The sequence below is a fragment of the Brevundimonas sp. genome, assembly GCF_013912065.1.
GTDB lineage: Bacteria > Pseudomonadota > Alphaproteobacteria > Caulobacterales > Caulobacteraceae > Brevundimonas.
Map to the genome: position 1 here is coordinate 280,323 of NZ_JACESA010000001.1, position 55,998 is coordinate 336,320.

General features: G+C 67.2%; 53 protein-coding genes and 2 tRNA genes (2 of these 55 running past the window's edge). 27 read left to right on the forward strand and 28 right to left on the reverse strand.

Annotated elements, in window-relative coordinates; all coding sequences use genetic code 11:
* The 4 genes from H2037_RS01330 to H2037_RS01345 form a co-directional block, all read left to right on the forward strand.
* On the forward strand, window positions 1-606 hold the 3' portion of the coding sequence (locus H2037_RS01330) for a LemA family protein (RefSeq protein ID WP_292116662.1). The gene continues 72 nt to the left of window position 1, outside the view; the window shows 606 of its 678 coding nt (coding positions 73-678); its start codon lies off the left edge, out of view; the stop codon is at window positions 604-606.
* Window positions 603-1,436: a TPM domain-containing protein gene (locus tag H2037_RS01335; RefSeq protein ID WP_292116665.1), complete on the forward strand. Its 834-nt coding sequence runs from the start codon at window positions 603-605 to the stop codon at window positions 1,434-1,436. The genes H2037_RS01330 and H2037_RS01335 overlap by 4 nt, the downstream gene beginning before the upstream one ends.
* Window positions 1,436-2,116: a TPM domain-containing protein gene (locus tag H2037_RS01340; RefSeq protein WP_365832724.1), complete on the forward strand. Its 681-nt coding sequence runs from the start codon at window positions 1,436-1,438 to the stop codon at window positions 2,114-2,116. The genes H2037_RS01335 and H2037_RS01340 overlap by 1 nt, the downstream gene beginning before the upstream one ends.
* A 75-nt stretch (window positions 2,117-2,191) precedes the next feature.
* Complete coding sequence (locus H2037_RS01345; protein WP_292116669.1) at window positions 2,192-2,932, forward strand: endonuclease/exonuclease/phosphatase family protein; 741 nt, start codon at window positions 2,192-2,194, stop codon at window positions 2,930-2,932.
* Here H2037_RS01345 and H2037_RS01350 read toward each other — a convergent pair.
* On the reverse strand, window positions 2,929-4,407 hold the full coding sequence (locus tag H2037_RS01350; protein WP_292116673.1) for a phospholipase D-like domain-containing protein: 1,479 nt from the start codon (window positions 4,405-4,407) through the stop codon (window positions 2,929-2,931). The genes H2037_RS01345 and H2037_RS01350 overlap by 4 nt on opposite strands.
* 162 nt (window positions 4,408-4,569) lie before the next feature.
* Between H2037_RS01350 and H2037_RS01355 the strand changes: the two genes are divergently transcribed.
* The 3 genes from H2037_RS01355 (at window position 4,570) to H2037_RS01365 (ending at window position 8,207) form a co-directional block, all read left to right on the forward strand.
* Complete coding sequence (locus H2037_RS01355) at window positions 4,570-4,749, forward strand: hypothetical protein (protein WP_292116676.1); 180 nt, start codon at window positions 4,570-4,572, stop codon at window positions 4,747-4,749.
* Window positions 4,750-4,864: 115 nt separating this feature from the next.
* Window positions 4,865-7,540 (forward strand): tipN, encoded by a 2,676-nt coding sequence (locus H2037_RS01360; protein ID WP_292116678.1) that lies wholly within the window; start codon window positions 4,865-4,867, stop codon window positions 7,538-7,540.
* Window positions 7,541-7,616: 76 nt separating this feature from the next.
* Entirely contained in the window at window positions 7,617-8,207 is a 591-nt protein-coding gene (locus tag H2037_RS01365) for a hypothetical protein (RefSeq protein WP_292116681.1), read from the forward strand.
* Between the two features lie 12 nt (window positions 8,208-8,219).
* Here H2037_RS01365 and H2037_RS01370 read toward each other — a convergent pair whose 3' ends face one another.
* On the reverse strand, window positions 8,220-9,368 hold the full coding sequence (locus H2037_RS01370; protein WP_365832730.1) for an MFS transporter: 1,149 nt from the start codon (window positions 9,366-9,368) through the stop codon (window positions 8,220-8,222).
* 144 nt (window positions 9,369-9,512) lie between these two features.
* Between H2037_RS01370 and H2037_RS01375 the strand changes: the two genes are divergently transcribed.
* On the forward strand, window positions 9,513-9,869 hold the full coding sequence (locus H2037_RS01375) for a DUF423 domain-containing protein (protein WP_292116687.1): 357 nt from the start codon (window positions 9,513-9,515) through the stop codon (window positions 9,867-9,869).
* Between the two features lie 47 nt (window positions 9,870-9,916).
* A complete protein-coding gene (gene pip / locus H2037_RS01380) occupies window positions 9,917-10,891 on the forward strand; it encodes a prolyl aminopeptidase (RefSeq protein WP_292116691.1) in 975 nt (324 codons plus the stop codon).
* A gap of 188 nt (window positions 10,892-11,079) precedes the next feature.
* Here the strand turns inward: pip and H2037_RS01385 are convergent, their stop codons facing one another.
* Together H2037_RS01385 and H2037_RS01390 are read right to left on the reverse strand one after the other, a co-directional pair.
* Window positions 11,080-11,478 carry a DoxX family protein gene (locus H2037_RS01385; protein WP_292116694.1) on the reverse strand — a complete coding sequence of 133 codons (399 nt, stop codon included), beginning with the start codon at window positions 11,476-11,478 and terminating at the stop codon, window positions 11,080-11,082.
* A gap of 103 nt (window positions 11,479-11,581) precedes the next feature.
* A complete protein-coding gene (locus tag H2037_RS01390) occupies window positions 11,582-12,280 on the reverse strand; it encodes a pirin family protein (protein WP_292116697.1) in 699 nt (232 codons plus the stop codon).
* Window positions 12,281-12,399: 119 nt separating this feature from the next.
* On the opposite strand from H2037_RS01390, the gene H2037_RS01395 reads away from it, so the two are divergent.
* Window positions 12,400-13,326 carry a LysR family transcriptional regulator gene (locus H2037_RS01395; protein ID WP_292116700.1) on the forward strand — a complete coding sequence of 309 codons (927 nt, stop codon included), beginning with the start codon at window positions 12,400-12,402 and terminating at the stop codon, window positions 13,324-13,326.
* A gap of 3 nt (window positions 13,327-13,329) precedes the next feature.
* Here the strand turns inward: H2037_RS01395 and H2037_RS01400 are convergent, their stop codons facing one another.
* The 4 genes from H2037_RS01400 to H2037_RS01415 all read right to left on the reverse strand — a co-directional run bounded on the left by H2037_RS01400 (window position 13,330) and on the right by H2037_RS01415 (window position 15,927).
* Window positions 13,330-13,635 (reverse strand): hemolysin, encoded by a 306-nt coding sequence (locus tag H2037_RS01400; RefSeq protein ID WP_292116703.1) that lies wholly within the window; start codon window positions 13,633-13,635, stop codon window positions 13,330-13,332.
* A gap of 26 nt (window positions 13,636-13,661) precedes the next feature.
* Window positions 13,662-13,874, reverse strand: coding sequence for a hypothetical protein (locus H2037_RS01405; protein WP_292116706.1), 213 nt, complete (start codon window positions 13,872-13,874; stop codon window positions 13,662-13,664).
* Window positions 13,875-13,975: 101 nt separating this feature from the next.
* Entirely contained in the window at window positions 13,976-14,434 is a 459-nt protein-coding gene (locus tag H2037_RS01410) for a DNA polymerase III subunit chi (protein WP_292116709.1), read from the reverse strand.
* A 17-nt stretch (window positions 14,435-14,451) separates the two neighbouring features.
* Window positions 14,452-15,927 (reverse strand): leucyl aminopeptidase, encoded by a 1,476-nt coding sequence (locus H2037_RS01415; protein WP_292116711.1) that lies wholly within the window; start codon window positions 15,925-15,927, stop codon window positions 14,452-14,454.
* Between the two features lie 142 nt (window positions 15,928-16,069).
* On the opposite strand from H2037_RS01415, the gene H2037_RS01420 reads away from it, so the two are divergent.
* The 7 genes from H2037_RS01420 (at window position 16,070) to H2037_RS01450 (ending at window position 25,251) form a co-directional block, all read left to right on the forward strand.
* The gene (locus tag H2037_RS01420; protein ID WP_292116714.1) at window positions 16,070-17,212 is read left to right on the forward strand and encodes an LptF/LptG family permease; all 1,143 of its coding nucleotides are present in this window, start codon (window positions 16,070-16,072) and stop codon (window positions 17,210-17,212) included.
* Window positions 17,213-17,214: 2 nt separating this feature from the next.
* Entirely contained in the window at window positions 17,215-18,384 is a 1,170-nt protein-coding gene (lptG, locus tag H2037_RS01425) for an LPS export ABC transporter permease LptG (RefSeq protein WP_292116717.1), read from the forward strand.
* 32 nt (window positions 18,385-18,416) lie between these two features.
* On the forward strand, window positions 18,417-20,876 hold the full coding sequence (gene lptD / locus H2037_RS01430; RefSeq protein ID WP_292116720.1) for an LPS assembly protein LptD: 2,460 nt from the start codon (window positions 18,417-18,419) through the stop codon (window positions 20,874-20,876).
* A gap of 79 nt (window positions 20,877-20,955) precedes the next feature.
* Window positions 20,956-22,302, forward strand: coding sequence for a peptidylprolyl isomerase (locus H2037_RS01435; protein ID WP_292116723.1), 1,347 nt, complete (start codon window positions 20,956-20,958; stop codon window positions 22,300-22,302).
* Window positions 22,299-23,294: a 4-hydroxythreonine-4-phosphate dehydrogenase PdxA gene (gene pdxA / locus H2037_RS01440; protein WP_292116725.1), complete on the forward strand. Its 996-nt coding sequence runs from the start codon at window positions 22,299-22,301 to the stop codon at window positions 23,292-23,294. Before H2037_RS01435 ends, pdxA begins: the two co-directional genes overlap by 4 nt.
* Window positions 23,295-23,302: 8 nt before the next feature.
* Entirely contained in the window at window positions 23,303-24,124 is an 822-nt protein-coding gene (gene rsmA, locus H2037_RS01445) for a 16S rRNA (adenine(1518)-N(6)/adenine(1519)-N(6))-dimethyltransferase RsmA (RefSeq protein ID WP_292116728.1), read from the forward strand.
* A complete protein-coding gene (locus H2037_RS01450; RefSeq protein ID WP_292116729.1) occupies window positions 24,121-25,251 on the forward strand; it encodes an aminotransferase class I/II-fold pyridoxal phosphate-dependent enzyme in 1,131 nt (376 codons plus the stop codon). Before rsmA ends, H2037_RS01450 begins: the two co-directional genes overlap by 4 nt.
* A gap of 150 nt (window positions 25,252-25,401) precedes the next feature.
* On the opposite strand, the gene gmk is transcribed toward H2037_RS01450, so the two are convergent.
* From gmk to fabD, 7 genes are all read right to left on the reverse strand, one after another.
* A complete protein-coding gene (gene gmk, locus H2037_RS01455; protein WP_292116733.1) occupies window positions 25,402-26,043 on the reverse strand; it encodes a guanylate kinase in 642 nt (213 codons plus the stop codon).
* Window positions 26,033-26,917, reverse strand: coding sequence for a YicC/YloC family endoribonuclease (locus H2037_RS01460; protein WP_292116735.1), 885 nt, complete (start codon window positions 26,915-26,917; stop codon window positions 26,033-26,035). Before H2037_RS01460 ends, gmk begins: the two co-directional genes overlap by 11 nt.
* Complete coding sequence (mltG, locus tag H2037_RS01465) at window positions 26,914-28,026, reverse strand: endolytic transglycosylase MltG (RefSeq protein ID WP_365832743.1); 1,113 nt, start codon at window positions 28,024-28,026, stop codon at window positions 26,914-26,916. Before mltG ends, H2037_RS01460 begins: the two co-directional genes overlap by 4 nt.
* Window positions 28,027-28,078: 52 nt before the next feature.
* Complete coding sequence (gene fabF / locus H2037_RS01470) at window positions 28,079-29,350, reverse strand: beta-ketoacyl-ACP synthase II (RefSeq protein ID WP_292116740.1); 1,272 nt, start codon at window positions 29,348-29,350, stop codon at window positions 28,079-28,081.
* A gap of 152 nt (window positions 29,351-29,502) precedes the next feature.
* Window positions 29,503-29,742 carry an acyl carrier protein gene (locus tag H2037_RS01475; protein WP_008264317.1) on the reverse strand — a complete coding sequence of 80 codons (240 nt, stop codon included), beginning with the start codon at window positions 29,740-29,742 and terminating at the stop codon, window positions 29,503-29,505.
* Window positions 29,743-29,914: 172 nt separating this feature from the next.
* Window positions 29,915-30,655, reverse strand: coding sequence for a 3-oxoacyl-[acyl-carrier-protein] reductase (gene fabG / locus H2037_RS01480; protein WP_292116742.1), 741 nt, complete (start codon window positions 30,653-30,655; stop codon window positions 29,915-29,917).
* A 170-nt stretch (window positions 30,656-30,825) separates the two neighbouring features.
* Window positions 30,826-31,770, reverse strand: a complete 945-nt coding sequence (gene fabD, locus H2037_RS01485; protein ID WP_292116745.1) for an ACP S-malonyltransferase — start codon at window positions 31,768-31,770, stop codon at window positions 30,826-30,828.
* A 140-nt stretch (window positions 31,771-31,910) separates the two neighbouring features.
* Between fabD and H2037_RS01490 the strand changes: the two genes are divergently transcribed.
* Window positions 31,911-32,975 (forward strand): PA0069 family radical SAM protein, encoded by a 1,065-nt coding sequence (locus H2037_RS01490; RefSeq protein ID WP_292116748.1) that lies wholly within the window; start codon window positions 31,911-31,913, stop codon window positions 32,973-32,975.
* Between the two features lie 345 nt (window positions 32,976-33,320).
* Here the strand turns inward: H2037_RS01490 and H2037_RS01495 are convergent, their stop codons facing one another.
* Window positions 33,321-33,722, reverse strand: coding sequence for a hypothetical protein (locus H2037_RS01495; RefSeq protein ID WP_292116751.1), 402 nt, complete (start codon window positions 33,720-33,722; stop codon window positions 33,321-33,323).
* Between the two features lie 2 nt (window positions 33,723-33,724).
* The gene (locus H2037_RS01500; RefSeq protein WP_292116754.1) at window positions 33,725-34,969 is read right to left on the reverse strand and encodes a class I SAM-dependent RNA methyltransferase; all 1,245 of its coding nucleotides are present in this window, start codon (window positions 34,967-34,969) and stop codon (window positions 33,725-33,727) included.
* 272 nt (window positions 34,970-35,241) lie between these two features.
* Here H2037_RS01500 and H2037_RS01505 point away from each other — a divergent pair, with 272 nt between their 5' ends.
* Complete coding sequence (locus H2037_RS01505; protein ID WP_292116757.1) at window positions 35,242-35,892, forward strand: glycine zipper 2TM domain-containing protein; 651 nt, start codon at window positions 35,242-35,244, stop codon at window positions 35,890-35,892.
* 118 nt (window positions 35,893-36,010) lie between these two features.
* Here H2037_RS01505 and H2037_RS01510 read toward each other — a convergent pair whose 3' ends face one another.
* From H2037_RS01510 to H2037_RS01530, 5 genes are all read right to left on the reverse strand, one after another.
* The gene (locus H2037_RS01510; protein WP_292116761.1) at window positions 36,011-36,730 is read right to left on the reverse strand and encodes a TlyA family RNA methyltransferase; all 720 of its coding nucleotides are present in this window, start codon (window positions 36,728-36,730) and stop codon (window positions 36,011-36,013) included.
* The gene (locus H2037_RS01515; RefSeq protein WP_292116765.1) at window positions 36,727-39,456 is read right to left on the reverse strand and encodes a valine--tRNA ligase; all 2,730 of its coding nucleotides are present in this window, start codon (window positions 39,454-39,456) and stop codon (window positions 36,727-36,729) included. Before H2037_RS01515 ends, H2037_RS01510 begins: the two co-directional genes overlap by 4 nt.
* A gap of 104 nt (window positions 39,457-39,560) precedes the next feature.
* The gene (locus H2037_RS01520; protein WP_292116767.1) at window positions 39,561-40,193 is read right to left on the reverse strand and encodes a DUF2497 domain-containing protein; all 633 of its coding nucleotides are present in this window, start codon (window positions 40,191-40,193) and stop codon (window positions 39,561-39,563) included.
* A gap of 173 nt (window positions 40,194-40,366) precedes the next feature.
* Window positions 40,367-41,902, reverse strand: a complete 1,536-nt coding sequence (locus H2037_RS01525; RefSeq protein ID WP_292116770.1) for a TolC family outer membrane protein — start codon at window positions 41,900-41,902, stop codon at window positions 40,367-40,369.
* Between the two features lie 124 nt (window positions 41,903-42,026).
* Window positions 42,027-42,656, reverse strand: coding sequence for a protein-L-isoaspartate O-methyltransferase (locus tag H2037_RS01530; protein WP_292116773.1), 630 nt, complete (start codon window positions 42,654-42,656; stop codon window positions 42,027-42,029).
* A gap of 133 nt (window positions 42,657-42,789) precedes the next feature.
* Between H2037_RS01530 and H2037_RS01535 the strand changes: the two genes are divergently transcribed.
* Window positions 42,790-42,863, forward strand: a tRNA-Cys gene (locus H2037_RS01535).
* Between the two features lie 71 nt (window positions 42,864-42,934).
* Here H2037_RS01535 and H2037_RS01540 read toward each other — a convergent pair.
* Window positions 42,935-43,081 carry a hypothetical protein gene (locus tag H2037_RS01540; protein ID WP_292116776.1) on the reverse strand — a complete coding sequence of 49 codons (147 nt, stop codon included), beginning with the start codon at window positions 43,079-43,081 and terminating at the stop codon, window positions 42,935-42,937.
* A gap of 40 nt (window positions 43,082-43,121) precedes the next feature.
* Window positions 43,122-43,946 (reverse strand): RNA methyltransferase, encoded by an 825-nt coding sequence (locus tag H2037_RS01545; protein ID WP_292116778.1) that lies wholly within the window; start codon window positions 43,944-43,946, stop codon window positions 43,122-43,124.
* Between the two features lie 62 nt (window positions 43,947-44,008).
* Between H2037_RS01545 and H2037_RS01550 the strand changes: the two genes are divergently transcribed.
* The 7 genes from H2037_RS01550 (at window position 44,009) to H2037_RS01575 (ending at window position 50,971) form a co-directional block, all read left to right on the forward strand.
* A tRNA-Asn gene (locus H2037_RS01550) sits at window positions 44,009-44,083 on the forward strand.
* 434 nt (window positions 44,084-44,517) lie between these two features.
* Window positions 44,518-45,921, forward strand: coding sequence for a site-specific integrase (locus H2037_RS01555; RefSeq protein ID WP_292116780.1), 1,404 nt, complete (start codon window positions 44,518-44,520; stop codon window positions 45,919-45,921).
* A gap of 73 nt (window positions 45,922-45,994) precedes the next feature.
* Window positions 45,995-46,624, forward strand: coding sequence for a DUF433 domain-containing protein (locus H2037_RS01560; protein ID WP_292116782.1), 630 nt, complete (start codon window positions 45,995-45,997; stop codon window positions 46,622-46,624).
* Entirely contained in the window at window positions 46,621-46,998 is a 378-nt protein-coding gene (locus H2037_RS01565) for a DUF5615 family PIN-like protein (RefSeq protein WP_292116785.1), read from the forward strand. The genes H2037_RS01560 and H2037_RS01565 overlap by 4 nt, the downstream gene beginning before the upstream one ends.
* Window positions 46,999-47,132: 134 nt before the next feature.
* Window positions 47,133-47,672 (forward strand): hypothetical protein, encoded by a 540-nt coding sequence (locus tag H2037_RS01570; RefSeq protein WP_292116788.1) that lies wholly within the window; start codon window positions 47,133-47,135, stop codon window positions 47,670-47,672.
* Window positions 47,673-47,787: 115 nt separating this feature from the next.
* Complete coding sequence (locus H2037_RS17380; protein ID WP_365832792.1) at window positions 47,788-48,048, forward strand: antitoxin Xre/MbcA/ParS toxin-binding domain-containing protein; 261 nt, start codon at window positions 47,788-47,790, stop codon at window positions 48,046-48,048.
* A 61-nt stretch (window positions 48,049-48,109) separates the two neighbouring features.
* Window positions 48,110-50,971 (forward strand): SEC-C metal-binding domain-containing protein, encoded by a 2,862-nt coding sequence (locus tag H2037_RS01575; RefSeq protein WP_292116792.1) that lies wholly within the window; start codon window positions 48,110-48,112, stop codon window positions 50,969-50,971.
* 54 nt (window positions 50,972-51,025) lie between these two features.
* Here the strand turns inward: H2037_RS01575 and H2037_RS01580 are convergent, their stop codons facing one another.
* The 4 genes from H2037_RS01580 to H2037_RS01595 all read right to left on the reverse strand — a co-directional run.
* Window positions 51,026-52,603, reverse strand: coding sequence for a hypothetical protein (locus H2037_RS01580; protein WP_292116794.1), 1,578 nt, complete (start codon window positions 52,601-52,603; stop codon window positions 51,026-51,028).
* Window positions 52,604-53,024: 421 nt separating this feature from the next.
* The gene (locus H2037_RS01585; protein ID WP_292116797.1) at window positions 53,025-53,507 is read right to left on the reverse strand and encodes a hypothetical protein; all 483 of its coding nucleotides are present in this window, start codon (window positions 53,505-53,507) and stop codon (window positions 53,025-53,027) included.
* An 86-nt stretch (window positions 53,508-53,593) separates the two neighbouring features.
* Window positions 53,594-55,567 (reverse strand): DUF3732 domain-containing protein, encoded by a 1,974-nt coding sequence (locus tag H2037_RS01590; protein ID WP_292116799.1) that lies wholly within the window; start codon window positions 55,565-55,567, stop codon window positions 53,594-53,596.
* Window positions 55,564-55,998, reverse strand: the 3' portion of a protein-coding gene (locus tag H2037_RS01595; RefSeq protein WP_292116801.1) for a three component ABC system middle component. 54 nt of this gene lie beyond the right edge of the window; 435 of the gene's 489 nt are visible here — the last part of the coding sequence; its start codon lies beyond the right edge, outside the window; it ends in the stop codon at window positions 55,564-55,566. Before H2037_RS01595 ends, H2037_RS01590 begins: the two co-directional genes overlap by 4 nt.

The window sequence follows — 55,998 nt, forward strand, 5'->3', positions numbered from 1 at the left end:
GGCTACAATACCATCCCGACCAAACAGGAACGGGCCGAAGCCGCCTGGGCCGATGTGCAGAGCCAGTATCAGCGCCGCGCCGACCTGATCCCGAATCTGGTCGCCACGGTGCAGGGGGCGGCGATCCAGGAGCGCACGACCCTGACGGACGTGATCAACGCCCGCGCCCGCGCCACTTCGGTCAATGTCTCGGCCGACGATCTGGATAACCCGCAGGCCTTCCAACAGTATCAGGAGGCTCAGGGTCAGCTGTCCGGCGCCCTGTCGCGCCTGCTGGTCACGGTCGAGGCCTATCCGCAGCTTCAGGCCAATCAGAACTTCCTCACCCTCCAGTCGCAACTGGAAGGCACAGAAAACCGGATCACCATCGCCCGCCGCGACTATAACGAAGCCGTGCGCGACTATAACACCACCCTGCGCACCTTCCCGAACGTGATCTGGGCCAAGACGGTGCATGGCGGCTCGCAGCCGATGCAGTTGTTCACCGCCACCGCCGAGGCCCAGAGCGCGCCCCAGGTGAACTTCAACCTGAACGGCGCCCCCGCCGCCGCGCCGGGCGGAAACGCCGCAGCCGTGGCGCCGGGCTCGACCCCGCCCGCCCAGTGACCCTCCTCCCCGCTCGGACGCGGCGTCCGTCGGGCGTCTTCGCAATCGTCATCGGGCTGATGGCCGTGGCGCTGCTCGTCCTGCCGGCGGCGGCGCAGTCGAAGCTGGACTTTCCGGCCTTGACCGGCCGGGTGGTGGATCAGGCCGATCTGCTCGACCCGGCGACCGAACAGGCGCTGACGGCCAAGCTGGCGGCGCTCGAGGCGACATCCAGCGATCAGCTGGTGGTGGTCACCGTCTCCAGCCTGCAGGATCAGGAGATCGAGGACTATGGCTATCAGCTGGGTCGCGCCTGGGGCATCGGCCAGAAGGAAGGCGACAACGGCGTCCTGCTGATCGTCGCCCCGACCGAACGCAAGGTGCGGATCGAGGTCGGCTATGGGCTGGAGCCGATCCTTACCGACGCCTTCTCGTCCCAGGTCATCCGCAACGACATCCTGCCGGCGTTCCGTGAAGGCGACTATCAGGCCGGGGTCGTCCGAGGCGTGGACGCCCTGATCACCCAGCTGGAGCTCGATCCGGCGGAAGCCCAGGCACGCGCCGCGGCCGCCGCGACCGAACAGGAGGACGCTGGCGCCGCGCCGATCCTGCCGATCATCATCATCGGCGTCATCTTCTTCATCCTGTTCATGACGGCGGTCGGGTCGGCGGGGCGGGGCCGGCGCCATCGTCGCGACGGCGTAACCCCGATCCTGATCTGGGCCGCGTCGGAGGCCCTGCGCAACTCCAGCCGAGGCGGCGGCTTCAAGGGCGGCGGCGGATTTGGAGGGGGCGGTTTCGGTGGCGGCGGCGGCGGTTTCGGCGGCGGCGGAGCATCGGGGGGATGGTGATGCGGTTCACCGACGAAGATCGGGCGCGGGTCGCCCAGGCCATCGCGACGGCCGAGCGCCAGACCTCGGGCGAAATCTTCTGCGTCCTGTCGCGCGGCGTCTCCTCCTATGTCGATGTCAGCCTGGCCTGGGCGGCGGCGGCGGCTCTTCTTCTGCCTGCGGCGCTGATCCCGCTGGGCCTGGACCTTGCCTGGATTGGCGGCGACGGCTGGGAGGCCGCCCACGCCTCGGCCCAGGCGGTGGGCGTCGGTCAGGCGCTCGGACTCTACGCCCTGCTTCAGGCGGGGCTTTTCGTCGGCGTGTTTCTGTTGACCCGAATTCCGCCCATCCTGCGCTGGGCGACGCCGCGAGGTCTGCGCCGGGCCAGGGTCCGCAAGGCCGCGTTGCAACAGTTTCTGGCGCATGGCGTCCATGTCACCCGCGAACGGACGGGCGTGCTGATCTTCGCCGCCCTGGCCGAGCATCAGGTCGAACTGATCGCCGACGAATCCATTCACGCGCAGGTGGAGGAAGCGGTCTGGGCCGACGCGGTTGCGGCCCTGACGCGGGGCTTGAAGTCGGGACGGCCGGTCGCCGGCTTCGAAGCCGCGATCGAACACTGCGGCCGCGTCCTGGCGGCGCACTTCCCGCCCCGATCCGACAACCCCAATGAACTGCCGGATCATCTGATCCTGCTGTGACCGTCGCAAGGGGGTCGCAATCGACGCCCAAAAGGCCTAGCCCTCCGCTCACGTCCGTCCCTGCTTCGGGAAGCCATGCCCCGCCTACTGACCTATAACGTCCATCGCTGCGTCGGCACGGACAAGCGACTGGATGTGGATCGCATCGTGGCCGTGATCGGCGAGCACGAGCCGGACATCGTCTGCCTGCAGGAACTGGACGTCGGTCGGGCCCGCACCGGCAAGGTCGATCAGGCCGAAGCCATTGCGGAAGGCCTGTCGATGACATCCCGCTTTCACCCCGCCATGCGGGTGGAGGCCGAACTGTACGGCGACGCCATCCTGACCCCGCACCCCGAAAAACTGATCCGCGCCGACGCCCTGCCGACCGTGCGGGGCATACCGGGCCTGGAGCCGCGCGGCGCCATCTGGTCAGAGGTCCAGATCGACGGCGTCGCCGTCAATGTGCTGAACACCCACCTGGGCCTGGTGCCGCGCGAACAGCGGCTTCAGGCGGCGGCCCTGGCCGGGACCGGCTGGCTGGGCGGCTGCAGCGGACCCACGTTGCTGGCCGGCGACTTCAACGCCACCTCGATCACCCGTCCCTATCAGACCCTGGCGCGCAAGCTGGACGACTGCCAACGACGGCTGAAGCTGAAGCCGTCGGTAAAGACCTTCCCCTCGGCCTTTCCGGCGATCCGGATCGACCATTGTTTCGTCAGCCCTGAGGTTCGCGTCACCGCAGTCAGGTCGGTCTTCTCGCCCCTGGCGCGCGTAGCCTCGGACCACCTGCCCCTGATCATCGATTTCGATCTGGTTCAGCCGAGCGCCGTCTAACCCGGCGCCTGCCCACCCTCCGAGGCGGGTCGCGTGCGGTGCGATCGGTTCAGCCGCTTCCACGGCCGCCAGGCGTCTGACGAGGAGGTGGGGTCTCCCAATTGCAACTCGGCGAACAGGCGTTGGATTCGCGTCGGCGGTTCGGACCCCAGGGGTTTCAGCCGATCGCTGTCGAAGCTGCAGATCGCGGCGCCCGTCGATCCCAGAACGGCCTCGATCGCCGCGAACTCCTCGGCGGCGACCCCGATCCAGTGGCCGATGGTGCGATGGCGGTGATTGACGATCACCGCCCGGCCAGCGTCGTCGGTCGGCTCAGCAGCGATGTCGCATTCGGTGTCCAGCCCCATGGACCGGTTGTTCAGGTTCGAGGAGCCGATCCTCAGCAGCCTGTCGTCAATGATGGACACCTTGGCGTGGACAATGACCCGGTCGCCTTCCTTCGTCAGCGGGGCGAAGGCGAAGAAGCGATTGTATTTGTCCGCCTGCTCCAACCGATAAAGGACCTCGGCGCGGGCCGTGTCCATGGTCATGCTGTCGAACCAACTGGGGCTCTGGCCCGTGGAGACCACCACGACCTCCGGCCCGTCGACCTCAGCCAGGCGCGCCGCCAGAGCCGCCGCTATGACAGGCGAGGTGAAATACTGGTTCTCGAAATAGATTAGCTTTTTCGCTCGCCTGATCGCTTCCAGATGCAGGGCCTCGTTCTCGCGCACCTCGTGGCGACCACCCCATTTCGGCTCTGTTCGGGCGATCCCCACGGGAACATCGGTCATCTGCACCGGCGTTCCGTCCGGCCAGGGATCGCTTGCGACCTCGTCCGGCACTGTCCGTTCCCAGGTCGCCTTGAACCAGCGCTCGCGCGCCAGATCCCCCAGCGCGCGCGCCGCAGGCCCGTCCATCACGCACATTACCTCGTGCCGCGCCTTGCAGATGGCGCCGCTGGGCAGGGCCCGACGCGGATCGCCGTCCAGGTGTTCGTCGGAATCCCACCGGTCGGTCGATATGTCGCCGCCGCCGCAGAAGGCGACCCGATCATCGATTACAATGACCTTCTGATGGTGGCAGGCGCCGATCGGTCCCGGGGAATCCATGCGGAACTCGACCATCCGCTTGCGGAACCAGCGCTGCGCCCTGTGGGGATAGAAGCCCTGTGACGCCGCGATCAGCAGCGGCGATTTCCAGATCAGCAGACGTATGTCGAGGTCCGGCTTTCGCTTCACCAGCATGCGCAACTGGTGGCCGATCTCGTGCTGGCGGTCGCCCGGCCGGGTCTCAGGGTCCAGGTGGGTGCGGGGATCGAACTGCCAGCCCAGAATGACGATCGACCGTTCGGCCTTGTGCAGGGCCGAGGACAGGGCGTCGAAATAGGCCTCGTTTTCCATCAGGATCGAGAAACGGTGCGCGATTTCGCTGCGCCAGACACCCGCGCCGGGGGTCAGCAGACTGCCGTCATAGCTGTCGCCGTCTTGGGTCATTCAGCCTGCCTGCCCGATTCGCATGACACCGCGATGGGGAGCCCTCGTCCACCTCCGTTCCATGCGCGCCACGCCCGGTCAATCTTTAGACTTCGGGATTGTGACGTTCGCCAAACAGGCGCATAAAGTGCGCGGCCATGGGGGCTGTGGGAGACGCTGTCGATGCAGGCGCTGGTCGAATTGATCGCTGGCTTCATCGCATTGCTGGCCGCCGCCGTTCTGTCTCAGTTCGGCGTCGACATACATTCTCCGCCCACCCCCGAACGCGAAGTCCACCGCGTGACCGATTGCAGCCCGGAAAAGGCCGCGCCCCTCGCCGCCGAAACCAAGCGCGACTGCTGATCGCGAACAGTCCACGCCTGTCGGGCCTGTACGACTTGGACCTTGGGTTTCAACCCGCTAGGGTCGAATCGGCGCGTTCTCGCGCGCCGCGCGCATGAATCGAGCTCGACGCCTGATGAAATCCCGTAACCGGCCGCCGCTTAAGTTGACGAACGACGAGGCCGTCCCGCCCGCTGAGACGCCTGACGAGACCACGCCCGAAGTCGAAGCCGAGACGCCGGCCGAGGCAGAGGCGGACGCCCGGAGTTTCGGCGAAACGGAGGTTAAGGCCGAGCCTCAGACCGAACTCGAACCCCTGCCCGCGCCGCCGCCGGAACGGCCGATATCGGAACGCCGCCGTCGCAGGCTGGCTGAAGAGGCGCGTCAGGCCGAGCAGCGCGCCGCCGCGCCGCCGCCGCCGAGACCTCGGCCCGTCGCGCCGCCTCCGGAGGTCGTCGAGCCTGTGGAGGCCGTCGCGCCCGATGTGACCGCGGAACCGACACCCGAATCCTCGGCCTCGGTCGAAATGGCCGTCGCCGCGGGCCAGCCTCCGGCGGCGTTCGAAGCCGTCTGGCCGCCGATGCTGCGTTCCACCGTCTCCGCGCGCGCCTCGGCCGCGGCCGGGGGGCGGACCGCCTATCTGATCGCCGCCCTGGCCTCGACCCTGTGGATCGGCGGCGTCGCCTCCTGGGCCGCCTATGAGCTGGGTTCCGGCGGCGCGGAACTGGATCCGCTTCGCCTTGCGATCTACGGCTTGATCGCCCTGGCGCCGGCGGGTCTGGCCGTGATGCTGGCCCACGCCGTGCGACAAGGCGCCGGCCTGGCCTTTGAGACGAGACGCGCCCGCGATCTCGCGGAGGCCCTGGTCGCCCCCACGGCCCTGGCCGCCCAACAGACCGGCGAGGTTCTGAATTCCCTGCGCGCCGACATCGATCACGCCGCCCTGGCGACCGAACGCGCCCGCAACGACATGGCCCTGTTGCGTCAGGCCCTGACGGAAGAAACCAATCGTCTGAACGAGGCGGCCGAGAACGCCGGCCGCACCGCCCGCCGTCTGACTGAAAATCTCGCCCGCGAACGCGACCAGATGCAGACCCTCGGCGTGCATCTGGACAGCCAGGCGATCGGCGTCATCGACGCGGTCGAACGCCAGTCCCGCATGGTGGCCGACGCCTCGGATCTGGCCCAGGCCCAGCTCCGCGAAGCCGAGGCCGCGCTCGCGGCCCGCGCCGCCGATCTCGCCGCCGCTGCGGGCGAGGCCCAGGACGCCGCCCGCGTCGCCGCCGACGACCTGGCCCGCCAGACCATTCGTCTGGAAAACGCCGGGTCCGGCGTCGCCGAACAGATCCAGTCGGTCGAGGAAGGCCTCAGCCAGCAGCGTGCCGCCCTGGTCACCGCCGCCTACGCCCTGCGCACGGATCAGGAAGACTTTTCCGCCCAGGTCGAAAGCCAGCGCGCCCAGTTCCTCGAAAACCTGTCGGCGACCCGCACCGCTCACGACGACATGGGGCGGACGTCCCAGGCCTCGATCGAGAGCCTGCGCGAAATCCTCGAGGCGGCCGGCGATCAGTTCCGCGCCCTGGTCGACATGTCCCAACGCGAAGCCGACGGTTTCGACGCCGCCACCAAGGTTTCGCTGGACCGGTTCGAGGCCCTGGCCGCCGACGCCCGCGACACCCTGATGGAGGAAACCCGCCGCGCCCTGGAGCAGATGCGCGCCACGGCCGAGGATTCCCGCGCCGCCGCCGCCGACGCCGCCGAACAGGCGCGTCTGCGCGCCGACCGACTGGGCGAGGCCCTGTTCGAGGCCGCACAGAAAGCCGATCAGGCGGCGGACGCGCGGATCGACGACGCTCGCCGCATCGTGGGCGAGACCTCGGGACTGGTGGACCAGGCCGGCGACCGGATGGTTCAGCGGCTGGAAAGCCTGGTCGATCGTCTGAACTCCGCCTTGTCCGAGATCGACACCGCCGTCATGGACATCGACGAACGCGCGGCCCGCCTGCCGGACGAGGCCCGAACCCGCGTCGAGGCCGTCCGCGCCAGCGTCGAGGAAGGCCTGGCCTCGCTCGCCGCCGCGTCCCGCAAGGCCGCCGAGGACACCGAGGCCCTGGACGTCGGCTTCCAGGAACGGGTGCGCCGCAACTACGACATGCTGACCGAGGCCGTGCGCCTGATGGGGGTCGTGTCCGGAGACGCGCCCGCCGGCCGTCGTCGCGACCCTGCTCCGGAACCGGAACGTCCCCGATCGTCGCGCGGCGCGACCGCCGACGAGCCGCAGGACAAGGGCGTGGACAGGAGTTTCGGTCTGAGAGGCCGGCTCCGTCTGGCGCCGACCGAGCCCCCGCGCGCCGCCTCCGCCGCCGACACCGGCCTGGACTGGAACGATCTGGTGTCGGACGCCCAGGACGAACAGCCGCTGGACCTGGATCGGCCGGCGACCGACGAGGCCGACACCGCCGCCCTGTCGGATCGGGTCGCCGCCGCCATCCGCCGCATGGGGGTCGATCCCAATGCGCTTCTGCCCCGATCCCGCGTCGAGGAGGCCGCCCGCCTGCTCGGCAACGGCGACCCGGACGGTGCTCGCCGCATCGTTCGTCGCGTGGCCCCGGCTGCGGTTCGCAGCGTCTCGCGCCGGGTGCTAAGCGATCCCGAACTCCGCGCCGACGCCGAACGCTATGTAGTCGTTTTCGGACAGGACCTGGCCGCCTATGCACGGGCCGGCGACGCCCTGGCCGTTCAGAATCGTCTCGCCTCCGACGGCGGTCGCGCCTTCATGCTCCTCGATGCGGCGGTTGGCGATCTCGGTTGAGGCTTGACGGCGACCCCAAGTTCGAGCCACCTGCGTCGGTCACGAAAACGTCACGTGCTGGGTGGGGTGGGCCTGAATGACGAGCGAGACCGAGGCCTCACAGCGCCCGGACCTACGTCCCGGCATCGCCATCTGCATGTACGACGCGGATCCCGCATGGGATATGGTCGAGAACCTTTCGGGCGACGTCTGGAGCCCGGCCGGCGCACGCACGGTGCCCGTATCCGCAACGGATCCGGACCTTCTGGTCGAGATATTGGGCGACTATCTCAGGAACGGCGACTGTCGCGCCGTGCTGCTGGTGGGACGCACGCAAAAGTGCGACGGATTCCGCCTGCAGATGAGAGCCGAGAACCGCGCCCTAGACCGCAAGGATCGTCTGTCGCTGACAGGCCCGGGGATCGCCCGGACGACCGCCCCGGTCGCCGATATACTCCGCGCCCTCGCGGAAGCGGGCATCGCCGCCAAAGCCTCGTCCGAAGCGGAAGACGATGTCGGCTCGTATCTGCTCTATCGAATCCTCGTCGATCTCGTCGACGGACCGCACACGCCGGCGGTGGGACTGTTGCGTGTTCCGGCGCCCGCCGACGAAAACACGGTGAAAAAGGGCGTCAAGGCCGCGGCCTCCGTCATGGCGGGCCAAATGGCCTTGCTGCCCAGGGTCTGATCCAGAGAGAGCCTAGGCCAAAGCCCGGCCCGCACCCAGCATCGGCCTCAAGGCCAGATTGGCGATCAGCCCGAGGCCGGCCAGCCCCGCCATGGCCAGATAGCCGCCGGCGCCGAAGGCGTCGTACAACGGCCCGCTCGCCAGCGTCGCGCCGCCGATCAACACTCCCGACGACAGGGTCGAGCTCAAGGTCTGGGCGGCCGTCTGGCTTTCGCGCGGCGCGAGCCGCTCGATCAGTTCGATCCCGGCCAGATAGTTGGCGGCGAAACTCAAGGCGTGGAGGGCCTGCAGCGGCCACAGGACCCACAGCGGCGGTGTCGCGGCCATCAGCCCCCAGCGCAGCACCGCCGCCGCCGCTGCGATCATCAGAATGGGCCACGGCCCTATCCCCCGACGTCGCCGCCAGGGATCGAAGACCCACATCAGGCCGATTTCCACCACCACGGCGAAAGCCCACAACATCCCCGTCAGATGCGGCTCTATTCCCTGTTCCCGCCACAGGATGGCGGAAAAGCCGTAATAGAAGGCATGGGCCGCCTGAACCGTGCCGATGGCCAGGAGAGCCGCCATCAGGACCGGATCCCTCAGCAGCCGCCCCATCCCCTGAAATCGCGCCCAGCCGGCCAGGGGCGGACCCTCGTGGACCGGCTCGCCGGGCAGCACGCGCCAGGCCACGAATGCTATGCAGATGCAGGCCAGGGTCACGCCGACGATGACCGCCTCCGCCCCCGCAGCCCGCAGAATGAAGCCCATGCCGATGTTTGCGCCGACGAAGGCCGCGGAGCCGAAGCCGCGCGGAACGGCGAAGGTGAACCCTTCCCTCCGCGCCAGTCTCAGGGTCAGAACATCGGTCAGGGGAATGATCGCGGCCGCGCCGGTCGCGGCGATGAACCAGCAGATCGCCCAGGCGAAAAATCCTTCCACCAGGCCGGCCGTCCCGTAAGCCAGGGCGGCCAGGGCGGCGAGAAGCGCGATCGGCGTCCGCCGATACCGGAAGCCGTCGGCCCAGATGGCGATGGCCGGCCCTGTGATCAGCCGTCCCAGCATGGGAGCGGCCAGCAGAACGCCGATTTCGGCCCCGCTGAGCCCCTGGGCCTTCATCCAGAGACCAGCGTAGGGCAGGCTCACGCCCGTTCCGGCGAACATCAGGGCGTAGTGCAACCCTGTCCGCGATTTCGAGCCGAATCCCATGCGCCGCCATAGCAGACTTCCGGGATGCTCGACCTTGCATTTGACCGCAGATTTACACCTCTCCTCGGCCGGAAGCGCTTTTCCGCATCGCGCGTCTAGGGTTAGGCTGTCTCAATGACAGCGAGTCGCAACCTGATCCTTTTCGCCGCGCTGAACGGCGCCCTGGCCATCGCCCTCGGCGCCTTCGCGGCCCACGGCGCGGGGCCTCAGGTCAAGACATTGCTTTCGACCGGCGCCCATTATCAGCTGGCTCACGCCGTCTTCGCCCTCGCCTGCGCCCTCTGGACCGGCGGCGGCGGGCTGGCGCGCTTCGCCGGCTGGCTGGCGGCGGCGGGCGGCCTGGTCTTCAGTCTCGCTCTGGCTCTGGTCGCCCTTCTCGGCCTTTCCGTCATGGGCGCCGTGGCCCCCATAGGCGGACTGCTTATGATCGCCGGTTGGCTTTGCCTGGGCTTTGCGGCATTGCGTTTGTGATTTTGTTCAGTACGGCCAGCCTAGGCCTTGTAGAAAGACCTTGAAGCATGGCCTTCCCCGCGCCCGTCGAGCCGCGTCGCGAACTGTATCCTGAAATCGAGCCGTTCGCCTCCGGCTGGATGACGACCGACGACATCCACGAGATCTACTACGAGGAAAGCGGCAATCCTCAGGGCCGCCCCGTTCTGGTCCTGCACGGCGGCCCCGGCGGCGCGGTGAATCCCGGGATGCGTCGCTATTTCGATCCGGCCCAATACCGCATCATCATGTTCGACCAGCGCGGCTGCGGCAAATCCCGGCCCAATGCGTCGCTGGAGAACAACACCACCTGGACCCTGATCGAGGACATCGAACGGCTGCGTGAACGCTGCGGCGTCGACAAATGGGTCGTGTTCGGCGGCTCCTGGGGCTCGACCCTGTCGATGGCCTACGCCGTCACCCATCCGGAGCGGGTTCTGGCCCTGGTCCTGCGCGGTATCTTCCTGCTGACGAAGAAGGAGCTGCACTGGTTCTACCAGGACGGCGCCTCGATGATCTTCCCCGACGCCTGGGAACGGTTCGTGGCGCCGATACCTGAGGCCGAGCGCGGTGATCTGATGGGGGCCTATTACAAGCGTCTGATCGGCGACAATGTCGCCGAACGCGAAGCCTGCGCCGTGGCCTGGTCCAGCTGGGAAGGCGAGACGGTCAGCGTCGAAGGCCCCAACGCCAAGCCGGACAAGTTCGCCGAACCGGAGTTCGCCCTCGCCTTCGCGCGGATCGAGAACTGGTTCTTCACCAACGCCGGCTTCTTCCCCGAGGACGGCTGGCTGCTGAAGAATGTCGATCGGATGCGTCACATCCCCTGCTGGATCGCCCAGGGTCGTTTCGACGTGGTGACGCCGATCGCAAGCGCCTGGGCCCTGCATCGCGCCTGGCCGGAAGCCCGGCTGGATATCGTCGGGGACGCCGGCCACGCCTCCTCGGAACCGGGCATCATCGACAGCCTGGTCCGCGCCACCGACTGGGCGGCCGGGCTCTGATCGGCCAGCGAGCCTCAAGCGGTGGCCGGCCCTCCTAATTTTGAAACTTCTTCCAGGTCTTTCAAAGACCTGGAAATAAATTCGACCGCCAACCCGCACCAGGTTCACGCTAACCTATGATGCGGGTTGGTCTTTAACATCGTCGGAAGTTGGACTCGTTAGACTGTTTTTCGAGTCCGACGCGCCGTCTAACGTTTTCCGGCCAGCCTGCCGTCCACGCTCCACGCGCCGGGACCGGCCGCGAGCAGGTACAGGAAGATGAAGCAGAACAGGATGGCCGCGTCCCCGCCGTTCACCGCCGGATAGGGGCTGGATGGGGCGTGAAACATCCAGTAGGCGACCGCCATCTCGCCGGCCAGGATGAAGGCGACAGGCCGGGTGAAGGCGCCGAGCACCAGCAACGCACCCCCGACCAGCTCGATGATCGCGCCGATCCCGAACAGGGACATGATCTCGACCTGTCCCGGCTGCGCGCCTTCCGGGAAGCCGAACAGTTTCACTACGCCGTGCGCCAGGAACAGCACGCCGGCGACGATACGCAGCGTCGCGCGGAAATGCGGCGACGAGGCTTCAAGTTTGTCGAACATCTGATGGTCTCCTCCCCATGACGGGGCTGCCCGCGTCAGGCGGGTCGTCCGACCGAACTCTGTTCGGCCGGACAGATTGATCCGATAATTTGGGTCTCGTCTACTAGGCCGCGTCCACCAGGACGATCTCGGCGTCCGAGAGCGCCTTGACGGTGACGACGTCTTCCTGGGCGATGGCGGCGCCGTCGCGGGCGTTCAGTCGAACGCCGTTGACCTCGACCTCTCCCTTGGCGGGCACCAGATAGGCCCGGCGGGTCGACCCCAGCGCATATTCGGCGCTTTCGCCGGCGTTCAGCGTCGCCGCCACGATCCGCGCATCGGTGCGGATCGGCAAGGCGTCCTCATCACCGTCGAAGCCCGAGGCCAGGACCACGAACTGGCCCGAACGCTCGCCCTTGGGGAAGGGCTTGGAGCCCCAGCTGGGCGCCTCGCCGCGCTTGGTCGGCTCGATCCAGATCTGGAAGATCCGGGTCAGGTCCGGCTCGGCGTTGTATTCGGCATGGCGGATGCCGGTGCCCGCGCTCATCACCTGGACGTCGCCGGCCACGGTGCGGCCCTTGTTGCCCAGGCTGTCTTCGTGGGTGATGGCCCCGTCGCGGACATAGGTGATGATTTCCATGTCCGAGTGCGGATGCGGTGGGAAGCCGGTACCGGCGGCGATCTCGTCGTCGTTCCAGACCCGCAGATTGCCCCAGCTCATCCGCTTGGGATCATAATAGTTGGCGAAGGAGAAGTGATGCTTGGCGTTCAACCAACCGTGGTTGTCCCCGCCCAGCGATTCGAACGGTCTGCGCTCGATCATCGGTCTATCCTCTAGCCGGGCCGTCCCGGCGTCATTTGCTTGACGCCAAGATAGAGATCGGCGACCGAACAGAAATAGAAACACCTGAAACTCATCGTTTCCAGACTGCAGAGATCGCCATGACGCGTTTGCCCGACCTCGAGGCCATGGCCATCTTCGCCAAGGTCGCGGAGAACCAGTCCTTTTCCGCCGCCGCCGATGGGCTCGGCCTGTCGAAGGCGACCGTGTCCAAGGCCGTGACCCGGCTGGAACAGCAGTTGAAGACCACCCTGCTCCACCGAACCTCGCGCCGGTTCGCCCTGACCGACGCCGGCCGCACCCTGGCGGCCCGCGCAGGCCAGATGCTAGCCGAGGCCGAAGGGGCGGTGTCCGAAGCCCTGGACATGTCGGTGACGCCGCGCGGTCTGGTGCGGCTGGCCGCCCCCATGTCCTTCGGCATGGCCTATGTGGCCCCCGCCCTGCCCGAGTTCCTGGCGCGGCACCCCGACGTGTCGATCGACCTGCACCTGTCGGACGAGGTCATCGATCTGGTGGGGGGCGGGTTCGACTGCGCCCTACGCATCGCCGCCCTGCCCGACTCCTCCCTGACCGCGCGTCGCCTGCGCACGGTCGAACGGTTCCTGGTCGCCTCGCCCGACTACCTGGCCCAGCGAGGCCGTCCCACCCACCCGGACGACCTGGAGCGACACGCCTGCCTCAGCTACGCCTATATGCCGACGCCCGACGCCTGGCGGTTCGTCAACGATGCAGGCGAGGAGGTGGTGGTGCGGCCGCGCGGACCCCTGCGCGCCAACAACTCCGACGCCCTGACTGCTTCGCTGTGCGCCGGCCTGGGCGTCTTTCCCCAGCCGGACTTCATCTACTGGAAGGACGTCGCCGAGGGGAAGCTGGAGACGGTGATGACCGACTGGCGCCTGCCGCCCATCGCCCTGCATCTGGTCGCGCCCAACAGCGGACCGCGCCCCGCGCGGGTCACGGCCCTGATGGACTATCTGGCGAAACGGTTCAGCCAGCCGTTATGGCCCGGCGACACGGTCGGACGTTGAGCCTCAGCCGCACTTGACCTGCTGGATCACGCCGGTCGCCTCGTCATAGACGAAGTTCACCCGGTTCTCGCGATAGTCCATCGTCGCGGCGCAGGTGGTGCACAAGACGCGGAAGCTCTGTCCCTCCGGCGCGGTCGGGATAGTCGAGCGGTTGCGGCCGACATAGCTCTGGTAATCCTCGACCTTGCAGGCCTTGAAGGCGGCGTCGCCGCCCGGCATCGGGCCCGTGCCGGGCGTCTCCGTCGGGGCGCAGGCCGACAGCGCCAGGCCGGCGGCCATCAGGGACGTCAGGATGAATGCGGTCTTCATGGTCGTCTCTCCTTGTCGGTCGCCGCTCAGCCGCAGCGGACCTGTTCGATGACGCCGCTATCGGCATTGTAGAAGATGTTCAGCCTGTAGGCCGAGAATTCCTCGGTCACAGGGCAGGTGGTGCAGGTCACGCGACGATTGACCACGTCCACAGGCACCGGGATCTCCGTCCGAGGCCTGCCGACCAGATATTGAAGTTCACCGGCCTTGCAGACGTCGGTCGTCTGGGCGGACGGCATGCGGCTGCCGATCGGCGGATTCAGCTGGGCGCGTTCGACGGTGCGCGGCGCGGCCTGGTCGGGGACAGGCGTCGAACACCCGGCCAGCAGGGCGAAAGCGATCAGGCCGCCTTTTCCCAGCGCCCTTCGTCCGTCTGACGCCAGTAGGCCAGGTTCGCGCCCTGTTCCTTCAGCGCCTTCCACCGACCCCGCGCATTCTGAAGCGCCGGTTCGTCCTGGCCGTCGAAAATGATGAAACATCGTTCGAACCCTTCCGTCCCGCCCAGTTCTGCGTCGTCGACGATGAACAGCGCCTGAGCGCCGTTCAGGTTCTCTCCCGATTCGCTCAGCAGCACAGGCTGGCGATCCGCATGGGGCTGATCCGCCCGACCGTGGGGTAGAAAGCTATCGTCCCGAAAGCTCCACAGCCGTTCATCGACATCGTCCAGCCGATGCGCATGCGAAGACTTGATCAGGGCGCGCCAGCCCCGCTCGAGCGTCTTCTCGAGCAGGGTCGGCAGGACCTGATCCAGAGTGGACCGTTCCAGGTGGTAGAACCAGATTTCGGGCTTGTCGCTCACCCGGCCCTACCCCGGACTCAGGCTTCGTAGCTGTCGGCCACCATGCGATCCAGCGTGCGCACGGCGAAGCCGACGCCGCCTTCCGGCACGGTGGGGCTGGGGCTCTTGTTGGCCCAGGCGGTGGGGGCGATGTCCAGGTGCGCCCACGGCACGCCGTTGGTGAACCGCTGCAGGAACAGGGCGGCGGTGATCGAGCCGCCGGCGCGGCCGTTGCCGGTGTTCTTCACGTCGGCGATCTTCGAATCGATATGCTGTTCGTAGATGTCCGGGATCGGCATGCGCCAGAAATTCTCGCCCACCTTCTTCGAGGCCGCCAGGATCGGATCGGCGACCGCGTCCGAGTTGGAGAAGACGCCGGCGTAGTCCAGGCCCAGGGCCACGATCATGGCGCCCGTCAGGGTGGCCAGGTCGATCATGAATTTCGGCTTGAACCGCTCCTGCGTGTACCAGAGGGCGTCGGCCAGAACGAGGCGTCCCTCGGCGTCGGTGTTGATGACCTCGACCGTCTGGCCCGACATCGACACAACCACGTCGCCCGGACGCTGGGCGTCGCCGTCAGGCATGTTTTCGACCAGGCCCAGCACGCCGATTGCGTTGACCTTGGCCTTGCGACCGGCCAGCGCCATCATGGTCCCGGCCACGGCGGCCGCGCCGCCCATGTCCCACTTCATGTCTTCCATGCCCTCGGCCGGCTTGATCGAGATGCCGCCGGTGTCGAAGCAGACGCCCTTGCCGACGAAGGCGATCGGCTGACCGCCCGCCTCGCCGCCCTTCCACTGGATCACGGCCAGCTGGCTTTCGCGGCGGCTGCCCTGGCCCACGCCTAGAAGCGTGCGCATGCCCAGCTTCTCCATCTCGGCCTCGCCGAGGATCTCGACTTCCAGTCCCAGGCTCTCCAGCGCCTTCACGCGCTTGGCGAACTCGGCCGGGTACAGGACGTTGGCGGGCTCGGACACGAGGTCGCGGGCGAAGATGACGCCGTCCGCCACGGCCGACAGCGGCTCCAGCGCGGCGTCCGCGGCGCGCAGGTCCGACGTCACGACGCGGATCGTGGTGATCGACGGGATCTTGTCCGCCTTCTGGGTGGTCCGGTACTTGTCGAAACGATAGGCGGCCAGGCGCGCGGCGAACCCGGCGCGCGCGGCCTGTTCCGGCGTCAGGTGCGAGGCGTCGATGGTCAGGGTTTCCGCGCCCGACAGTTTCACGGCCGCATAGGCGTTTCCACCGAAGGCCTCGATCGCCAGATCGTCGATCTTGTCCGACGCTCCGGCGCCGACCAGCAGCACTGCATCGGCGTTCACGCCCGATTGTGCGGCGAGGCTCAGCGTCTGACCGGCCTTGCCCGTAAACCGGCTCCTGGCCATCGCCTTGGTCAGGGCGCCGCCCGCCTTGGCGTCCAGATCGGACCCCAGGCCCGCAAAGACACGCTCTTCATGAACAGGCACGGCGAGGATTTCGGCGGCGTCTACGGCGGCGACGAACTCGATCTTCATACAACGACTCCAGCCAGGCCCCACCCGGCGTCTACAAGGAAAGAAATGACAACGGCGCGTCTGCTTGTCGCCGACGCGCCCCCATGTGCTACTAGATGCGCCTCATTACCGCCGCCTGCAACCGGGCGAACTCGACCCGCCCATGACCCTGATTCAAAAATATCTTTTCCGCCAGATCTCGCTGCCTGTCGTCGCGGCCTGCGGCTCCCTGGCGGGAATCGGGATTCTGAGCCAGAGCCTCGATCAACTGGAAGTCATCGTCGAGCGTGGCCAGAGCGTGTGGGTCATGGTCAAATTGACCCTGCTCGCCCTGCCCCAGCTTCTGGCGGTCATCCTGCCCATCGGCCTGTTCGTGGGGGCCTTGATCGCTCTCACCCGGATGCAGCGCGAACAGGAACTGACCGCCGCCTTCGCCGGAGGCATGACCCGCTGGCAGGTGATTTCCCCCCTTGCCCGGCTGACCTTCCTGGTCTTGATCCTGAACCTGATCATGACCCTGTTCGCCCAGCCCTGGGGCCAGCGCGAGGCGCGAAACCAGGCCTTCGCCATCCGCACCGACCTCGCCGCCCTGCTGGTCGAAGAAGGCCAGTTCGTCCAGGGGCCGGACGGCCTCACCGTCTATGTCCAGCAGATCGAGCAGAACGGACTGCTGAAAAATCTGTTCGTGTATCTCGAGGACGGTAAATCCACTCAGAACTGGAGCGCCGCCGAGGCCCGTTTCGGTCGCGACGCGGCGAACGAACCCGTCCTGACCATGATCGACGGCTCCTGGCAGAAATACTCGTCTCGCGGCGTGCTGGAGACCCTGTCCTTCGACCGCTACGACTTTCCGCTCGGCCAGTTCGCCAATGTGACGGAACAGGTTCGCTACAAGCCCGCCGACCTCTATCTGCGCCAGCTGCTCAATCCTTCACCGCGCGTTTTGGAGACCGCAGGCTCTCGAAATGAACTATTGGCCGAGGCCCACGCCCGCATCTCGGCTCCGCTCTACGCACTTGTCGCCATGGCCCTGGCTCTGGCGGCGATCATGGGCGGCGCCTTCAGCCGAACCGGCTATTCGCTGCGCATCGCCAAGGCGGCGGGCGTCTTCCTGCTGGTGCGGGTGACAGGCTACGGCCTGGTCGCCGCCAGCGCCTGGAATCCCTGGATGAATATCCTGCAGTATCTGGCGCCCCTGATCGCGGTCGCCCTGGCCATGCGGCTGCTGTTCAGCGCCCTGAAGCCAAGGCGGGCGCGCCATTGGCCGATCGTCGGCCGGCTGCAGATCCCTGCAAGGATCGCGTAGACATGTCCGTGACCTCCCGCCGCGCCCCGTCCTCCCCGCGCCTACCTCGCCTGGACCTGTCTCGACTGGGCCTGCCTCGGTTGGGCCGCATCGAAACCTATGTGCTGATCCAGCAGCTTCGCTCCCTCGGCGTGGCTCTGGCTGTCATTGCGGCCCTGGTGATGCTGATCGACTTCGTCGAGGTGTCTCGCGGCGTCGGATCGGACCAGGATCTGTCGGCCCTGCGCATAATGGGGCTGGTGGCCTTGAAGTCGCCGTCCGTGATCGTGCAGCTCCTGCCCTTCGTCTTTCTGTTCGGTACGCTCGCGGCCTATATCGGCCTGAACCGGCGCAGCGAGCTCATCGCCATGCGCGCGGCGGGGGTGTCGGCCTGGCGGTTCGTTCTGCCCGCCGCCGGAATGGCCTTTGTCCTGGGCGTGCTGACCGTGACCGTTCTGGGCCCTCTGGCCTCGGCCGGAGACGGCCTGTGGCAGCGCGAACGCGCGCGCATCTCCGGTTCCGCGCCCGGCGCCGGGAGCGACCGCGCCATCTGGCTTCGCGAGGGCGACGATCAAAGACAGATGATCATCCGCGCCGGCCGCCAGGATCGCGCCAATGCGCGTCTGCTGGACGTGACCTTCTTCATCTACACGACCGATGCGGCGGGCAGTCGGGACTTCTCGGAGCGGATCGACGCCCGGTCCGCGGCGCTCAGCGCTGGCCGCTGGCGCCTGACCGACGCCGTCGGGGCCAGCGTCGGTCAGCGCGCCGTCACCTATTCCAGCCTCGACCTGCTCTCCAGCCTGGCCGACGAAGAGGCGTTCGAACGCTTCGCCCGTCCCCAATCGACGCCTTTCTGGTCGCTGCCGAATCAGATTCAGCGCATCGAGAACGCCGGCTTCGCCTCCACCGCCTACCGGCTTCGATTCCAGCAGCTTTTGGTCACCCCTCTGGTCTTCGCGGCCATGTCGATTCTGGCCGCCGCCTTCTCGTTGCGCCTGATGCGGCTGGGCGATCTGGCGAAGATGAGCGTCGCTGCCGTGGTGCTGGGCTTCGCCTTCTTCTTCCTGAACCAGTTCTCGGCCGCCATGGGCTCGGCCGAGGTCGTCCCGCCCTTCGTCTCGGCCTGGCTGCCGCCGATATTGACGGCGCTCGCCGCCTTCACCTTGCTGTTCTATACCGAAGACGGCTAAGCGAACGCTCGCTCAAGACAGACGGATGGTTCATGCAGGGTGATCGCGATCGGCGTTCCAAGGCCTTCCGGGCGCGGCTTCTGGCCGGCGCGGCCCTTTTCGTCTGCGTCCCTTTCGCCGGCGAGGCCCTGGCCCAGGCTGAACCACAGTCCGCTCCCTCCGCCACGCCGCCCGTCTCGGACGGGCTGTCCAAGGGCGCCGTCTATGTCGACGCCGGCAGCGCGACACGCACCGGCGACGTGATCACGGCGGACAGCAACGGCGGCGACAGGGTCTATCTGCGCGCCGACGGCAATGTCCTGCGCGGCGACAACCTGGCCTATGATCTGTCCAACGGCGCCGCCACGGTCAGCGGCCAGGTCGAGGCGATTTCGTCGGACGGCACGGTCGTCTACGCCAGTCATCTGGAAACGGACCGCGAGATGAAGGCGGCCATCGCCGTCGATTTCGCCACCCGTTTCGAGAACGGCGCCAGCCTGATGGCGGCGACGGCGGTGCGACGCAGTCAGAACGTCAACGAACTGAACTACGCGATCTTCACCCCCTGTCCGATCTGTGACGCCAATGGGCCCAAGACGCCCAGCATCTCGATCCAGGCGGAAAAGGTCGTGCAGGACGAAGCCCTGCACGCCGTCATCTATCGCAACGCCGTCTTCAGGATCGGCGGGTTTCCGATCTTCTATACGCCGATCTTCGCCCACCCCGATCCCACGGTCGAACGGGCGTCCGGCCTGCTGGTGCCGATCATCAACTATGACGAGGGACGCGGCGTTTCGGTCGAGCTTCCCTATCTACACGTCGTCTCGCCGTCGGAAGACTGGCTGATCAGTCCGCAGATCAATTCCGAGGTCGCCCCGCTCCTGAACCTGCAATGGCGTCGGCGCTTCGCCAACGGGTCGATCATCGCGCGCGGCGGCTACACCTACGAGCGCAATTTCGGCGATTTCGATCTGGACGGCGACGGCGATTACGAAAGCAACGTCCGATACGGCGACAAGGAACACCGCAGCTATCTGTTGTCCCACGGCGAGTTCGATCCCGACGGCCCCTGGCGGTTCGGCTTCACGGCGGAACGCACCTCGGACAAGACCCTGTTCGACCGCTATGACGTGCGCGATCCCTATCAGGACAACGGCCTTTACTACGGCGACCGTCGCCGGCTGATCAGCCAGATCTACGCCGAGCGCCAGACTGATCGTTCCTATGTCTCGGTCGCGGCCTTCTCGATCCAGAGCCTGCGGCTGGACAACGACTTCGCGGATACGGATTTCCGCGATGCGGACGGTTTCAAGGTGTTCGAGGACGACGACACCCTGCCCCTGGTCGCGCCGCTGATCGACGCGCGCTGGGAGCCGGCCGGTTCCGTCTTTGGCGGACGGTTGCGCGTGAAGGGCTCGGCGGTCTCGCTGTATCGCGACAGCTTCATCGGCGCCCCGATCCTGAACCCCGACATAGTGCCTGAGGTGACGACCGGACTTTCCGGCGTGGACAGCCGCCGGATCACGGGCCAGGTCGAATGGCGCCGAGTCTTCATCACCCCGAACGGCCTGCGGATCGAGCCCTTCGTCGACACCCGGGTCGATCTGTATTCCCTGTCCGACCTGCCGCCGATGATGGGGGTCGAGAGCGACGAGACCCTGAGCCGGACACGGGCCAGCGGCGGCGTCGATCTCAGCTATCCGCTGATCAAACGCACCCAGCGCGCGGACCTCATCCTGGAGCCGGTGGTTCAGCTCTCGATCTCCAACAAGGCGGACATCGATCCCCGAATTCCCAACGAGGATTCCCAGGCCATCGAACTGGACGAGTCGTCGCTGTTCCGTATGGACCGCTTCTCCGGCTACGACCTGGTCGAGGGCGGGGCGCGGGTGACGGCGGGCGGTCGGGCGACGATTCGCTGGTCCGAGGGCCGCAGCGCCAGCCTGTTCGTCGGTCGCAGCTATCGCGCCGACGACGAGGACGCCTTCCGCACCACCATCCCGGACAGCACGACGGGCCAGTTGTACGATCCGACCGGCCTGGCCTCCTCCGCTTCGGACTGGGTGGTTCAGGGCAGTTTCTCCCCCTCGGACCGGATTCGCAGCTGGGTCCACGCCACGGTGGATGGTTCCGGCGACGTGCGTCGCGCCGAGGCTGCGGTCGACGGACGCTGGGGACGTCGCAACCTGGCCAGCGTCAGCTACATCGTGGACCGGTCGAACCCGCTGGAGGGCGACCAGAACCGGAACTACGAGTTCGTGCAGCTGTCGGGGCAGCAGTTCGTCTATGGCGACTGGGGCGTCTCCGTGTCGGGCATCGCCGACCTGGAACGCGACGTCATCACACGCCAGGAAGTCGGCCTGCTGTTCGACGACGACTGCTTGCGGGTCGAAGTCGGCTATCGCCGCGACAATACGCGCGTTCGGGCCAGCGGTCCCTCGGACGGCGTCTATGTGCGCCTAAACCTCGCCACTTTCGGAGGTTCAGGTTATGGACAGGGCGAGATGCGTTGAGCATGACGCTTAGGGGGCGCGACCGCTGCCGGCCCGGCAGATGGACCGCTGTGAGAAATCAGGACGACCAATGGGTTTGATGCGTTTTTCGACGGGGGCCGCACTCGCGGCGGTCTTCCTCGCCGGTTCGGCCTATGGTCAGACGGCGCCCGCTCCGGCCGCCCCTCAGACGACCGTCGCCGGCGCGCCCAATCCCGCCGCGGGCGACGGCCCTTCCGCGGCGCGTCCCGCGCCCCAGTTCGAGATGGCTGACGGCATCGTCGCCACGGTGAATGACAAGATCATCACCGGCTTCGACCTGCGTCAGCAGATGCTGATGCTGATCGCCTCGTCCCAGGTCCAGCCCACCGAGCAGAACCTGCCGGCCATCCAGCAGGCGGCGCTGAACCGTCTGATCGAAGAACGTCTGAAGGCCGCCGAGATCGCCAAATTCGAGTCGCTCAGGATCAGCGACCAGGAAATCGACGAAGAGATCGCCCAGATGGCGCGTCAGGCCGGCGTGACGCCGGCCGCCTATATGGAGTTCCTCCAGCAGGGCGGCATCCAGCCCAACGCCTTCCGCGAGAACCTGCGCACCGAGATCGCCTGGCAACAGCTGGTTCCCGGCCGCTTCGGCAGCCGCTCGCGGCCCAGCACCCTACAGGTCGACCAGGAAGTCCGTCGCCTCAACGAGGCCGCGGCTCAGCCCCAGTATCTGATCGGTGAGATCTACATCGAGGCCGCCCGCGTCGGCGGCCAGGAGGCCGCCATGAACGGCGCCCGTCAACTGGTGCAACAGATCATCCAGGGCGCCCCCTTCCAGGCCGTGGCCCAGCAGTTTTCCTCAGCCCCTTCGGCCTCGGCCCGCGTCCCCGGCGACGCCGGCTGGGTGGTCAAGGGCACGGTCCAGCCCGCCTTGCAGGCCATCTTCGACCAGCTCCAGCCGGGTCAGTTGTCCAACCCCGTTCCCGTCGATGGCGGCGTCTACATCATCTACATGCGTGACAAGCGCGACGGCGCGGCGACCAGTCTCGTGTCGCTGAAACAGGTGATGGTCGAACTGCCGGAAACGGCGTCAGAGGCCGATATCGCCGCCGCCACCCGCACTCTGGAAGGCCTGAGCCAGGGTCTGAACTGCGACAACATCCTGTCCCAGGCTCGCGCGACCCAGGGCGTGATCGGCGCCGACCTCGGCGAATCCGACGTCGCCAATCTGGCGCCCCAGTTCCAACAGTTCGCTCGCACCGGACAGATCGGTTCGGTCTCGACGCCGATCCGCACCCCCCTGGGCCTGCACCTGGTCGCCGTCTGCGGCCGTCGCGTCGGCGGTCCCGAGGCGCCGAACCGCCAACAGGTCGAGAATCGCCTGCGCTCGCAGAACCTCGCCGTGCTGGAACGTCGCTACCTGCGCGACCTCCGCAACGACGCCCTGATCGAGTTCAAATGACCCGGCCTCTGGTCCTGACGCTGGGCGAACCCGCCGGCGTCGGGCCGGAGATCGTGGCCGCCGCCTGGACCGCGCTGCGCGGCGAACCCCACCCGTTCGCCGTCATCGGCGACGCCGGCCTGCTGCGCGCCCAAAGCGTGTCCGTGGTCGAGGTCGCAACCCCGGCTGACGCCGCCGACGTTTTCGTACGCGCCCTGCCCGTCATCCATCGCCCCCTGCCGGCCCGGGTGGTCGTCGGACGGCCCGATCCCGCCAACGCCGTCGCCGTCGCTGACGGCATCGAGGAGGCCGTCGGTTTCGCCCTGTCCGGCGAGGCGTCGGGGGTCGTCACCGCCCCGATCGCCAAGGCCCCGATGTATGAATCGGGCTTCCGCTTTCCGGGCCACACCGAATTCATCGCCGAACTGACCGCCGACGCTCCCTATGTCGGCACGCGGGGTCCGGTGATGATGCTGACGGCGCGCGACCTGCGCGCCTGTCTGGTGACGATCCATGTCGCCCTGGACCAGGTCGCGGGCCTGATCACGGCGGACGATGTCGCCCGGACCGCGCGGGTGGTTCACGAAAGCCTGAAACGCGACTTCGCCATCGCCCGCCCGCGCCTGGCCATGGCCGCCCTGAACCCGCATGCGGGCGAAGGCGGCGCCCTGGGCCGTCAGGAGATCGAAATTTTGCGCCCGGTCGCGGAACGTCTGCGGGCCGAGGGGATCGACATCACCGACCCCAAACCCGCCGACACCCTGTTCCATGACGAGGCGCGGGCGACCTATGACGCCGCCATCTGCATGTATCACGACCAGGCCCTGATCCCGGTCAAGACCCTGGACTTCTGGGGCGGGGTCAATGTCTCCCTGGGCCTGCCCGTCATCCGCACCTCTCCCGACCACGGCACCGGTTTCGACATCGCCGGTCAAGGGATCGCGCGTCCCGACAGCCTGATCGCCGCCGTTCGTCTGGCTTCTGAGATGGCGGAGGCTCGCGCCGCGCGCTAACAGGGCGTGTGACCGACCTTCCCTCCCTCCGCGAAACGCTCGACGCCCACGGCCTTTCGGCCAAGAAGAGCTTCGGCCAGCATTTCCTGCTGGACCTCAATGTAACGCGCAAGATCGTGCGCCTCGCCGGCCCCTTCGACGGCCGCGCCGTGATCGAGGTTGGCCCCGGCCCCGGCGGCCTGACCCGCGCCCTGCTGGAATCCGACGCCGGGCCCGTGGTCCTGGTCGAAAAGGATCCGCGCTTCATCCCCCTGCTGGCCGAACTGGACGACGGCGCCGGTCGCCTGACCATCGTCGAGGCCGACGCCCTGAAGGTGAAGGAGGCGGATCTGGTCTCGGGCCCCGCCCACCTGGTCTCCAACCTGCCCTACAACGTCGGCACCGCCCTTCTGATCAAATGGCTGACCGGCCCGTGGCTGCCCTACAGCCTGACCCTGATGTTCCAGAAGGAAGTCGCCGAACGGGTCGCCGCAGGCCCGGGCGAGGACGCCTACGGCCGTCTGGCGGTCATCTCCCAGGCCGTCTGCACCGCCCGCATCGTCATGCACCTGCCCGCCGCCGCCTTCACCCCGCCGCCCAAGGTGGCCTCCGCCGTGGTGCACCTGATCCCACTGGACGAGCGCCCGTCGCCCGAGCGTCTGAAGAAGCTGGAACGCGTCACCGCCGCCGCCTTCGGCCAACGCCGCAAGATGCTGCGCTCCAGCCTGAAGCAGCTGGGCGGCGCGACCCTGTGCGAGGCCGCCGGCATCGAACCCGACGCCCGCGCCGAGACCATCGACGTCGCGGGCTTCCTTCGTCTGGCGGATGCGCTCCCCAAGGCTCAGGCATGACCGTCGAACCCTTCCGCGCCATCACCGTCAGCCGCCTGGCGCACCGGCTGAAATCCGAAGGCCGGTCGATCATCCATATGGAGTTCGGTCAGCCCTCGACCGGCGCGCCCGCCGCCGCCATCGCCCGCGCCCATCAGGTGCTGGATCAGGACGGCATGGGCTATTGGGAAAGCCCCGACCTGCGCGCCCGCATCGCCCGCCTGTATGACGACCGCTACGGCGTCACGGTCGATCCAGACCGTATCCTGCTGACCTGCGGCGCCTCGCCGGCCCTGGTTCTGGCGCTCAGCACGCGGTTCAAGCCTGGCGACCGCATCGCCCTGGCCCGGCCTGGCTATGTCGCCTATCGCAACACCCTGCGCGCCCTGCATCTGGAGCCGGTCGAGATCGCCTGCGGTCCGGAAACCCGGTTCCAGCTGACTGCCGACCAGATCCAGGCGCTGGATCCCGCTCCGGCCGGCCTCATCATCGCCAGCCCCGCCAACCCGACCGGCACGATTATCCCGGAGGCCGAACTGGGCGCCATCGCCCAGGTCTGCCGCGCCCGCGACATCGCCATCGTCTCGGACGAGATCTATCACGGCCTGTCCTATGTCGGCCCCACGCCGTCCATGCTGCAGTTCGCGCCCGACGCCATGGTGATCAACAGCTTCTCCAAATACTGGAGCATGGCCGGCTGGCGCCTGGGCTGGCTGCTGGTGCCACAGACCCGGATCGACGCCGCCCGCGCCTATATCGGCAACATGTTCCTGACCCCGCCCAGTCTCAGCCAGCACGCCGGACTGGTGGCGATGGACGCCGTGGACGAGCTGGAAGCCCATATCGACACCTACCGCCGCAATCGACAGCTGATGCTGGAAGCCCTGCCCGCCATGGGTCTGAGAAAGATCGCGCCGCCTGACGGCGCCTTTTACATATGGGCCGATATCGGACACCTGACCGAAGACAGCGCGGCCTTCTGCGAACAACTCTTGCGCGACACCGGCGTGGCGACGGCTCCGGGCGTCGATTTCGACCCGGTGGATGGCGGACGCTTTATCCGGCTAAGCTTCGCCTTGTCCACGCCCGAAATCGAGGAGGCTTTGACGCGACTCAAACCCTGGTTCGCGGCCCAGCCGCCGCTCTGAGCGACGACACGGACCATCCCCTAAGCAATCATCCATAGGTTGAAATTTACCCTCTGGAATCTGCACCGCGCTATAAACCGGTTAGTTGCGTAGGGCCGAAGACGACATCGCGATTAGGATACCCCCGCCGGTCGCGGTGTCGTTGCTCTATCACACAGGTTCCCGCAGCAGGGCGGCCTTGTAATCTCCCACCCACAGGTTGCGGAATCGGCGTGATCGTTCCGCATGATAGATGTGGGCCAGTTCGGCGTAGGACCGGTCGAAATCCTCGTTGACGATCACATAATCGAAGGCGTCGCAGTGTTCGATCTCGCCCTTGGCGTTGGACACGCGGCGTTCGATGACGTCGTCGGAATCCTGCGACCGGGTCACCAGTCGGCGGCGCAGTTCTTCCAGACTGGGCGGCAGGATGAAGACGCGCACCGCGTCTTCCGGGCATTTCTCGGCCACGTCGCGGGCGCCCTGCCAGTCGATGTCGAACAGGACGTCCCGGCCCTCGGCCAGGGCGCGATCCACCGGGCCGCGCGGACTGCCGTACAGATTGCCGTGCACATCGGCCCATTCGAGGAAGGCGTCGGCCTCGACCAGTCGCTGGAAACGATCGCGATCGACGAAATTATAGTCCCGCCCGTCGACCTCGCCCGGCCGAATGCCGCGCGTCGTCATGGAGACGGACAGCTCCAGTCCGCCGTGATCGGCCATCAGCCGGCGACACAGCGACGTCTTGCCGGCGCCCGAAGGGCTGGCGACGATCAGGAGGACGCCCCGGCGGGGCGTGCGTTCATTCGACATTCTGGACCTGCTCACGCAACTGTTCGATGACGGCCTTGAGCTCCAGGCCGATTCCGGTGAGCGCGGTCGTAGCCGATTTCGAGCACAGGGTGTTGGCTTCCCGCATGAATTCCTGCAGCAGGAAGTCAAGTTTTCGTCCGGCAGGCGCGGAAACGACCAACTGGCGGGCCGAGGACACATGAGCCGCGAGCCGATCCAGCTCCTCGCGCACGTCCGCCTTGGTCGCCAGCGCCGCGGCTTCCAGGAAGATGCGGTCTTCCAGACCCGGCGCATCGGGCGCCAGTTCGGTGATCCGGCGCGTGAAACGATCGCGGATGGCCTCGACCTGGGCGGCGGCCTCGCTTTCGGCCTGGGCGACCAGCGCCTCGATCCGGGCGATGAAATCCTCGATCACCGGCGTCAGCTGCGCGCCTTCGTTCAGACGCGAGACCTTCAGCGCGTCCAGCGCCCGCTCGACCGTCCCGAGCATGGCCGCCTCAAGCGCCGCACGGGCCTCGGGATCGTCCACCTCCTCGGGCGCCTCGATCACGCCGCGCAGAGCCAGCAGACCGTCGGCGGACGGGGGCGTGGCTCCATCCTCGGCCAGTTCGTTGGCCAGGGTCAGATAGCGGGCCAGGACGGGGGCGTTGATCGTGACCGCCGCCTCGCCCGCCGCGTCCCGTTTGGCCTGGACGCCGACGCTGATCTGACCGCGAGCGAACCGCGCCTGCCCCGCCGTCTTGGTCGAGCGCTCCAGGGCGTCGAAGCCGTTCGGCCCCCGGAACCGGATTTCCAGATTGCGTCCATTGACCGACCGCGCCTCGACGGACCAGGTCCAGCCCTCACCGGCGCCGTCCGCCCGGCCGAAGCCGGTCATGCCTGAAAGAGCGCTCATCTCTGGGCCTGCGTCGCACCGGCCGGAAGAGTGATCGTCGCCTGTCCCTCGGGAGCGGCGGCGGTCTGGTCGGTCGGGGTCGTCATGGGGGCGGCGCTGGCGCCCGGCGCCAGCGGGACCGGCGCTTCCGGCGGCAGCCCGGCCTTCTGGCGCTCGATCTGACGCCAGCGCGCCACGTTCTGCAGATGCTCGTCATAGGTGGCGGCGAAGGCGTGTCCGCCCGTCCCGTCCGCGACGAAGAAGATCGCCCGGTCCGCCGGCGGATTCAGCACCGCCTGCAGCGCCTCCTTGCCTGGATTGGCGATGGGCGTCGGCGGCAGGCCGTCGATCTGATAGGTGTTCCAGGGCGTCTGGCGCTGCAGTTCCGAGCGCCGAATGCCCCGCCCCAACGGACGTCCCTGGGTCAGGCCGTAAACGATGGTCGGATCGCTCTCCAGCCGCATCCCCTGACGCAGCCGGTTGGAAAAGACCGCCGCCACGCGCGGACGTTCGGCCGCCAGCCCGGTTTCCTTCTCGACGATCGAAGCCAGGATCACGGCCTCCTCAGGATTGCGCACGACGGTTCCCGGCCCACGCTGGGTCCACAGCAGGCGCAGATTCTCGTCGGCGGCCCGCTGCATGCGGTCGATCACCGACTGGCGGGTGTCGCCGCGCGATACTTCATAGGTGTCCGGCCACAGACTGCCTTCCTCGGGCGTCGTCTCGACCGCGCCGGTCAGCACCGGCTCCTTCATCAGGATGTCGACCGCCTGGGCCGACGACCAGCCTTCCGGCAGGGTCACGAAATGGCGCACCACCCGGCCCTCGACCAACAGCTTCAGCACCCCGCCCAGCGACGCGCCGGACGGCACCTCGTATTCGCCGGCCCTCAGCCTACGATCGGCGCCGGTGAAGGTCGCGGCCGCCTTGAACAGATCGGTCGAACGGATCACCCCTGCGGCCTTCAGCTGGGCGGCGATGGCAGAGACGCCCGACCCGCTGGCCAGGGTCACCACGGTCTTGTCGCCCTGGCGCGCGCCGGGTCCGGGGCCGTAATAGACGCCCCAGACGATGGCCAGGGCGGCGATCAGGAACAGGCTGAAGGTCGCCGAGGCGGTCAGCAAGGTCACCGTCAGACCCGACCGCCCCTGCACGCTCTTCCCCCGCCCCCGTCCGAACATGTCAGTCGACCTTCTTGAAGATCACCGAGGCGTTGGTGCCTCCGAAGCCGAAACTGTTGGACATGGCGACATCGATCTTCATCGGCTTGGCCTTGTTCGGGACTAGGTCGATCGGCGTTTCCATTTCCGGGTCTTCCAGATTGATCGTCGGCGGCGCCACCTGATCCCGGATCGCCAGAACACAGAAGGCCGCCTCAATGGCCCCCGCCGCGCCCAGCAGGTGGCCGGTCATCGACTTGGTCGAACTCACCGACAGGTTCTTCGCATGATCGCCGGCCAGCCGTTCGATAGCCTTCAACTCGATCCAGTCCGCCATGGTCGAGGTGCCGTGGGCGTTGACGTAGTCGAGATCCGACGGCTGCATGCCCGCGCGCTTCAGCGCCATCTTCATGGCCCGCAGCCCGCCCTCGCCGTCCTCGGACGGGGCGGTGATATGATGGGCGTCGCCGCTCATGCCATAGCCGACGACCTCGGCGTAGATCTTGGCCCCGCGCGCCTTGGCGTGTTCGTATTCTTCCAGCACCAGGATGCCGGCGCCCTCGCCCATGATGAAGCCGGCATGGCCCTTGTCATAGGGACGCGACGCCTTCTCGGGCGTGTCGTTATAGGCGGTGCACAGGGCCTTGCAGGCCAGGAAGCCGGCGATGCCGATCGGCACGACCGAGCTTTCGGCCCCGCCCGCCACCATCACGTCGGCGTCGTCCAGCGCAATCATCCGCGCCGCGTCGCCGATGGCGTGGGCGCCGGTGGCGCAGGCCGTGACCGCCGCATGGTTCGGTCCCTTCAGCCCGTGACGGATCGATATCTGGCCGCCGGCCAGATTGATCAGGGCACTGGGGATGAAGAAGGGGCTGACGCGGCGCACGCCCTGTTCCTTCAGCACGATGGCCGTCTCGGCTATGGGACCCAGGCCGCCGATGCCGGAGCCGACCATGACCCCGGTCCGTTCCTTGTCCTCGTCGGTCTCGGGCTTCCAGTTGGCGTCGTGCAGGGCCTCGTCCGCCGCCGCTATGGCGTACAGGATGAAGTCGTCGACGCGCTTCCTGTCCTTGACGGACATGATCTTTTCGGGGTCGAAGTCGCCCTCGCCGCCGCCGCCGCGCCCGTCCACGCTCGGCACTTCGCCGGCGATGGTGCAGCCATAGCCCTCGGTGTCGAACGAGGTGATCGGACCGATGCCCGACCGCCCGTCGACGATGCCTTTCCAGCTCTTCTCGACACCCCAGCCAAGGGGGGTCAGCAGACCGATGCCCGTAACGACGACGCGGCGCATGGTGCGTGCTCCTTCAACTCCAGTCCGATCCCAAGGAATCACATGGGGATTCGCGGGGGTCAGAAACAGTAAAGGCCGCCGGGCGTCTCCGCTAGGAGCGCCGGGCGGCCCTATGAACCGTCAGCCTGTTCGGCTGCCAGCCGGGGCTGAAATCAGCCCGCCGACTTTTCGTCGATGAACTTGACCGCATCGCCGACCGTCTGGATGTGCTCGGCGGCGTCATCCGGGATCTCGATGTCGAATTCTTCTTCGAAGGCCATCACCAGCTCGACGTTGTCGAGCGAGTCGGCGCCCAGGTCGTCGATGAAGCTGGCCTTTTCCGTGACCTTGTCCGGATCGGCGTCCAGGTGGTCGATGACGATCTTGCGAACGCGCTCGAGGGTGTCGGACATGAGTGTCTCTCTGCCTGTTTAAAATCGCCGTAGAGGCGGGGGTAGCTTCAAAAATCGCCGTCTCACGGCAGCGGCGGCGATGCAAGCCCGAAAGCCTGAAACGCCGATGCGTTCCTGCCCTTTAGCACAGGCTTTCGGGCGGGAAATAGTCTGTTGCGTGTCGTGATCGCGATCAGATCATCGCCATGCCGCCGTTCACATGCAGGGTCTGGCCCGTCACATAGGCGGCTTCGTTCGACGAAAGATAGACGGCGGCGGCGGCGATCTCGTCGCCCGTGCCCAGCCGACCGGCCGGAATCCGACCCAGAATCGCCTCGCGCTGCTGGTCGTTCAGCACATCAGTCATCGGCGAGGCGATGAAGCCCGGCGCGATACAGTTGACCGTGATCCCGCGCGACCCGACCTCCTGCGCCAGCGACTTGGAAAAGCCGATCATCCCCGCCTTGGACGCCGAATAATTGGTCTGACCGGGGTTGCCGGTCACGCCCACGACCGAGGTCACGCCGATGATTCGCCCCGAACGCCGCTTCATCATCCCCTTCACCGCCGCGCGGGTCAGGCGGAAATAGCTTTCCAGATTGACGGTCAGGACGGACTGGAAGTCCTCGTCCTTCATCCGCATCAGCAGGCCGTCCTTGGTGATGCCCGCGTTGGCCACCAGAATATCCAGCGGCGCCCCCGCCGCCGCCTCGGCCGCAGCGACCAGATTATCGACCGACTCGGGGTCCGACAGGTTCGCCGTGGCGAAATACGCCCGCTCCCCCAGTTCCTTGGCCAGATCCGCCAGCACCGCCTCGCGCGTGCCCGACAGCACCACGGTCGCGCCTTGGGCGTGCAGCGCCCGCGCCACCGCCCCGCCGATCCCGCCCGTCGCGCCGGTCACCAGCGCGGTCTTGCCTGCAAGATTGAACATCTGTTCCCTCTCCTATCCTTCTCCCCTTGCGGGAGAAGGTGGCCCGTAGGGCCGGATGAGGGGTCATGCGGACCCCTCCGGTTAATGGTTATAGGGTCATCCGGCTCCACCGGCGAAACCCCTCATCCGTCACGCTTCGCGCGCCACCTTCTCCCGCAAGGGGAGAAGGATCAAAGGCTCTTCGCGAAGGCTTCCAGTTCTTCCGGCGTATTCAGCGGCAGGCTCTCGGCCTCCGGCGCGATCCGCTTGGCCATGCCGGTCAGGACCTTGCCCGAGCCGATCTCGACGAAGCGGGTCGCCCCACCTTCAGTCGCCATCCACTCCATGCTCTCGCGCCAGCGCACCCGGCCGGTCACCTGTTCGACCAGCAAACGACGAATGACCTCGGGATCGCTCTCGGGCCGCGCCAACACATTGGCCACCACGGGCACAGCGGGCGCCAGGATCGTCGCCGCCGCCAGGGCCGCCGCCATCTCGTCCGCCGCCGGCTGCATCAGCGGGCAGTGGAAGGGCGCCGAGACGTTCAGCGGGATGGCCCGCGCGCCCAGTTCCTTGGCCTTCTCGATGGCCCGGTCCACAGCCGCCTTCTCGCCGGAGATGACGATATTGCCGGCGTTGTTGTCATTGGCGACCACGCAGACGCCCACTTCAGCGCCCGCCGCCGCCGCGGCCTCGGCCAGGGCTAGGTCGGTCTTGGGACCGATCAGCGAGGCCATCGCCCCCTGCCCCACCGGCACGGCGCGCTGCATCGCCTGTCCGCGCAGCTTCAGCAGTCGCGCCGTGTCGGACAGCGAGATCGCGCCCGCCGCCGCCAGGGCCGAATATTCGCCCAGCGAGTGACCGGCCACATAGGCCGCCGTCGTCACATCGAAACCGAACTCGACCTTCAACGCCCGGATCGCCGCCATCGACACCGCCATCAGGGCGGGTTGGGCGTTCTCGGTCAGGGTCAGCTGATCCTCTGGCCCTTCGCGCATCAGCACCGACAGTTTCTGGCCCAGGGCCTCGTCCACCTCGGCGAAGACGTCGCGGGCGGCGGGGAAGGCGTCGGCCAGTTGCGCGCCCATGCCGACGGCCTGGCTGCCCTGTCCCGGAAACAGAAGTGCGAGGGTCATCGACCGCTCCCTGAATCATTGATCAAGGCGCGGAGCCCTAAGGCCTGTGTTCTGCAAGGGCAAGCGCGACGCCGGGTGGAGAGGCCTTGCTCGGACAATTGTTCTTGCTTTGTTCTTACGTCCATTCCACTATGCCCGACATGCAGACCGCCAAGGGAAGAGGCGCGCGTTCGAATGCCACAGGCCGTTACGAGCCCGAGCAGCAGGTTGAGTTCGACGACGGCTGGACGCGTGACGACGCCGAGGCCGCGCCGCTGCGCACCACCCTCACGCCCGAACACGCCCGCACCATCATCGCCAAGAACGACAGTCCCGACATCGGCTTCGACCGCTCCATCAACCCATACAAAGGTTGCGAACATGGCTGTATCTACTGCTACGCCCGTCCGTCCCATGCCTGGATGGGCCTATCCCCGGGCCTGGATTTCGAGAGCCGGATCTTCTTCAAGCCCGAGGCCGCGCGTCTGCTGGAACAGGCCTTCCTCGCCCCCCGATACCGGTGCAAGCGCATCCACATAGGCGGCAACACCGACCCCTATCAGCCGGTCGAGCGCGATCTGAAATCGACGCGGTCGATCCTCGAGGTCATGCAACGATTTAGACATCCGTTCAGCATCATCACCAAGTCGGTGCTGATCGCGCGGGACGCCGACATCCTGGGTCCCATGGGTCAGGCCGGCCTGGCCTCGGCCTTCGTCTCCATCACCACCCTGGACCGGGGCCTGGCGAGAGCGATGGAGCCGCGCGCCTCGACCCCCGCAAAACGTCTGGAGGCCATCAGCCGGCTCGCCGACGCCGGCTGTCCCGTCGGGGTCGGTTTCGCCCCGGTCATTCCCGGCCTGAACGACCACGAACTGGAGTCCGTTCTGGAGGCGGCGGCCAAGGCCGGGGCGACCCGGGCCATGTATGTCACCCTCCGCCTGCCTCTGGAAATCAAGGACCTGTTCCGCGAATGGCTGGCCGACGCCCGCCCGGACCGGGCCGCGCGGGTCATGTCGCTGATCCGCCAGACGCGGGGCGGCAAGGACTATGACGCCGATTGGTCCCAGCGGATGAAGGGAACCGGCCCCGTCGCCGAACTGATCGGCGCCCGCTTCAAGGCGGCGGTCAAACGCTACGGCCTCGACACGCCGCTTCGCCCGCTGGACGAGACCCAGTTCCGCGTTCCCGCCGACGCCCGACCGCAACTCGATTTGTTCGGCTAGCCGGGCATTGCGGACGGAGCGGTCGGCGTGAGAGCGCCAACCCTCCTAATTTCGAAGACGATCCGCCGTCTTTTCAGCAGCTTCAATTCAAAAACCGGCAATCAACCCGGCGCCCTGCCGTACGGTGTTATGTTCCGGCTCTGGTCTTTGACATCGCGATTGCGCCGACGGAGGATGAGCCGCTTCCACCACCATAGCCGCCGAAATTGCACTCTCTTGCACAGTGCAATTGAGCCGTCATATTTTTCGTCATAAAAACAATACGGTAACGGCCGATTGTACAGGTTGCACTGGTTTTTCATTGCAGTGCAATTCGCAGACAGAGGTAAGCCCCTCGATCAGGGCCTAGTCATCGCCGGCCGCCGACGGATCGATCGCCCGCGTCACCAGATCGCGCCAGGTCGGATCCGTGTCGTCCACCAGATCGACGTCCTCCATCAGGGCGACCGCCCCTTCCCCGTCCGGCAGGATCAGGCCCAGGATCTCCATCTCCTCGCCGTCCGGCCCCAGATGGGTCTCGGCCTGAACCGCCACGGCCGCCTGTTCGCCGTCGTCGTCCCACCAGATCACCGGCTGGGGCAGGTCCATGACGATCGGGCGCGGATCGTCGGTCTCGGCCAGGGCGAAGACGGCCCGGCGCGCCTGGACGTCGTCCAGGGTCGCCACCGCGCCGACGAAGGGCGTCAGCCGGCTCCAGTCGTCCGCGTCGAAACCGCCGCCGTCCTCGTCGTTCGCATCGTCGCTCATCGTCATCGCCTGAATATTCCCACCAGTTCGACATGGGCCGACCACAGGAACTGGTCCACCGGCGTGACCCGCTCCAGCCGGAACCCGGCGTCGATCAGCACCCGCGCGTCGCGGGCGAAGGTCTGGGGGTTGCACGACACCCCGACCACCACCCCGGCCTTGGTCCCGGCGATCTGGGCCGTCTGGTCGATGGCGCCCGCGCGCGGCGGATCGAACACGATGGCGTCGCAGCCCTTCAGATCATAGGGGGTCAGCGGTCGCCGAAACAGGTCGCGCGCCTCGGCCGTGATCGCCTTCATCCCCTTGGCCGAGCCCACGCCGGCTTTCAGCGCCTCGATCCCGGCCTTTGAGGCGTCGGCCGCGATCACCGGCGCCACCGTCGCCAGCGGGAAGGTGAAGGTCCCAGCGCCGCAGAACAGGTCGGCGATCTTCTTGCCCCCCTTCACCGCCGCCACGGCCCGCTCGACCATGGCCGCCTCGGCTTGGGGCACGGCTTGCAGAAAGCCCCCGGCCGGCAGGGACACGATCGCGGGACCGAAGCCGACCTTCGGCTGACGCGCCATCACCAGCGCATCCCCCGCCAGGCTCAACCGCGCCAGGTCCGCCCGGTGCGCCGCCGCTATCGCCTGCATCTGGGCGTCGGCCGACAGCCCCCCGCCCGAGCGCCGCTCGACCCCCGTCACATCGACGTCCAGCCCCGTCAGGGTCCAGGTCACATGCAGGGTCGGCGCCGATTTCGGATGTTCCAGAAAGGCCGCCGCCACCTCGGCCAGGGCGGGGATGGCCGCCACGATGCGGGGATCGGCCACCGGGCACTGGCGCACCTCGACCAGCCGCCACGACCGCCGCGCCTTGAAGCCCAGCACCACCCGCCCGTCCTCGGTCCGCCGCGCATGCAGGGCCACCCGCCGCCGCGTCCCCGCCGGCGTCGCCACGGTCGGCTCGATCTCGGTCTCGATCCGCTCGCGCGACAGGGCCAGCCGCACCTGTTCGCGCTTCCACTCCAGATAGGGTCCGTCCGCCCAGTGCTGCAGCGAACAGCCGCCGCAGTCGCCATACTGGGGCGAGACCGGCGCGATCCGGTCGGGGCTGGCGGCGACGATCTCGACCTGCTCCAGCCGCCCGTCGCTGACCTCCCCTCGCACCGTCTCGCCCGGCAAGGTCAGGCCCGCAAAGATCGGCCCCTCCGGCGTCTCGACGATTCCGTCGCCCTGTCCGCCGACGCGGCTGATGGTGAAAGTCTGCATCGCCGGCTTCTAGCCGCGCCGTCCCCAGACGCCAAGCGGCCTGCCAAACCCCTCAGCGAGAAGGCCTGCGCTCCACTCGGGCTCAAGTAGCGCGGTAGCCCCCTCAAGAATCCGCTCAAGTCGCGCGTAGCGCGACAGCCCCCAGAAACATGAACGAAGATGAACGGCCCGCTCAAAAGCCATTCAGCTTCGAAGGCCTAGACCTCCATGCAACAGACAGCCGGTCCAGCCGTTCAGCCCATCACTGAACGTCCGACCACAAGGGGTTGAAGATGCGCCTTTCCACCACGTCCCTCGCCGCCGTCGCGGCCCTGACCCTCGGCGCCGTCGCCGCGCCGATGGCCGCCTCGGCCCAGAGCTATGGCTACAGCCAGAATTACGGGACCGGATCCTACGCCCCCGGCTACGACTACAACCGCGGCTATCAGCAGCCCTACGACCCCTGCGCCCGTGAGCGTCAGGGCCGCACCGGGGCCGGAGCGGTGATCGGCGGGGGCGCGGGCGCCGTTATCGGCTCGCAGCTGGCCGCGCGTGGTCGCCGCACCGAGGGCAGCATCCTGGGCGGGGTCCTGGGCGCCGTGGTCGGATCGCAGGTCGGCCGCTCCAGCTCCGACGCCTGCCGCAGCTATCAGGCCCAGTACAGCCAGAACGGCTATTACGACCAGGGCTACGGCCAGCCGAGCTATGGCTATTACGATGACCGTTATACCGGCGATCAGGCCTATCGCTACGACGACCGGCGCGACGATTACGCCCAGGACCGCGGCTATTACGACGAGCGCAGCCGCCCGGTCGCCCCCTATCAGAATTCCGACGGATGCCGCCTGGCCGAGAGCCAGATCCGTCTGCCCGATGGTCGCACGGACACGCGCTATGTGCGCACCTGCCCCGACCAGTACGGCCGCTATCGCGTCGTCGACTAATTCAGCCCCCCTGTCGTCGACGACGTGACGGGAGCCGCCGGAGGATCAGTCCTCCGGCGGTTTCTAATTCCAGGTGGGCTATCGGCCTTCGGCCTGCTTGAGCCGGCTTTTAGGCGGGCTATCGCTTCGCCCAGAGCAGGAACTCGATATTGCCGTCGCCGCCGGTGATGGGGCTTTCAGTCGTCGCCTGAACGGTCCAGCCCATCGCCTCCAGCCAGTCCTCGACCCGCGCAACAGCGGCCGCGTGAGCCTGCGGGTCCTTGACCACGCCTTTCTTGCCGCCGCCGGGCCCGTCGGCCTCGAACTGCGGCTTGACCAGGGTGATCAAGTCCGCGTCCGGGGCCCCCAGATTGAGCGCGGCCGGCAACACCTTGATCAGGCTGATGAAGCTGGCGTCGCAGACGATCAGCGACGGCGCGTCCGGGATCGACTCGGGCGTCAGGTCGCGCGCATCTGTCCGTTCCAGATTGACCACGCGCGGGTCGGCCGCGACCCGGTCGTGCATCTGGCCGAAGCCGACATCGACCGCGAACACCTTCGCCGCCCCCCGCTCCAGACAGACCTCGGTGAAGCCCCCCGTCGAGGCGCCGACGTCCAGCACCACCCGGCCCTCGACCGCGACCGGCCACAGGCCCAGGGCGTGATCCAGCTTCAGGGCGCCCCGCCCGACCCAGCGGTGGGCGTCGGCATAGGCGATCACCGCATCCGTGCCGACCGTCTGGGACGCCCCCTTGGCGGCGATCCCGTCCACGGTCACGCCGCCGGCCTCGATGGCCGCCTTGGCCTTGGCCCGGCTTTCCGCCAGGCCGCGCGCGACAAGAAGCTGATCCAGCCTCATCCGATCTCGCTGAGCCGCGCCAGCGCCGCCTGCAGCCTGGCCTTGCCTGTCTCGGCTTCGGCCAGCTTGGCCCGCTGTTCGTCGACGACTTCCGGCGCCGCGCGCGACACGAAATTGGGATTGCCCAGCTTCTTGTTCACATGGCCGATATCGCTCTCGAAGACGGCGATCTCCCTCTCCAGACGCGCCCGTTCGGCGGTCAGATCGATGATCCCGGCCAGCGACAGGGCCGCCGTCGATCCGCCCGACACGAAGGTGACGGCGCCGGTCGGCGCGGCCTCGGCCGACGACAGCTCGGACACGCGACCCAGGGTCAGGATCAGGTCACGGTGACGGGCGATTCGCTCGGCCGTGACCGTGTCGGGGGCGACGAAGGCCAGCGGCGGCTTGGCCGAGGGCGGCACGTTCATCTCGGCGCGCAGGGCGCGGATCTCGCCGACCAGATCGACCAGCCAGCCGATCTCGGCCTCGGCCGAGGCGTCGACGAAATCGTCCGGCAGCACCGGCCATTCGGCGCCGATCAGCAGGGTCTCGCGAGGCGGCCCTTCCTTGCCCAGTTCGGCCCACAGCTCCTCGGTGATGAAGGGCATGACCGGGTGCAGCAGTTTCAGCGTCTGGTCCAGCGTCCAGGCGGTCATGGCCCGCGTCTCGGCCTTGGCGGCCTCGTCGGCGCCCTGGAAGACCGGCTTGGCCAGTTCCAGATACCAGTCGCAGAAGACGTTCCAGACGAACCGGTACAGGGCGCCCGCCGCATCGTCGAACCGTCCGCCCTCGACGGCTTCGGACACGGCGCGCTCGGCCTTGGTCAGTTCGCCCCGGATCCAGCGGTTGATCGTCTGTTCGACAGTCGCGGGATCGAAGCCCTCGACACGACGCGCCTCGTTCATCTGGCTGAAGCGGGCGGCGTTCCACAGTTTGGTGCCGAAATTCCGATAGCCTTCAATCCGTTGCTTCGACAGCTTGATGTCGCGCGTGCCCGACAGAATGGCCATGGTGAAGCGCAACGGATCGGCGCCCAGTTCGTCGATGATGCCCAGCGGGTCGATGACGTTCCCCTTGGACTTAGACATCTTCTGGCCCTTCTCGTCGCGGACCAGGCCGTTGATGATGACCCGTTTGAACGGAACCTCATCCATGAAGTGGAGCCCCATCATCATCATCCGGGCGACCCAGAAGAAGATGATGTCCGCCGCCGTCACCAGGTCGCTGGTCGGATAGAACCGCTGCAGATCCTCGGTCTTCTCAGGCCAGCCCATGGTCGAGAACGGCCATAGGGCCGAGCTGAACCAGGTGTCCAGAACATCCTCGTCCTGGGTCAAGGCGACCTCGGAATCATAGTCCGCCATCGCCAGTTCGCGGGCGTCTTCCTCGGTCTCGGCGACATAGATCTCGCCGCCCGGCCCATACCAGGCGGGGATGCGGTGTCCCCACCACAGCTGGCGGCTGATGCACCAGGGCTCGATGTTGCGCAGCCACTCGAAATAGATCTTCTCGTACGACTTCGGCTCGAACACCGTCTCGCCCTGCTCCACCGCCTTCAGCGCCGGCTGGGCCAGGACATGGGCGTCGACGTACCACTGGTCCGTCAGCCACGGCTCGATGACCACGCCCGACCGGTCGCCGTGCGGGACGAGGTGTTTGGTCTTCTCGATCTCGCGCAGCCAGCCCTCTTCCTCGGCGCGGGCGACGATGGCCTTGCGCGCGGCGAACCGGTCGAGACCGACATAGTCGCCGGGCACGTCCGGCGTATCCACGTCGGTGATCCGTCCGAAGGCGTCCAGGATGTTCAGCGACGGCAGCCCCGCCCGCTTGCCGACGCCGAAGTCGTTGAAATCGTGCGCCGGCGTGATCTTCACCGCGCCCGACCCCTTGGTCGGATCGGCATAGTCGTCGGCGACGATGGGAATGCGACGCCCGACGATGGGCAGGGTCACAAACTGGCCGACCAGCCCCTTGTACCGCTCGTCCTCGGGATGGACCGCAACGCCGGTGTCGCCCAGCATGGTCTCCGGCCGGGTCGTCGCCACCACGATGAAGTCGCGCGTCTCCCATTCCGTCGCCTTGCCGTCCTCGTCGAAGGCGACCGGATGCTCATAGGTCACGCCGTCGGCCAGCGGATAGGCGAAATGCCAATAGGCCCCATCGACCTCGCGCTGCTCGACCTCCAGGTCCGAAATGGCGGTCTGGAAATGCGGATCCCAGTTCACCAGCCGCTTGTCACGATAGATCAGGCCTTCCTTGTGCAACTGGACGAAGACCTTGCGGACGGCGGCGTTCAGCCCCTCGTCCAGGGTGAACCGTTCGCGGCTCCAGTCGCAGGACGCGCCCAGACGACGCAGCTGCTGCACGATGGCCCCGCCCGACTCAGCCTTCCATTCCCAGACCTTGTCGATGAAGGCGTCGCGGCCCATGTCGCGCCGCCCGACGTTTCCGCTCGCCGCCAGCTGGCGTTCGACCACCATCTGGGTGGCGATGCCGGCATGGTCCGTGCCCGGCAGCCACAGCACCGCCTTGCCCTTCATCCGGTGATAGCGGGCCAGGATGTCCTGCAGCGTATTGTTCAGCGCATGGCCGACATGCAGGCTGCCCGTGACGTTCGGCGGCGGGATGACGATCGAATAGGCGCCTGCCGCTCCCTCTGTCTTGGGCGCGAACAGGCCGCTCTCTTCCCACTGGGCGTAGAGGCGGGGTTCGGCGGCCTGGGGTTCGAAGGTCTTCTCGAGCATGGGTCTTCTTTGAGCGTTGGCGTGCGGCGACGCACGGGCCTCGAATGACAAAGGGCGGCCCCTGCAGGAGCCGCCCCTCGATTAGTCTTCGGTGAAGCGAAGGGCTAGGCGCTGCGCGCGATGCGTTCGACTTCCTTCTGCACCGCCGCCTGGACGATGCCGGGCAGATTACTGTCCAGCCAGTCCTTCAGAAGCGGACGCAGCATCTCGGCGACCATGGCCTCGACCGTGTTGCCGCTGACGAAAGGCATCTCGCCGGAGCCGCCGGCCGGCGCGGCTTCGGGCTTCTTGAACGAGGCGGCGAGACCGGCGAAGGCCGAGGCGGCGCTGGCGGCCGCGCTTTCGCCGACCAGGGAATCATAGGCCGGCGCGGGCTCCGGAGCGGACGTCTCGGCCGGGGCCTCGGGCTCGGGCGCGGTCTCGACGATATCGAGATCGCCGATGGTCTCCGAAGGCGGTCCTTCATAGAGTTCGGTCAGTTCCAGCACGTCGTCTTCAGCGGCTGCGGGCTCGGGCGCCGGCTCGGCCGGGGCCGCGAAAATATTCTCGACCGGGGCCGGCTCGGGCTCGGGCGTGGGTTCGGCCGCCGCGACGGGTTCCGGTTCAGGGGCGGGAGCCGGTTCAGGCGTCGCCGCGGCCGGCGGGGTCTCGGCCGGTGCATCGTCTTCCGAGATGATCCGGCGAATCGACGCCAGGATCTCCTCCATGGTGGGTTCCTGGGCGGACTGATCGGTCATGACTTAACCTTGGGGAGGCCTGGAATGAAACTGGTGCGTCGAGGACGCGCCCCAAACGCCATGCACGGGTCGGGGACCAGAAGACGACGTCCTCTCGACCCCACGATAGTGTCGTCGCATCAACGCCCGCCAGAATCAACGGGCGTTTTGAACGTCTTTCCCCAGGTCCCGTGTCAACTGCGAGGCGCGGTGCGAACGACCTCGCCCTTCAGTTGGGCGTCGATCGGCGCATCGGGCGCGTCGTCGGCGTCGACGACCGGCGGCGCGGCCACGCGATCCAGGGCCTCGATTACGCCGTCCCACGGCAGACCGCCGCGATTGCGCACGCGGTCATAGTTGGCCTTGGCGTCATAGACGTCGAGGTTGGCGTTCAGATTCTCACCCTCCAGCTGGCCCATGGCGGATAGCAGCGAGGCGCGGGCCACATATTCGGCGGCCCGAGCGTTCGCCAGCGAGGTCTGCGAGGCGCGCAGGGTCACTTCCTGGTTCAGCACGTCCAGGGTCGTGCGCAGGCCGACCTGCGCTTCCTGACGCACGCCCTCGGCGGCGACGGAGGCGGCGCGCACGGCTTCTTCGCCGGCCGCGACGTTGGCACGGGTCGACAGGACCTGGGCGAAGGCCGAGCTGACATTCTGCAGCACCGTCCGCCGCTCGCCCTCGACGGCGATCTGGGCGGCGTTGGCCTGCTCCAGCGCCTGGGCGACGCGGGACCGGTTGAGACCGCCGGTGAACAGGGGCACGGACAGGGTGGCGCCGGCGGTGAAGCTGCGGCGGTCGGCCAGCTCATCCAGATTGCCCAGATCGGTCGCCGTGCCGCCGTAAGAGGCGGTGGCGCGCACCGAAGGCAGATATTCGGCCCGGGCGGACGCGACGGCGGCCTCGGCGGCCTGCAGCGAATAACCGGCCGACAGCACACCCGGATTGCGCGCCAGGGCGACTTCCATGGCGGCGTCGAAATCGGTCGGGACGATCGGCAAGGCGGGAGCCGCCTCCAGGTCGCTGGGCGACTGGCCGACGACGGCGGCATAGGCCGCGCGAGTAGTCGACAACTGGGCCTGGGCGTTGGCCAGATCGGCTTCGGACTGGGCCAGCGAGGCCTCTGCCTGGGCCACGTCGGTCCGGGTGATCTCACCAACCTCGAAACGCGCGCTGGTCTCGTCGAGCTGACGTTGCAGCACCGCCAGATTTTCCTGCCGGATGCGCAGGATTTCCATGTCTCGCGTGACGTTCACATAGGCCTGGATCACCGACAGCATGACCGACTGCTCGATCTCGCGCAGGTTCTCGCGGCCGGCCATCACATTGGCGCGGGCCCGATCGACCGACAGCGAGGTCCGGCCGGCCGTCCAGATGTTTTGCGACAGGCTGACGCCGACATTGGCCCCGTCGCTTTCGGACGAGGAACTGGAAATCTGGGTGTCGGGAACGCCGTCGCCGTTGGTGTCCACGAACTGGCTCACGGTCGGAAAATCGCTGCGGGTGTAGTCTACGCCGGCGGAGGCGCTCAGGGTCGGCCGCAGACCTGACCGCGCCTGGACGACCGTTTCGTCCAGGGCGCGCTGGCTGGCGCGCTGCGCCAGCAGGCTGGGGTTGGTCTGATAGGCGAGAGCGATCGCTTCCTGCAGCGTCTCGGCCCAGGCGGGAGCGCCCAGGCCGGTCACGAGAGCCATCACTGCGGCCGAGGCCAGCACACGCGAGCGTTTCAACATTGTCCGTCCTTGCCTGACGCCCCCCGGGACGCCCGAATGTCATCAGGCGTAACTGCGGCCTCATTCGACCATACGCCAGTTAAGTTTTCTTCACGCTACACGGCGCAAGACCTCACGGCCTCCGTCAGAGCGCGAAACTGTGGGTGGGCGTCAGTTCGGCGAGCAGGGCCGGCGACGAATCGAACAGTTCACGGCGCGACAGCCCCTCGCGACCCTTCACATAGAGAGCCGCCTTGCCGATGGCGCCGCGACGTTCGACCACGACCATCCGGCCGCCGACGCGCAATGCGCGACCCCAGGCTTCCGGCAAGGCCGCCACGCCGCCTTCGCAGACGATCAGGTCCCATCCCTCGCCGGTCGGCGTGGCCAGGGGCGCGACGACCGTCTTCACCCCCTCTTCCGCCAGCGCCTCGCCGACCACGTCGAACACGGCCTGGTCCGCTTCCTGGGCCGTGACCGTCAGGCCCATGCGGGCCAGAACAGCGGCGGCGTAGGGGGCGGCGATGGCGAGCGCCTTCTCCCCCTCCCGCGCATCGGCGGCCTGCAACAGCTTGGACACGTCCCGCGCCGGCATCAGCCTGCGGTCGCCGGCGATCTCGACCGACGCATCGGAATAGGCGGCGAAGACCCGGTCGGGCGCGCAGTAGCGCTCGCGCGGCGTCTCCATCATGGCCATGTGAATCTCATGGCTGGTGACGTCGTTCACGCGAACCTGCGAGTCGACCAGGGCCTTGCGCTCGGCGGTGAAATCCATCTTTGGGCAGCCTTCAATCGATAGTCGGGGAGGAAATCTCGCGCGCTTATAGTTCCGTGCGTTGCAGCGGACAATCCGATCTGATAGCGAACGCCCCTCGCGATGACCGCCCCCGAGAAATCGGGGATAAAGCGGCCTGATGGCGGAGTGGTGACGCAGAGGACTGCAAATCCTTGCACCCGGGTTCGATTCCCGGTCAGGCCTCCATCGCGACGACCGAAGAAAAGGCGCGGATCGCAGGATCCGCGCCTTTTTCGTTTCGGCCAGGCGTCAATGGATCAGATGGGCGCGGTGATCCAGCCGATCAGCCCCGCCGCGCCCAGACCGACGGCCCCGACCGCGACGAACAAGGCGGCTCGCACGTTCCGGTTCAGGAAATACAGGATGTTCATCGGTCGTCCCCCCAGCCAGCCGATGGTCGCCATACTTTCGGCCGGCCCGCAAGGTGTACAAAAGCTTAACGGCCTAACATCCTGGTGAGCGCGTGGGGCCGACGCTGGCGACCTGGTGCAGGGCCAGGGCGCTGGTCACGGCGACATTGAGGGAATCGAACCCTCCCGCCATCGGCACCCCGACGGCGCGGCAGCGATCGATCACCGCGCGCGGCAGGCCCGGCCCCTCCGATCCCACCATCACGGCGACCGGGCCGCCGCGACGATAATCGGCCAGTCTCTGGGTGGCGCTGGGGGTCAGAGCCAGAACCTCGACGCCCGCCGCCTGCATCGCCTCCACCAGAGCCTCCGCCGCCTCAGGACGCGCGGACGGCGTCCGCAGCACGGCGCCGACCGACACCCGGATGGCCTTGCGATAAAAGGGATCGCAGCAGGTCTGGTCCAGCAGGACCGCCCGCGCGCCGAAGGCGGCCGCATTGCGGAACAGGCCGCCCATATTGTCGTGATTGCCTATGCCGCTCGCGATCAGGAAGACATCGTCGTCGGCGACCGTCTCCAGGATCGTCCCGACCGAAGGCGCGACGGGCTTCTCCCCCAGGGCCAGGATGCCGCGATGAAGGGGAAAGCCGGCGACCCGGTCCAGGACCGCCTGACCGACGACATAGACCGGGGTCGCCTCTGGCAGGGCGTCTATGACGTCCTTCAGAGCCTCCGCACGCTTCTCCGCCAGCAGCAGGGCGCGTGGCCGGCACAGGGAGGCGGACGACGCCAGAACCCGCAGCACCACCTCCCCCTCCGCGACGAACAGGCCCTCGCGTCCCGTCAGGTCGCGTTCGCGGATATCGCGGAAGCCGGCGATCCGGGGGTCTTCGGGGTCAATGATTGAGATCGTGCGCATTCGTCATTTTTCCCATTGCACGAATCCAAAGGCCGCTGCTATAGGCCCGCCTCCCGAGCAGTTCCGCGGTAGCTCAGTGGTAGAGCAGCCGACTGTTAATCGGCTGGTCGTAGGTTCGAATCCTACCCGCGGAGCCACTCGGTGAAGCCCTTCAAGCTGGGCAGCCCCACTACATCGACATCACGGCCGCCCAGACGGGCGACGCGCGCCTGCGGTTCGCATCGCATGGAGCGGGCGCCCACGCTCGTGAGGCCGTCGGATTCTGTAAATATGGAAGACGGCCCGCTTCATCGCGGACCTTTGGCGCAATTGCGAAGGGGCCGCCCGAAAGCGACCCCTTAATCCGCCATACAACCCAAAAAAGGTCAGATGGTCGGAGCGACAGGATTCGAACCTGCGACCCCTTGACCCCCAGCGGCCTCCAATGCCTTTTCAGGACTGTTCAGGACTGTGCTAGTGCATTGTGTAGACGATAATTTTTGACGCGCCGCATTTCATCGCTATTCTACGAGTTCCTGCATTTTGCTCCCCATATGCTCCCCAGAATCGGGGCCTGCGGACGAGGAATTCGATGGCTGCGACAAGACTGACGGACCGGACCGTCGCCGCGCTCAAGACTGCCGAGGGCGGGCGGCTGGAACTCTGGGACACCGACCTGAGAGGTCTCTATCTACGCGTTTCCGGGCATTCAAAAGTCTGGGGCTATCGCTACCGCCGCCCTGACGGGACCCAGCCCCGTGTCCGCCTGGGCCGGTATGTGTCGCCGGACCAGGCCGGCGGGGACAAGCAGGCGCTGACCGTTGCCGGCGCTCGCGCCAAGGCTCGGAAGCTTCAGACGGATGTCGATGCCGGCCGTGATCCGGCGATCGAGATTCAGGTCGTCAAGGCCGAGGCCAAGGAACAGCCGCTCCGGACCTTCGACGATATGGCGCAGGGCTACTTCCAGGCGACTGAGAGCGGAGAGTATCGTCCGAGCAAGAAGCGCAAGCGACCGCCCACGATCCTCTCGGAGCGGAACCTCTACAAGAAGCACCTGCGCCCGCTCGCCTCCCTCCGAATCGAGGCGGTCACCAAGGCCGTCGTGCGCACGCGTCTCCGGGACATCCTGCAGGAGGGCAAGGGCGTGACTTCGAACCGCGCCCGCAGCCTCATCAGCCAGATCTTCGCCTGGGGCATCACCGAAGACCGTGTTCTCAAGAACCCCGCCCAGCAGTTGGACGATCTCGCAGAGGAAACGCCGCGCACCCGGGTCCTGAACGACACTGAACTGCGGGCGCTATGGCGCGCGCTCGAGGACACGTCAGGCTATCGACGCCCGCTGCCGAACGGCCGCGACGAGGCCTTGATGGTCAGCCGGCCGATCCGGATCGCGATCCAGCTGGCGGCGCTCCTGCTCCAGCGGCGCGCAGAGGTCGCCGAGATGAGGGTCGCCGAACTGGACTTCGCCGAGCGGACCTGGACGATCCCGGCGGGGCGCACCAAGGCCAGCCGCACGACCGTCGTCCCGCTCGGCGAGTTCTCGATCCTGCTGATCCGGGAAGCCCTGGCGCTGCGCCCGAAACCTGCCGACGGCGAAAAACCCTCGCCTTTCGTGTTCGTCGGCCGCGGCGAGACGCCCGGCGCGATCCATCCTTCGGCGATCAGCCACGCCATGCGCGACATTCGGGCGGCGATCGACATCCCCGACATCACGGTCCACGATCTGCGTCGCAGCGGTGCGACCCGGCTCGCCAAGGCGCGGGTCAGCCCCTTCATCCTGTCCAAGCTGCTCAACCACGCCAACGAGCTCGGCGGCGGCTCTTCGATCACGATGTCGGTCTACGTCCAGCACGACTATCTGGAGGAGAAGCGCGAAGCGATCGAATGCCTGGAGCGCCTGATCCTCGCCGCGGTGCGTCCTGGAACCGAGCTTGAGGAGCCCCCTCCCCAGGCCTTGCCGGCGCCGGCGCGATTGCTCTTCCATGAACCGGCTTAGTGGCCATGGCGAACCGACCGATCTTGAAACCTCAGTCGGCGAGGATTAAATGATCTCTCAGGAGAGAACAATTATGTCCGCGACCGACCGGCTCTACACTGTCTCTGAAGCTGCCGCGGTAAGCGGTCTCGGGCTCAAAGCGGTCAACAACTCGATCGACCGCGGGTTGGTGACTGTGGCCGCCGCGCCGAGGACCGGGCGTCTGAAACCCCGGGTTCTGACGGGCGAGGATTTGGTGCGCCTGCGTCTGGAGCACGGGCTGGCCGGCAAGCTGCCCATCGAGCGCCGGATCGACCTGTTCCGGAGGCTTTCCGCGACGCCCAAGGCCCGACATCTGTCGGCGGGGGAGTTCCTGATGGTCGATGTGGCCGCCGCGCGCCGCGACGTCAGCGCCCGGATCAAGACCCTCGCCGAAGCCGAGGCTGCGATCGCGACCGACAAGGCGGTCATGGCAGGCGAGCCGGTGTTCAAGGGCACTCGTATCCCTGTCCATGCGGTCGTCGCCATGTTGGACGCAGGGGCAAGCGAAGCCGAGCTCCTGACAGGATATCCCAAGCTGGACGCCCGGCTGATCGGCCTTGCGAGGGTCTGGGTCGCCGCTCATCCCCGCCGGGGCCGCCCCCGTCGGCTTGAGGCGTCGGGTCTCGCCCCCACGTCGGTGCGGCGTCTGATCCGCAAGACGCCGGCGATGACGGAGCGGTGAACTTCCTGTTCGACGAGTGCCTGCACACCTCTCTCGTAGAGGTCGCGAACGCCTTAGGGCATCAGGGCAGTCACGTGAATTGGCTGGGGCTGAGCGGGACGGCCGATTGGGATCTGATGCCCCGCATAATCGACGGCGACTTCACCTTCGTCACCAACAACGCCCAGGACTTCCGGCGGCTGTATCGCGACCAGGCTGCGCACGCGGGCCTTGTTATCTTCATTCCTCAATGCCGCCCTGATCAGCAACGCGAGCTTCTCGAGGCGGCGATCGAAGCCCTTGCCGATGCCCCGGATCCGCTGATCAACCAGGCGCTCGAGCTCGACTTCGAGGACGACGTCATCACGGTCCGAACCTACGATCTCCCGGCCTGACGGCGTGGGACGAAACACGCCACGCCCGTCGTGCCGCGCTCCCCCCCCTGAACGATCTGGTCCCCGTGAATATTCTCCGCTCGCCATCCCGGACGAACCTGCGATCCTCATCGAAAGACCCAAGGAGGTTGGCCATGGATATCTCAAGCGACGATTTTCTCTATCCGGTCAGACGGACGGGCAAGCGCGGCCGTCCGGCGAATACAGGCCGCAAGGATTTTCACCTTCTCTATGAGATGTGCGCGCGTCTGGCCGCCGATCCGGCCCTTTCGTGGGCCGATGCGGCGCGACAGGTCGCGCCGAAATCGGATTACAACGCCTTTGACCGCCTCCCCCGCAAACTGCGGCAATATCCCCGAATGCTGGATCAGGCGAAAGATCATCACGAGCGCCAGGTTCAGCGGTTTCTGGCGGAAGCCAAACGGCGAAGGCTCGAAGCCTCCTGGATCGGCCTGAAGTCCAAGGCCTCCGCCATCGCCTATCTCCAGATGACCGGATTGATCTCCGCCGACATCTGGAAGGATCCCCGGGTCGTCACCGCCGCAGACGGGTTCTGGCGATACGTTCGCCCCGGGATTGTCGAGCGCTTGATCGAGGACCATCGCCGGCTGGAGCGGATGATGGGCCAGGTCGACGCCCTTGATCGTCACATGCGCCTATACGCTTCGATCTGACTTGGAGATCGACGTCAAACGCGGCCCCCGTCCGTCCGAAACCCGTCCGACGAGGTCTGGCGCGGCGGTTGCGGATTGCTCTAGCTTCGCCCCAACGACCTTGCCGGGAAATTTGATGATCTTCGATCCGCGATCGCCGCTTCCGCACCGCGTCGCGCCTACGACCGGGACAGATGCGGTCGCGACGCGCGAGGCCGGAGACGTTCTGGCCCGCATTCAAGCCTTCGCGGGCGGAGAAGCCGAAGCCCTAGCCTGGTATCATGACCAGCCGATTCCGGCCCTCGGCGGGCGAACGGCGGAAACCTTGGTGAGGATGGGTCAGGGCGCCGCTGTTCGACAGTATCTCGACACCCTCGCGACGGGCGGCTTCGCATGAATCGGTCGCGCCTGACCCTTGCGCCAGCGCCGGCCGAGCCCGGCCGGAGTCTGGAGCGGTCGTGACCATCGCCCCTGATCCGCCCAGCCCCCTCGCGGTTCTTGATCCAGCCCAGCTCGGTCGCATCGAGAACATGCATCGCGGCTTCCTCTATCAGCACCTCTACGCCGTTCAGTGCCTGCTCGCCGCCGCCGCCGCGGGCGCAACTGCCGTCGCCGTCGAAGGCGACGAAGATGTGGAACTGATCTTTCCCGACCGACGCGCCTATCTCCAGGTCAAGCATCGACTGAACCCTCTCGCCGGCTCCGATGTCGATGAGGCGCTCGAACGGTTCGCCGCGCTTCGCAAGGCCCATGCGACGGGCAATCGGGACGGATCATCGCAATTCTTCATCGTCTCGACCTCCGCCCCGAACGCTCCCCTCGCCGCTCGGATGGCCGCGCCGGACTGGCCCGCCGACATCCTCATCCTCTGGCCCGGCTGCGACGTCCAGGGCGACGGCGTCCCGCAACCGCTTCCCTCCCTCCTGGACGCCTTCGCGGCCGCCTGCGGACTGGCCGCGACGCTCCCCTTCGCCATGCTGACGTCGGAGACCCTGGTGTGGAAACTGGCCGGCCTCGTCACCCTGGCCGCGACGGGGCAGGATGAAACCCTGAACCACGTCTTCTACACCTCGACCCTGCCCGCCCTGTTCGAGCAGATGATTCTCCAGCTCCAGGATCTGCCGGCTCCGCCGTCTCCCTACCGGGTGCAGGCCCAGGAGCCCGACTTGACGAGTGAGGACCGCATTCGGCTGATCGTGGGCCATTCTGGAGCGGGCAAGACCTCCTGGGTCGCCCAGGCCGCCCAGCATGCGCCAGGCGCCGTCGTCTATCTGGACGTGATCGACACCCCGGCGCCAAATCTGACCAATACGGTCGCTCGCGAAGTCGCCGGTCGTCTGTTCGGCCGCGGAGGCGGGCGTCTGGGCGAGGTTCTGATTCCCGGAGCCTCGGGTCGGGACATTCTGCTCGGGATCGGCCGGCGCCTCGCCGAGACGAGGACCCAGGCCGTGCTCGTCCTCGACAATGCGCATGTGGTTGGCGCGGACGCCCTCACCTCGCTGGTCCAGGCGACGGCGCCGATGTCGGTGGTCCTCCTCTGTCGGCCTGATCCTGACCTGAACCTGGTGGAGGCCCTCACCGGAGCTCGCCGGGAGGTCCTCGGCGGCTGGTCCCCGGACACGATCGCGGCCGAGGCGCATGATCGGGGTTGTCGCGCGGGCCCGGGGTCGGCTCAGCGTCTTCTCGACCTAACGGGCGGCCTTCCGCTCTACGTCCAGAACGCCATGACGATCGCCGCGGCCGACTACGCCGGCTCGGTCGAGGATTTCTGTCGAGATCTGGCCCTCGCCGCCCAGACGGTCGACACCGCTCAGGAGTTGATCCTGGGGCGTGTCTTCGACGGCTTTGACGCGTCCACTGCCCAGGTCGCCGACCTGCTGTGCCTGAACGATATCCCACTCAAACGCGCGGACCTTCTGGAGTACGTCGCCCTCGCGGTCGGCCGGGAGGGCCCGGACGTGACCGCCGCCCTGCGCAAGCTTCAGGGTGCGGGTCTGCTGCAAACCTTCTCCGGGGATCGGGTCAAAATCCACGACGCCGCCAAGGTGGTCGGCAAGGCGCGGCTCCTCGCCGCCGGGCCCGAGACGATCGGCGCCTACCGTCGCGCGCTTCAGACCGTAATCCTCAAGACGCTTCGGTCAGACTGGAGTTTCGCCAAGCTGGCGCTGTTCCTGCGCCTGACCGGCGACATCGGCGACTACGAGATCCTCGTGGAAATGGCGGCCGACGAGCATTTCCACGAACTCGGCCTGTGGCCCGAAATCGAGGCCTATATCGACAGGGTGGCCGCCGACGTCGCGGTCCCGGCCCGGCAGAGGGTGGTCGCCCTCGACGGTCTGGTCTTCGCTGACCTGAAGTATGGCCCGCCGGACAAGATCATGACGCGGCTCGACCTGATGGATCGGCTCATCGCCGACCACGATCTGGGATGGGAGGAAAACCTTCGCGCCGGCATGAAGCGAATGAGCGCCCTGGCGACGTCGACCGACCGGAAAGGGGCCCGGGCCCAGATCGAACGGCTTGAGCGGGAGATGGCGAAGGCTCCGGAGGACCATCGCCGGATCTTCCGATACAACGCTGCGGTCGCGCGCTTCCAACTCGGCGATCTTGACGCGGCCGAAGACGAGCTCGCCACGATTGTCGGCGAATACTACCGCCTCGTGGGGCTGACGCCGCAGTTGGTGATGGGGCGCAATTCGGACGCCCTGCGGCCCCTGCTGCGCAAGACCGACACCCAGGTCGACGACGTCAAACATCTGGCCGACAGCCTCGACGCACTGGCCAAGGTCAAGGACGCCAAGGGCTCGTTTTCCCCCTTCGTGCGGATCCACGCCCTGAAGTTCTACGAACTCGTCCAGTCCGCCGAGTCCCTGCTGAGGGTCGGACAGGACCTGGTCGATTCATACGTCTGGCATCACGACTTCGCCGGCGCGCGCCAGTTCATGGAATCGACCCTTTTGCCGCAACTCGCCCAGTTCAAACTGGCCGACTACATGGTGACGGTCCGGTCTCACTACGCGGTCGTCCTCGCCTACTGCCGGGCGTTCGACGAGGCGGATCGCGAAATGGCGCGCCTTCAACCCTATGTCCCCGGCCTGCCGCCCCTGCAGCAGAAGGAGCTGCGCGACCAGGCCAGGCTGATCGCCGAACTGCGACGCGACGGTCCGCCGCCCCAACGGCCCATTCCGGCCGGTCTCCCCGACCGCTTCGAGCCGATGCCTGCGCCCGCCGCCGATCTGGCGCCCCGAAACGAAAAGGTCGGGCGCAACGACCCCTGCCCCTGCGGTTCAGGCCGAAAATTCAAGAAGTGCTGCCTCTAGTCGCCTGCGGTCGGCTGCCGAAGGCAAGCCCTCCGACGCGGGCCTGATCACGCGTCACGCGCGTCGGCGGCCGGGCTTCGGAGCCATCTCCACGGCCCGCAAGGCGTCGCGAAGCGTGTGACGATCCACGGTGTAGTCCCAGGGATGCCGACCTTGGCACTGATTGTTCCCGGTGTGCAGAAACCAATCCGCCAGATCTCCGAAACGCGCCTCCGCCGCCTTCTCCAGCTCGGCCCGAACCTCGGCCGCGAGGTCGTCCAGAGCGGCTTGCGCCTTCAATCGGCGCTCGATCTCCGCGAGATCCCGCCAGGCGCGGTCGCGCTCGGCCGGCTCCGTCTCCAGCGCGGCCCGGCGCGGCGCCACCCATCGCTCCCCCTCGCGGCTCCCCATCAAATGGACCGCATGCGCTGCGACCCGGTCGACGAGCTGCAGGCGGGCTTGCCGCTCGGCTTCCGCCTTCTCGGCGGCCGCCGCCGCCTCGCGGGCCTCTCGCCTCTCGACACCACGCTGGACCGCGCCTTGAAGGGGCAGCCCCAGAAAGGCGTCGCCGCTCCAGCGCCCGCTCCACCCGACGGCGGCCTGCAATCGATCAAGGACATCGTCGAACGCATCGAACGCCGCTTCACCGCATAGCCGCTCGAGCGGTCGCCCGAACCCGGGTATTGGCGCGACCTCCCATCGCGCCAGGTCGAAGCCAGCGCGCTCCTCCTCGGTCGCAGCCGCCAGCAGGCCTTCGAGCCGCCGCCTGGACCGCGCAAGCTGTTCAGCCCGCAGGCGCTCGCGGGCCTGCGCCGCCTTGACCGCTTCGCCGAAGACCGGCCGACGTTCCCAGCGATCCGGGTCCATCAGGTGAAGCGGCCCCAGCTTCGTCACGGCCTGGAGATATCGCTTCACAAGCGCCTGGGGGCTGCGGAAGCCCGGGCGGGCGCGAAGGAGCGCCCGATGCGTCTCGACCTCGAGAAGCTCTTTGAATGCGGACCGGACCAGGCCGCTGCGCCGAACCCAGGTCACCGCCGTCACCAAGGAGAATCCCGGCTTGTAATAGTCGTCGATTTGATCGCCGAGGACGTAGCGATGCGCCAGGACGGCCTGCCATTCCTCGGTGGGAACCGAGAAGACCGCGTCGTCGCCGACCTGGACGGCGCACAGCCGCCCCTCGCCGATCGCCCGAAGGGCTGTGATGGCCGCGGAGCCCTCGGCGTGGGAGGGGCGCGCCGGGCCGGCCGCGTCAAGGCCTGAAAGCATCGCCGCCGCCCGGGCGTCCGCCATGGCCTCGGCTTCAGCCTTGAGGACCAGTGTTTCTTGCTCCTGCCGCGCATTGTAGAGCCAAACCCGGGGCGCCGCGCGCAGCACCGCCTCATGGATCGCCTCAAGGGAGCGATGCTTCCACCGTCCAAGGTCGATCTCGATGGCGGCGTGCCGTCCTTTCCGAATGCGGGCGATCTTCTCCGGCCCGCAGCCGTGAGTGACCTTGATCTCGACCAGGAGTTCGTGGACCTGGCCCGTGGCATTCACCTTCCTGAGGACGACATCGGGGGTTAGCCCGTCCATGCGGTATTCGACCTCCACCTCGTCGAAGTTCAGATGGCCCTCCGGAGAGATTTCGCGTTCCGCTCCGCCGTACTCGGCCACGACCGCCGGTAGGGTCAGGGTCAGGGCGGCGGCGAGGGCCGCCTTGGCCTCATAGTGGGCCGATGTTTCCTGCCAGGCCCCGCAGATCCGCGCTCCGGGATGGTGAGCGAAATGTTCGACCCGTCCTTTCGGCCCCTTTCGGGCGATCAGGGGCGAACGGCAATCCGGCGCCGGACACAGAAGATCTTCGTCGAAACCACTGTCGACCGCGCGGACGTGGACGGTGCGCCCGTCGGATTTGCGAAACGCCCAGACGAGGCTCGCGAACGGCGACCCGTATTTCGCATGCGCGCCATCTCTTCGTTTCGCCATCCTGCCCTCGCGCCGCCGATCCTAGAGCCGACTCGCGCCGGCGGCAGAGGCAAAAGCGCCGGCCCTGAAGCGCTTACGTCCGTTTCTGACGTCCCCGATCCCGCTGCGGTCAGCCCGGGGGCAGCGGGAGCCCCTCGAACCCCTGAACGTTGGCGCGTGTGAGATAGACGCGCCATTGCGCTGTCGCCTCGTCGAACACGTCCAGGCTCGTGCGCGCCGTTCCGTCCTCCCCATGGTAGATGAGGACATATTCCTGCGATGTCCCGGTGAAGCCCGGCGTGTGAACAAGCTCCACTGTTCCGCCCAGCCAGTTCTCATCGCGGTACTCGCCGTGCTTGGCGGTATTGGCGATGTCCCGGAACGCCGGTTGCATCGGCACCGCAGCGGCGATCGCCTTCCGGTAAGCGCCCGCGTTCAACCCGCTGCGGCGATCCCGCTGGGTGAGAGCCCGGATCGTCCAGTCTTCCAGCGACTGGGCCGTGATCGCGAAGTCCAGAGCCCCGTAGATGGTGGAGATCAGATCGAACGGCTGAGCCTCACGGGCCGCCTTCAGCCGATTGGCTTCCCACTGGAGCTTGATCCAGATGTGCATCGCCCCGCCCGAAAGGACGAGGAGGCGTTCAGGCGGATTGCCCTTCCCGCCGGAGGATCGGGGTCTGTTCGCCAGGACGAGCTTCCTTAGACCGGCTCGCCGGATGCTGCGCCGGCGTCCGCCTCGTCCGGCCAGTCATCGGGCACGAGGGCCGGCGGCTTGGTCCAGGGCTGCTCGACCAAGGACCGCTGGAACCAGTCGTCCCGCAGGTTGGCATGCTCCGTCACGATAATCTGGAAGCCCGGCGCATCGGTCTCTCCAAAGCGGCGAAGCACCTCGAACAGACGACGAACCGCTTCGAGGTCGGCGTCCGTTTCGGTTTTCTCGATGGATCCGCCAGCGGCCGCATAGACGTTCTCTGACGGGAAATAGACCTGGGTCGGCTGGTCGATGAGAAGAAACCGCGGCAGGGGCTGCTGGGCGCCGACGGCGAACCGATGGAGGGCCAGGAGCGCCGCGAGGTGGTAGGCGAGATGGTTCTCGCCGCCGCCGGTTCGGGGCATGTAGATCGGCCGGCTGGGCCGGTCGATGACGACGGTCAGATTGTGGAGATCCAGCCTCGCGGGGTACTGGCCGAACTCGCCGCCGAGATCGGTGATGTAGCGCGACATATGCATGGCGATGTTGTTCAGCGTCGAGGCCAGCCGCTCGCCGGAGTCGTCCGCCCCAATCCCGCGTTCGAGGTCGTCCGCCCGGGCCTTGAGGCGGCGCTCTTCGGCGACAAGCCGGGCCATTTCCACCTCGGGAACCAGATTTTCGAGAAACAGGCTGACGCGGCCCACCACCCGTGAGGCGGCATTGTTGCGATTGCCCATCTGGGCGATCGCCTCGTTCGAGGCGATGGCGGCCGAGAGCTCGAGCTCCTTGGTCCGGATCTGATCGCCGACCGACTGCAGATCCGACCGCTGCGCGACGAGGTAGGCGTCCAGCGCCGGGCGTTCGCCGCGCACGGCGTTCATCTCGCCTTCGAGGGATTCCAGTTCCGCTAACAGGAGGCCGGCGATCGGACTCGACAGGGCGAGGTTGGCCTCGGCGAAGGGCCATTGCCATTCGCCGGTGTCACGATTGGTGGGTAAGGCTTTAATCGAGGCCAGCCGATCGCGCTGCTCGTTCGCCTCGCTTTGGAACCCTTCGGATCTCTGGGCGAACTGCAGGGCGGCCTCGATCCTGCGCTGGATTTCGCGCCGTCGCTCGCGCAGGCCGTAGAGCTCCGTCTCAATGGCGGCGACCCTTTGCCCGTCGTCCTCGGGAACCGGGGTCGGGCTCCAGGCCAGGGCGCTTCGCAGCAGATCGACCACCGGCTCGCCTGCGCCCCGGTCCGAGGCGAAGATGCCGACGCTCCGGGCCTCCGAAAGCAGACCGAGCGCGCGTTCTTCAGAGGTTTCGACGGCGCCCCTCGCCTGCTCGAGCAGCTTGCCGTTCAGGCGCCGGTCGCGCTGGACGGTCCGGAGCTGCGCTTCGAGCTCGTAGCGGTTGCGCGACGAAACCCCGAGAAGGATCGGCAGGGTGTCCTTGATCGCCTGCGGCTGGTACGGCTCGTTCTGCCGATAGAAGAGCTGATCCTTGTTGGCCACGATCGTCTGCTTCTGGAACAGATAGTAGACGGTGTGTTTGATGTTGGCGTCGTAGCTCTCTCGGCTATGTTCGAGCGGAACCGACGTGCTGTTGTCAGGAATGCCGAGCATGCGCGACAGCAGGGTCTCCACCCCGCTATCGTCGTCGTTGACGAGAAGCTCGTCGAACTCGGGAACATCGATCTCGGAGCCTCGACGCACCATAGCCGTGCTGCAACTCGCACGGCCGGCGCCGGGCGACGGTTTGGCGACCAGAACCTGCTCGCCGGGGAACTGGTAGATGACGGCGAACCAGCTCACCCGATCCCGTATGATGCCCTCCGGGATGTTGAAGCTCGATCGCCCCATGCAGTATTCGATGATCTCGGACAGCGCCGATTTCCCCGTAGAGGAGCGGCCCGTGATCACATTCAGACCATTGAGATGAAAGGCCAGATCGCGCCGACGGCCATCGTAGCTGTAGAGGTGGATCGACTTGATCTTCATGGCCTGATCCCCAGGGTCGAATAGACGGTCGCCCGATCGCCGATCCGGGCGAACTCGCGACCGAGAAACCGCGCCACCCTCTGGCAGGACACCGTTTCGGGTGTGCCGTCGATGGTCTTCTTGACCCCTTCCGGCGTCGTCGTGAGCCGTCCGTCCTCGCTGACGGAGATCACGCCGAGATGCATCAGAAATCCGAGCGCCTCAAAGGCGAAGGGCAGAAGGTCTGTCGTGCGTTTGGAGAAATCGACGAGCATCTGCGGATTGGCCGCGACGATCTTCAGGAAATAGCTGCGATTGGCTTGGGCGAGCGTTTCGCGGGCTTCGCGCTGTAGGCAGAGCGGCAAGACCACCAGGCTGAGGGAGAACGGCATCCCGCGCGGGTCCTCCTCCTCGTAGCCCCGCAACGCCCTGAACAGGATCAGGCCGCAGAA

What these genes read in the sequence shown, in the direction of transcription:
- H2037_RS01340 (WP_365832724.1), top strand. Translation starts at nt 1,436, where the DNA reads ATGCGGTTCACCGACGAAGATCGGGCGCGGGTCGCCCAGGCCATCGCG.
- H2037_RS01345 (WP_292116669.1), top strand. Translation starts at nt 2,192, where the DNA reads ATGCCCCGCCTACTGACCTATAACGTCCATCGCTGCGTCGGCACGGAC.
- H2037_RS01350 (WP_292116673.1), bottom strand. Translation starts at nt 4,407, where the DNA reads ATGACCCAAGACGGCGACAGCTATGACGGCAGTCTGCTGACCCCCGGC.
- H2037_RS01355 (WP_292116676.1), top strand. Translation starts at nt 4,570, where the DNA reads ATGCAGGCGCTGGTCGAATTGATCGCTGGCTTCATCGCATTGCTGGCC.
- H2037_RS01360 (WP_292116678.1), top strand. Translation starts at nt 4,865, where the DNA reads ATGAAATCCCGTAACCGGCCGCCGCTTAAGTTGACGAACGACGAGGCC.
- H2037_RS01365 (WP_292116681.1), top strand. Translation starts at nt 7,617, where the DNA reads ATGACGAGCGAGACCGAGGCCTCACAGCGCCCGGACCTACGTCCCGGC.
- H2037_RS01375 (WP_292116687.1), top strand. Translation starts at nt 9,513, where the DNA reads ATGACAGCGAGTCGCAACCTGATCCTTTTCGCCGCGCTGAACGGCGCC.
- pip (WP_292116691.1), top strand. Translation starts at nt 9,917, where the DNA reads ATGGCCTTCCCCGCGCCCGTCGAGCCGCGTCGCGAACTGTATCCTGAA.
- H2037_RS01385 (WP_292116694.1), bottom strand. Translation starts at nt 11,478, where the DNA reads ATGTTCGACAAACTTGAAGCCTCGTCGCCGCATTTCCGCGCGACGCTG.
- H2037_RS01390 (WP_292116697.1), bottom strand. Translation starts at nt 12,280, where the DNA reads ATGATCGAGCGCAGACCGTTCGAATCGCTGGGCGGGGACAACCACGGT.
- H2037_RS01395 (WP_292116700.1), top strand. Translation starts at nt 12,400, where the DNA reads ATGACGCGTTTGCCCGACCTCGAGGCCATGGCCATCTTCGCCAAGGTC.
- H2037_RS01400 (WP_292116703.1), bottom strand. Translation starts at nt 13,635, where the DNA reads ATGAAGACCGCATTCATCCTGACGTCCCTGATGGCCGCCGGCCTGGCG.
- H2037_RS01405 (WP_292116706.1), bottom strand. Translation starts at nt 13,874, where the DNA reads ATGCCGTCCGCCCAGACGACCGACGTCTGCAAGGCCGGTGAACTTCAA.
- H2037_RS01415 (WP_292116711.1), bottom strand. Translation starts at nt 15,927, where the DNA reads ATGAAGATCGAGTTCGTCGCCGCCGTAGACGCCGCCGAAATCCTCGCC.
- H2037_RS01420 (WP_292116714.1), top strand. Translation starts at nt 16,070, where the DNA reads ATGACCCTGATTCAAAAATATCTTTTCCGCCAGATCTCGCTGCCTGTC.
- lptG (WP_292116717.1), top strand. Translation starts at nt 17,215, where the DNA reads ATGTCCGTGACCTCCCGCCGCGCCCCGTCCTCCCCGCGCCTACCTCGC.
- lptD (WP_292116720.1), top strand. Translation starts at nt 18,417, where the DNA reads ATGCAGGGTGATCGCGATCGGCGTTCCAAGGCCTTCCGGGCGCGGCTT.
- H2037_RS01435 (WP_292116723.1), top strand. Translation starts at nt 20,956, where the DNA reads ATGCGTTTTTCGACGGGGGCCGCACTCGCGGCGGTCTTCCTCGCCGGT.
- pdxA (WP_292116725.1), top strand. Translation starts at nt 22,299, where the DNA reads ATGACCCGGCCTCTGGTCCTGACGCTGGGCGAACCCGCCGGCGTCGGG.
- H2037_RS01450 (WP_292116729.1), top strand. Translation starts at nt 24,121, where the DNA reads ATGACCGTCGAACCCTTCCGCGCCATCACCGTCAGCCGCCTGGCGCAC.
- gmk (WP_292116733.1), bottom strand. Translation starts at nt 26,043, where the DNA reads ATGTCGAATGAACGCACGCCCCGCCGGGGCGTCCTCCTGATCGTCGCC.
- H2037_RS01460 (WP_292116735.1), bottom strand. Translation starts at nt 26,917, where the DNA reads ATGAGCGCTCTTTCAGGCATGACCGGCTTCGGCCGGGCGGACGGCGCC.
- fabF (WP_292116740.1), bottom strand. Translation starts at nt 29,350, where the DNA reads ATGCGCCGCGTCGTCGTTACGGGCATCGGTCTGCTGACCCCCCTTGGC.
- H2037_RS01475 (WP_008264317.1), bottom strand. Translation starts at nt 29,742, where the DNA reads ATGTCCGACACCCTCGAGCGCGTTCGCAAGATCGTCATCGACCACCTG.
- fabG (WP_292116742.1), bottom strand. Translation starts at nt 30,655, where the DNA reads ATGTTCAATCTTGCAGGCAAGACCGCGCTGGTGACCGGCGCGACGGGC.
- fabD (WP_292116745.1), bottom strand. Translation starts at nt 31,770, where the DNA reads ATGACCCTCGCACTTCTGTTTCCGGGACAGGGCAGCCAGGCCGTCGGC.
- H2037_RS01490 (WP_292116748.1), top strand. Translation starts at nt 31,911, where the DNA reads ATGCAGACCGCCAAGGGAAGAGGCGCGCGTTCGAATGCCACAGGCCGT.
- H2037_RS01495 (WP_292116751.1), bottom strand. Translation starts at nt 33,722, where the DNA reads ATGAGCGACGATGCGAACGACGAGGACGGCGGCGGTTTCGACGCGGAC.
- H2037_RS01500 (WP_292116754.1), bottom strand. Translation starts at nt 34,969, where the DNA reads ATGCAGACTTTCACCATCAGCCGCGTCGGCGGACAGGGCGACGGAATC.
- H2037_RS01505 (WP_292116757.1), top strand. Translation starts at nt 35,242, where the DNA reads ATGCGCCTTTCCACCACGTCCCTCGCCGCCGTCGCGGCCCTGACCCTC.
- H2037_RS01510 (WP_292116761.1), bottom strand. Translation starts at nt 36,730, where the DNA reads ATGAGGCTGGATCAGCTTCTTGTCGCGCGCGGCCTGGCGGAAAGCCGG.
- H2037_RS01515 (WP_292116765.1), bottom strand. Translation starts at nt 39,456, where the DNA reads ATGCTCGAGAAGACCTTCGAACCCCAGGCCGCCGAACCCCGCCTCTAC.
- H2037_RS01520 (WP_292116767.1), bottom strand. Translation starts at nt 40,193, where the DNA reads ATGACCGATCAGTCCGCCCAGGAACCCACCATGGAGGAGATCCTGGCG.
- H2037_RS01525 (WP_292116770.1), bottom strand. Translation starts at nt 41,902, where the DNA reads ATGTTGAAACGCTCGCGTGTGCTGGCCTCGGCCGCAGTGATGGCTCTC.
- H2037_RS01530 (WP_292116773.1), bottom strand. Translation starts at nt 42,656, where the DNA reads ATGGATTTCACCGCCGAGCGCAAGGCCCTGGTCGACTCGCAGGTTCGC.
- H2037_RS01540 (WP_292116776.1), bottom strand. Translation starts at nt 43,081, where the DNA reads ATGGCGACCATCGGCTGGCTGGGGGGACGACCGATGAACATCCTGTAT.
- H2037_RS01545 (WP_292116778.1), bottom strand. Translation starts at nt 43,946, where the DNA reads ATGCGCACGATCTCAATCATTGACCCCGAAGACCCCCGGATCGCCGGC.
- H2037_RS01555 (WP_292116780.1), top strand. Translation starts at nt 44,518, where the DNA reads ATGGCTGCGACAAGACTGACGGACCGGACCGTCGCCGCGCTCAAGACT.
- H2037_RS01560 (WP_292116782.1), top strand. Translation starts at nt 45,995, where the DNA reads ATGTCCGCGACCGACCGGCTCTACACTGTCTCTGAAGCTGCCGCGGTA.
- H2037_RS01570 (WP_292116788.1), top strand. Translation starts at nt 47,133, where the DNA reads ATGGATATCTCAAGCGACGATTTTCTCTATCCGGTCAGACGGACGGGC.
- H2037_RS17380 (WP_365832792.1), top strand. Translation starts at nt 47,788, where the DNA reads ATGATCTTCGATCCGCGATCGCCGCTTCCGCACCGCGTCGCGCCTACG.
- H2037_RS01585 (WP_292116797.1), bottom strand. Translation starts at nt 53,507, where the DNA reads ATGCACATCTGGATCAAGCTCCAGTGGGAAGCCAATCGGCTGAAGGCG.
- H2037_RS01590 (WP_292116799.1), bottom strand. Translation starts at nt 55,567, where the DNA reads ATGAAGATCAAGTCGATCCACCTCTACAGCTACGATGGCCGTCGGCGC.